Genomic DNA, 57,671 nt, shown 5'->3' on the forward strand with positions numbered 1-57,671 from the left:
GATCCGGAAAGCGGCTGGTTTCACAAAGGAGAACACAAAGAAGTATTCGCATATTCGATCGAGACCGCATGTGATGAAAATGGGTGGATCCTTGATTACAGTGTGCACCCCGGAAACGAGCATGACAGTAAGACATTCCCGGAACTTTACGAAAAGCTGAAAAAGTATGCGATCAAAACAATGGTAATGGATGCAGGATACAAGAACCCTGCGATCGCAAAGCTTTTGATAGACGAAGAGATCACACCGCTGTTCCCATACAAAAGGCCCATGACAAAGAAAGGATTCTTTCGGAAGCATGAGTATGTTTATGACGAATACTATGACTGTTACCTTTGCCCTGGGGATCAGATATTGAAATACGCTACGACAAACAGAGACGGGTACCGAGAATACAAGAGCGATGGCAATCTATGTGCGAACTGCCCTTACCTTTCTCAATGCACGGAGAGTAAGAATCATGTAAAGGTTCTGACACGCCATATATGGGAAGGGTATATGGAAATCTGCGAGGATATCCGGCATACGATAGGGATGAAAGAGCTCTACGGTAAGAGGAAAGAGACCATAGAGCGTAATTTCGGTACGGCAAAAGAGCATCATGCCATGAGATACACACAGCTTATCGGGAAGAAGAAAATGGGGATGAAAGTGGGATTGACATTCGCCTGTATGAACATGAAAAAGCTGGTGAACCTATTAAGCAAGCGGGATGGAGATACTTCTTTAAAAAGAAAATTTCGTTATTTATTTGCATCATTCAAAATCAACCTGCCTAAAATGGATAGCATCTATGCTTAGAAAAGGTCCAACTTCTCTTCTTGAAGTTGGACCTTTTGTCTACAGTCTGAATTCCCCTTTTTTACAAAAGGGGAATTATCGATGATGGATTATATCTAAAAAGAATCATCTAAACTTATGATTTTTTAAGAAACTTCCACTTTATCGCTATGCCACCTCTTTATACCTCGTATACACATACTCATATATGTTCTGACGGTATGTAGAAATGCTGATTTCGTCATAGCATTCAGGCAGTTCTGCCCATAATGTATCTCGAATCAAATTATCAACAGCAGCCTTTGTTTCCTGCTTGTCTGTCCAATGATCCAACTCTGATATTTTAGCTTTAATTTTATGCAACAATCCTGCTGCAACTTCTTTAAGCCTTTTAATATCATTCTTACTTAAATCATCACGGAACAACATGTCATACAGCGAAAGTTCTTCATCACTTGCAAAGCCTTCTCTAACATATCGCTGTTCTTCCTGATTCATCGAATTCGCCAGATTCATTAGATCAGTAAATGTTTTCTCTATTGTCGCTCTGTCTTTCTCATTATTATAATCATCAATAATCTGTTGGTAATGGTCATAATAATTGATACGATTTGGATTAGAGAATAACATCGCGGCTAATTTCTGTTGAATAATTTCCTGTAAATCACGCATTACAAGATTCTTTTTCTTAACTTTTGCAAACTCTCTGCGCAACAAGTCGAAGTCAATTGCACTAATATCGAACCTAACCGGCTCTTCACGTACCATCAAAGGCTGGTCCTGTATTTCTACGTAAGAACTTATAATGTGATTGATTTCAACCATAAGATCTGTTGTATTCACATGTTTGCGTTTCTTCTGGAGTTCTGCATAGATTGCAGCAATAGCTTCATATTCTTTGCGTACATTTCCTATAATGTCGTCTCTGTCTATATACTTCATAAGACGATTTAATTCTGAAGCATATGTTGTAAAAGTCTTTTTATCTTCAATTGTTCCACAAACAGCATTTGCAGCTTCCTGCAGATAGTTCATTTTTGTAAATCCGGAAGCGTTTATCAACATCTGTAGATCAAAATCATTATCTGCAAGAAAAGCTTTTGCTTTGCCAATTGTTTCAACAATTCTGGCTATCAGAACATCTTTATCCACTGTAGGATCAGAACTACCAGTTCCACCTACATTCGCCGTATAATCTGCAAGGGCCTTTCTTAAAGCTTTAACAATTCCGATATAATCAATAATCAGGCCATTACTTTTGCCTTCATTAACACGGTTAGCACGTGCTATCGTTTGCATTAAGGTATGTGCTTTAAGAGGTTTATCCAAATACAGACAAGATAAGCACTTCACATCAAATCCAGTCAGCCACATAGCACATACGAATACTACGCGCAGTGGATTCTTTGAATCTTTAAACTCTTTATCAAGATCTCGTTTTTCCATTTTGGTACGATGATACTTAATATCAAGATCCCACTTCTTAAAGGTCTGGATTTCATTCTGTTCCTGACTGATTACAACAGACATTTCTGTTTCCTGCATCCACTTCAGCTTGCGCTCCAATTCCTGCGCTTCCTGTTGAGTGGCTGTTTTTATTTTTGCTTTCAGCTTTTTGATTTCTTCTTTCCAATATTCCTGCACGTAATTGTACATACGAACACAGGTCACTTTATTCAGACAAACAAACATAGCTTTTCCGCTTGTCCACAAGTCTGAATAATGATTCACAAAATCACGAGCAATAGATTTTAATCTCGGCTCTGCTGTAAGCAAATGTATTTCCTTTGCAAATTCTGCCTCCAGCTTATCCTGCTGGTCCACATCTAAATCTGCATTTTCAATTGCATCTAAAATCTGATTTGTTATTTCTGGGTTTCTTAAATCAAGAATTTTTTCACCGCGGTTTTCATAATAAAGAGGAACTGTTGCTCCATCCTCAACAGCACGTTTGAAGTCATAAACCGATACATATCCCCCAAACGTTCTTGCAGTAATATTATCACTGGAAAGCAGTGGTGTTCCAGTGAACCCGATACGGGCTGCTGTAGGCAACAGCTTCATCATATTATCTGCGAAGATTCCGTACTGGCTACGGTGTGCTTCATCAGACATAATAATAATATCATGATCTGGATATACCGGTTCGGCGTCCGGTTTGTTGAACTTCTGAATTAATGTAAATATAAAGCTTGGATTACCACGAAGCTTTTGAAGTAAGTCACCACCACTTGTAGCAATAAACTGTGAAGCTTTTGTTTTTCCCAACAAACCGCAGTTTTCGAAAGTGTCACTGATCTGAGAGTTTAATTCATCACGGTCTGTCAGTACAACAAATGTAGGTGATCCTTCAAATTTCCTACGTATTTTCTGCGCAAGAAATACCATTGAATAACTTTTACCGGATCCCTGTGTATGCCAGAAAACACCCAATTTACCGTCATTAAGTTTTCTATCTTCGTAAGCCTTTACAGCCTCATTTACACCAAGATACTGATGGTTACGGGCAAGTATCTTCGCAGTATGTCCACCGGAATGATCATATAATATAAAGTTTTCGAATAAGTCTAAGAAATTTTCTTTCTTACAGATACCTCTAAGCATTGTTTCTAATGCTACACTGCCCTGTTCTTCTTCTGCAAGACGTTTCCATTCATGGAAAAATTCATACTTGCTTCCAAGTGTACCAACCTTAGCTTCTATGCCGTTTGAAAGCATAAGGAATGCATTATAATAGAACAAATGAGGAATCGTATCCTGATAATCTGTGTAGTTATCATCATATGCATTTTGTACATCCACAGTGGTCTTCTTGAGTTCTATAAACAGCAAAGGTATACCATTTACAAAGCCCACTATATCTGTCCTTCTGCGATATAAATCACCATGAATTTTCAATTCTTTTATTGCAAGAAAGTAATTGTTATCTGGATTTTGGAAGTCTATTACAGAAGCTTTTTTAGTTTCAGTTTGACCGTTTGGTTTCTTTACTGTAACAGGAATACCATCACGAATCAGATAGTATTTTTCTTCATTTATCTGCAGTAAAGATGATGTTGAAAGTCTCTGTTCCAAAGTCTTCTGTGCTTCTAAAAGCTGACTATCCGTAATCCATGGATTCAGCTTTGTAATAGCCTCACGAAAATATCTGATCAAAAGAATTTCTTTGTAACTTTCTCTTCCAAAAGTACCATCCTTACCTAAAACTTCTGTATTGTACGCAAACCGGACATCCCAGTCCAGCTCATCATGGAGCAGATTACCGGCACTTTCCTGAACCAATATGTTTTCAGAATAATCGTAGCTCATGATTTTACCTCCTGTGTACCAGCTAAAGTTTTATCTGAGGCACTTTTTTATTTCGCCTTTGTGCATTAGCATGTGCAAGCACATTTCCTATAGGGGTTATCGTTATACTATGCGGTAATGCTTCCCACCACAAACGAACAGTTCGTAACGTATCATAAGTATTCCATTTCTGCATAAATGCTTGTTTTACACTCTCTTTTAGCTTAGAATCATTCGAATACAAATCCCATACTTTATATAAAGCCTCTACCTCTGAATCAATCACCTTATGTAAACCTATAGCATTCGCCTGTGTTAAAACAGGGAAAGTAATATTATTTATTTCATTTTTATTCCTTACATTCAAACGAACATATCCATCATTCAACTCATGATCAACCAATAAGTTGATAGGAATGTTTGCCCCTTTTAAAATTTCAACAGCACTTTGATAAAGTTCTGATTCTTTTTCTATCCCCACACAGGTATATCCCGAAAAAGCGTTAGGATAAAATTCACTAAATTTCTTGAATGTTCCTACAGAAGAGACTCTTGCTGCATTCAGTATATCAAGATGATACGCCCAATCCAATCCCTTAGGAAGAGAATGATAACAAATTGATGAAAACAAATCTTCCATAACCATTAACCCCTGAGTAATGTCACCTGTAACTGCTGTCCACCTATTTATAGCATATATTATTGTTAATGCACATAAAGCTTCATCATCAATCTGGTCAACAATTTCTATTGCTTTAGAAATACTCGCTTTAATTTTTCTTTCTTCGCCCTTTTCAATTCTATGCACTAACAATTCAGATAATAATTCATAATCAGCCTCTCTATCTGTACATGCAGCTACTTTCTGGGCATTACGAAGTTCAAATTGAAAAGAGGGTTCAGAAAATGATTTATAATCAGACTCTATTTTTTCCACACGAGGAATAAGATCAGTTGTAAATTTTTCTATTCGGGCAATAGCTACAGCACTTGCTTCTTGAGTACACTGCTTAATTGTTTCAATTGCCATTTCAGAACAAACTTCTCGAACTCTTTTTTCATCTATTCCCATCACTATTGTAGGATTAATCATTTGTAACTGTTGAGAACCTTCTCCAGCTTTCTGTATTTGTTTACTATTTTCCATCGTTAATTCTCCCTATTTGCACTTGTTCAGAATTTTTGCTAGCTTTTTGAGTCTGCCTAATGCTACTCTTTATATCTTTTTTCCATTCTAATACTTGGCTATCATTGATGGTCAGTTCTTGTTTCTGTTTGGCTCCGCTTTTAGCCTTTTGTATTTGCTTACCATTTCTCTTAACCCCAATATTGTATCCAGACAATCCACCAACGGCTGCACCAATAACTAAACCAATAAGTTCCGTTCCAATGCCATCAAAAATCCATTGTAAGTTCTCCATAGTAACTACACCTCTATTTCCCCATTCATCATTTTTGGTAACAAACGGTCACGAGCTTGTTTTAATAGCTCAGTTTGCGAATCGAGAACATTTATCTTATCATCAACGTTTTTCGCAATTTCATTAAACTTTCTTATAAGTTCTTCATTTGGATTTATGAATGTCTGATTCAATAATTCATTCTTTGTGATGGATGCAAAGATTGCACCGTTTCCTACCAAATTGTCTTTAAAAAACCTTTCCTTTAGCATGTGAAACAGATAGCTTTGGTAACCCAACTTATGTTTCATTGCAGCCAAACCACGACCGATTACAATTTTATTCTTTGTAATATTAAGTCGGCCAACTGGTGCTCTAATACTAAAGAGAATACTATTCTTTTCTGCAATTCGTGTATAAGATGTTGAGTAAACATCATCATTTACAAATCGTCTTCCATAACTTCTGACGCCTTGATGGAATGGTAAACCTTCCCTGTGCGTATTATAAAACTCTGATTTAGGACTTTGTCCCATAATTACATCCGCAATATCAATCAGTGTCTCTTTCTTCCACCCCTCTGGCACACCATCAACAATAGCTACATCTTCATACCCTGGGAAACGCAAATCCACAAACCACTCTTTGTACAAACGCTGTGCTGCTTCTTCAAGCAGTTTGATTTGTTTTTGGTTGTTTTCAATCAGGTCCTCATAAGATGAAATAGTATTAGCAATTTTGATTTGCTTGTCCATTTCCGGCAATTGAATCGAAAGGTTTTTTATAACCGGGATATTTACATGAGCAACTGTTGCACCATTTGCCGTACCTAACAATTCGTATTGCTGCTGTGGTGCCAAAATATAATATACCAAATATTGAGGATATACTTTATTCTTATCTGGTCTTATTAAAACTGTACGCTGACCTAAACAAACCTTTTGCCCATCACAAATAATGGCAGCATTACCTGCTGGTGCTTCTCTTGCAAAAATAATATCATCCACCTGTGGAACAGCTCTTTTATTTCTTTTATCATATACATCCTTTGATACCCTATGAACATTATCAAGTTTTAATCGTCCTCTGCCTATATTAGGTGTTCTTATAAGCGGATATCCCTCGCCTTCATCAGGTGCAGTTGAATGAGGACAGTCTACTATGAATTCGCACACATCCAACAGCTTCATAACTAAACGTCCTCCTTTAATTTTAAATATTGCTTTTTCCATGCCTTAGACGACTGTTTGCATATACAATCTTCTCTTTCAAATGCACACACATTAGGTATACTATTATTTTTACATATATCTGGATTATTAGCTCTACAACCATATGTCTGTTCTACAGTATCTAACTCATTCAAAGGTGTTTTAAAAGCAATTTTTATTTCTTTTTTCATAACCCCATCCCCTTCATATTTTTAGAGATAGTATCCATCAAATCATTTGATTCTGCCTGCAGAGATAACAGTTCACGATGAATTTCTGCCATGCGTTCTTCAAAGTCCACACCATCATCTTCTACCGGTGCAACACCTACATAAGCCCCCGGTGTCAGAGACCAGCCTTTTTCTTCTATTTCTGTAATATCGGCAACTTTGCACAGACCAAGCACATCTGCATAAACACCATCGCCGAATTTTTCATACAACCATACAGCTTCTTTTGCAATGGTGATTTCTTCATTCTTTTCAGAAATCATCTTGTCGTATTCAGCCTGAATACGCTTTTTATCAGTACGGCCTGCGTTATCTACTTCAAGCTTCGCACGTTTTTGCAGGGCTTTCAGCTCGTCTTTCAACTTATGCAGAATGTCTTCAAAGGAACCATTGCCCAACACAGCTCTGTATTCATTCAGTAATGCTGTGTATTTTTCTGTCTCACCACGATAGAGCCATACAATCGCATTCAGATTCTTCAGCTGCCATTCGGACCATTCATTCAATGTGCGGTCAACAACAGTGTAGTAGTTTCTTGCGTCAATAAACAAAACCTTATCTTTGATACCCTCATTTTTACCCTTGTCAAAAAACCATAGGGAACATGGCAGAGATTTTGTATAGAAGAAATTATTGCCTACACTGATCATAGCATCCACATGACAAGTTTCCACTAATTTCTGACGGATATCTTTGTCTTTACCCTGGCTATCTGTAGCAGAAGATGCCATAACAAAGCCAGCACGACCACGTTCGTTTAAATAGCTATAGAAATAAGAAATCCACAGATAGTTGCCATTACCAATTTCCTTATTCTTATTTACAGTTGGCATACCAAAAGGCAGTCGCTTTGCACTTTCACAAGACTCTGCTTTTACTTTATCTACATTAAATGGAGGATTTGCCATTATGTAATCACAACAACCATCTAGATTATGTGCATCATGATAGAAACTGTTTGCTTCATCACCAGATTTAATAACTCCAGTCAAACCATGAACTGCCATATTCATCAGACACAGCTGGGCATTATATTCTACTTTTTCCTGACCATAGAAAGTCATAGTAGAGTTAGCATTCATACCAGTTTGATTAACAAAATCGCCAGACTGTATGAACATACCTCCTGAACCACATGCTGGATCCAGCAAAATACCATTCGTAGGTTCGATAATATTTACAATCATTTTTACCAGTGATTTTGGTGTGAAGAACACACCATCATCAGAGGCAATATTCTTTGCAAATTTATTCAGGAAGTACTCGTAAATACGTCCAATGATATCGCCACCAACTTCATCTAATGCGCTGTTGTTAAATATACGCAGCAATTCAGATAACAGCTCATCTGAAAAATCAGTATAACTTTTAGGGAGTATGCCGACTAACTGTTCACTCTGTTCTTCAATCAATTGCATAGCATTATTGACCACCTCACCGAGACTGGTCATAACATGTCCATCTTTATTTTTTAAATCTGCACCTTTGATATCATCAGGTAAATTCAGCAGGTAATCATACTGAGCTTCTTTCGGAAGATATAAAGCGCTCTTCGCTGCAAAGTCACTGGCTTCTACTGGCATAACTCTGCCGCCACGAGACGGACGATCCTTTAATATCTCCGCTTCTACCATTTTAAATCTGCTATATGCATATCTCAGGAAAATCAAACCCAGTACCGGCATGCAATACTGATTTGATGTTAACTTAGATCCTGCACGCAGTAAGTCTGCAGATTCCCATAATTCTGATTCTAATTTCTTTATATTAACCATTAGTTCTTCCCCTCCGCTTTAAAGTTCAGCCATGCTTCTTCTATAGATGCATACTCTATGTTATGAGAAAGACAAAAGCCTTTTATCTTTTTCATTGCAGAGAGATTTGGTTTTGCTTTTCCACCTTCCCAACGATTTACTGTTGAGAATGCTACATTTAATTCTTTCGCAAAATCTTCCTGTGTTAGAAAGCTGCGTTGTCTAATTCGTTTTATTTCTTCAGGGAAACCCATGTTGCATCTCCTTTGCAATAAACTTTCACTAATATAGCGTAATTATAGCATATCTTCAAATTTTTTTCTACTCTCTGTATATTATCATAAGAGTCTTAGGTACTCCTAACAACCGCATTTTGCTCCGACAGGAGTATAAATGCAGTGCTCGCTATGACATGACAATTAAAAAGTGAGGTGCTCAGACCCCACTTCTAAAACTACCAATATATTAACTCCTGATTCACAAATTCTTCTGCCATATTTACAATAGAATTCATTTCCTGAACCCACTGCATCGAATTTTCTGCTTTCAATTCTTCTGTTATTCCCTGTGCCTTCTTTGTTTGATCCACAATCGTCTCAAACATCTCCTGTGCCTGTTGATCTACATCTGCAAGATATGATGACAGTTTACCACTGGTCAGAAGGCGAAAATATACCAGCCTTCTCGTCTTTTTCAAGTATCGTTTATGCCTTTGACCAAATCTACCGATAACCACCTTTTCCTGCTCCGGAAGTGTTAATTCCGGGTACTGATACCCTTCATATTCTGTGTATGTAATTTCTTTTTTCATAATAAAAACCTCCTCTGTAAATGATGACTTCATTTTACAAAGAAGGTTTTGATTCAACAAATGTACGAACTATATAATCTTAAAATATTTCAACGCATCCATTATCGCCTCCACCTTCTCCGGCGTCGGATGTCTTCGTGGATTTTTAAGCGTTTTGACGGTGTTTGGTGCATCATACATCGGTAACCCCAAACTTCGTTTTACATCGGCGATAAAGGCTGTATGGACCTTGAAACCATATTTGGATTCGATGTATGCCTGGATTCTTTTGTACGTCGGTTTAGGGAGTTACCTCGCCGTCTTCGATGTCCATCTTGACTTCTACTTTGTCAGAAGTTTTTATACGGGACAAGAGAGACACCACCTCCACCGCCCCAGTCCACGGAAACATATCCACAGGCGTGGCCTCCATAAACGTATACCCCAGATCCCCCAGCAGCCGCACATCTCTCGCCAGCGTCGCCGGATCACAGGAAACGTAAACAATCCGCTCAGGCGCGACTTCCCCCACCGCCTCCAAAAGCTCCGGCCTGCACCCGGCCCGGGGCGGATCCAGCAGCACCACGTCCGCGCTGCGCACAATCCGGGCAATGTCATCCTCCGGATCCGTCGAGGCCAGCAGCCGCGGCAATTCCTCCTCCGCTTTTCCACAGACATACCTCGCGTTTACAATTCCGTTGATCACCGCGTTGCGGTTGGCGTCCAGAACCGCCTGGCGGACGGATTCTATCCCCACTACCTGCCGGGCCTTTGCCGCGCAGGAAAGACCGATGGTGCCGATTCCGCAGTAGAGGTCCAGCACATTTTCCTCCCCGGTCAGAGCCGCGTATTCCCTGACTTTAGCATACAGCTTTTCCGTCTGCGCGGGGTTTACCTGGAAAAAGGACATGGCGGAAATTTCAAAAGAAAGTCCCCCAATCACCTCGGTAATGGTCTGCTTTCCGGCAATGGGAACACAAGTCTCTCCCAAAATCTCCGGGGTTTTCTTTTTATGAATGTTCAGAACCACGCTTTCCAGGGAAAAACCCGCTTCATAAATGGCGGAATCCAGCATTTCAATAAGCTTGGCGGCGTTGGGAATTCCTTTTCCGTTGATAACTAGGACGACCATTACCTCACCGGTTCCAAAGGCTGTCTTTACAATCAGATGCCGCATCAGTCCCCGCTCCCAGCGTTCGTCCCAGGCAGTAATATGATCTTCTTTCATAAACTGCCGCAGCGCTTCCGCCGCTGCCATAGCCGCCGGAGACTGCAGCATGCATCGTTCGCAGTCTACTACCTCATGGCTCTTTGCGCGAAAAAAGCCCACCGCTGGATCGCCTGCCGCTTCCACAATTCCGCCCTTCCTGGTAATCACGCCGCCCGTGCTTACAGGAAACTGGGCTTTGTTGCGGTAATGAAAGGGATCGTCCATACCTAAGATTTGATTTACGATTGGCGCAGCCAAGTCTCCCAGGCGGCAGAGCTTGTCCCTCACCTGTTTTTCCTTCAGCGCCAGTTGCCCCGGATAATCCAACCGGGCCAGAGCGCAGCCTCCGCATCCTTTCTGAAATCCTCCCTCGCACAAAGGTTCCATCCGGTGGGGAGAAGGCTCCTCTATTTCCAGCAGCTTTGCGAACGCGTAGCTTTTTTTCACCTTTGTAAGCTGAACCCGCGCTAAGTCGCCAACCACCGTATCCGGCACGAAAACGGCCATGCCGTCCGCCCGTCCGATCCCCTGGCCCTGATCGCTCATATCCATAATTTCTACTGTACAAATCTGTCCCTTTTCAAACATGCAAACGTTTCTCCTTTTTCTTTCCTGCCACCCTTGCCACCCGCGTCCGGACAGCGCCGTTTACTTTACAATTTCAAGCAGCTGAGCGGGAGATTCGATAATATAGTCCGCTCCTTTTTCCTCCAGCAGTTCCCGATCCCGGAATCCCCAGGTCACACCTACGGAAACAAGCCCCGCGTTCTTCGCGGTCTCCATATCCACTTCCGAGTCGCCTACATATACCGCATGTTCTTTTACAGAACCCAATTCTTCCAGAATGGAGTAAATCCCATCCGGAGCTGGTTTTCGCGGCACGCCGGCACGCTCGCCCCTGGCAGCGTCAAAAAACTCCGGAAAATAATCCTTGCAGAGCTGCACAACTGCCTCATCATATTTATTGGAAATAACAGCCGTCTTTTTTCCCGACGCCTTCAAATCCGCCAGAAGCTGCAAAATTCCGTCATAGGGCTTTGTTTTGTCCTGCCAGTGCTTTGCGTAATGCGCCTTGAAAGCTTCCAGACAAACCTCCATATCCGCCTCAGAAGTCCCCTCCGGCACGGCGTTTCTAAGAAGCACGCCCACCCCGTTTCCGACAAACTGCCGGATTTCCTCAAGGCTGCGCGCCGGATAGCCTTTTACAGAAAGGCCTTCATTTACCGCGTCCTTTAAATCTTCCAATGTATCCAAAAGGGTTCCATCCATATCAAAAATAACAGTGTCGATCAATGTATTTTCCTCCAATCCTTCTTATCTCCGCTTGTTATTTTATCATTCCGATGCCTTAGGGACAATAGCTATATAAAAGCCGGAAAAAGTTTTCATCATTATATCAAAATAGTATTGCTCGCTCAAAAAAAACTGCCTCGCGGCCTGATGCGAAGCAGTTTTCCATATTGAAAACTCGGAAAGAAACAGTTTTAGCTTCGCCCCTCTATCTCGGCACCTCCAGCGCCCTTGCCCTCAATGCCAGCTCCGCCTCGTCCTGAGTTTCATCCAGTGAAATTCCATGTGGTTTTGGTTTCTTCGTATCCGCATCCACACATACAAAGGTAACAAACCCTTCCACACTCTGGCCTCCGTGGATTTCACAGAGCGCTTTCACATGAATCATCAGACTGGTTGTCCCCGCTTTAACAATCCTGCTGTGAATCGTCAGGATATCGCCCTTCTGCACCGGCCGTTTGAAGGTAAAACCGTGAACATTAACGCACAGAATATCCTGCGGCCGTCCGTGAGTCGCCGCAGCCGCGATAAAGCCGGCTTCCACCAGCCATTCGGCAGTTCTTCCGGCAAACAGGGTGCCATGATGATTCAAATCTTCCGATTTCACTAGATGAGATATCTTATACTCCTTCATAATAGCCGCTCCTCCTAAATTCTTACTACTTCCTCATTATAAGGGATTTTGTACAAAAAGAAAGCATATATAATAGGTATACAATATTCTTAAATACAAGCTCACATGCTTTCAAATATTTCTGTTGTTGCTAATGTGAAACTTTTGACGCATGTTTTACTGAAATTTCATTATTTTCCTGTCAATTTCTCCCTAAACCCTTTACTATTTTGCTACTTTTCGCAAAAATGCGTCTTTCAATTGACACATTAATGTCAATTGTGATAAAATTTCTTAAATATCAGTATACATACTCTAATTTTTGTATACGGATAAATGTTTTGTGTACACAGTATTCTGCTGTGATTGTTTGTTTTATTGTGAATGTGAAAGGAGTACATTACCATGACCGAACATTGCGCCGGCTGCGCCGATGCAAAGGAAAAGGCCGCCCGTCTCAGGGAGATTATTGCCAAGTATAAAGATACGCAGGGTGCGCTGATTCCTGTGCTTCACGAAGCTCAGGAAGTTTACGGCTATCTCCCTCTGGAAGTGCAGCGCGAAATTTCGCTGGGGCTGAATATCCCCCTTGCGGAAGTTTATGGCGTTGTCAGCTTCTACACGCAGTTTTCCATTAATCCGAAAGGAAAATACCAGATTAACGTCTGCATGGGAACTGCCTGCTATGTAAAAGGTGCGAATGATATTTTAGACAAATTTAAAACCAGACTCTCCATTGATGTTGGAGAATGCACCGATGATCAAAAATTTTCTCTGGATGCATGCCGCTGTATCGGTTCTTGCGGACTTGCCCCTGTCGTAACCATTAACGATGAGGTTTATGGCAAGCTCACTGCCGATGAAGTGGACACGATTCTTGATAAATATGAAGATCAGTAGCAAAAGGAGAGAATTATGATTAAAAATATTGAGGAATTAAACGCTTTAAGGGACAATGCCGCAAAAAATATGAGCATCCGTCTCGACCGTACGCAGGCTCCTTCCGCGGAAGGCGCGAAAATACATATTCTGGTCTGCGGAGTTGCCGGATGCGCGTCTTCCGGTTCTCTGAAAGTTGCCGCGGCCATTGAAGATCAGATTAAGAAAAACGGTCTCGGCCAGGATGTAAAAGTAATCAAAACCGGATGCTTCGGTCTCTGCGCGGAAGGTCCGATTATGATGATCTGTCCGGAACATGTAATGTACACCAAGGTCACTCCGGAAGATGTGGAAGAAATTTTTGAAAGCCATGTAAAAGGCGGTAAAATTGTAAAACGGCTTCTTGCCGGCGAAAAGGAATATGAAGAAATCCGCGATCGCCTGCCTCAGATTCCGTTCTTCGCCATGCAGAAGAGAATCGCTCTGCACAACTGCGGAATCATTGATCCGGAAAATATTGACGAATATATCGCGCTCGACGGCTATCAGGCTCTGGCAAAGGTTCTGACGGAATTCGAGCCTGATGACGTTATCGACGAAATCAAAAAATCAGGTCTTCGCGGCAGAGGCGGCGGCGGATTCCCGACCGGCCGCAAATGGGAGTCTTCGGCGGTTGTAAAAGAACACACCAAATATGTAATCTGTAACGCTGACGAAGGCGATCCGGGAGCGTTCATGGATCGTTCCATTCTCGAAGGCGACCCTCATTCCGTAATCGAAGCGATGATTATCAACGGCTACGCGGTGGGCGCGAATCAGGGCTACATTTATGTGCGCGCGGAATATCCGGTAGCGGTACAGCGTCTGGGCGTTGCCATCCGCCAGGCGCAGGAATACGGACTTCTTGGAAACAACATCCTCGGCAAGGGCTTCAACTTCAATCTGGAAGTGCGTCTTGGCGCGGGAGCGTTTGTATGCGGAGAAGGAAGCGCGCTGATGACTTCCATTGAAGGAAAGCGCGGCGAACCTCGTCCGAAGCCTCCTAGATCCGCGGAAAAAGGACTCTGGAAAAAGCCGACTGTTCTCAACAATGTAGAAACTTACGCTAATATTCCGCAGATCATTTTAAACGGCGCGGACTGGTTCTCCAATATCGGAACGGAAAAATCCAAGGGAACGAAGGTATTCGCGCTCGGCGGAAAAATTAACAATATCGGACTTGTAGAAGTTCCTATGGGCACGACGCTGCGCCAGATTATCTACGATATCGGCGGCGGAATTCCGGACGGCGGAACCTTCAAAGCCGCTCAGACAGGCGGCCCTTCCGGCGGATGTCTGCCCGCGGAGCATCTGGACACGCCGATCGATTACGACTCTCTGACAAAACTGGGTTCCATGATGGGATCCGGCGGTCTGATCGTAATGGATGAACATACCTGCATGGTTGACCTGGCAAGATTCTTCCTGGACTTCACAGTGGATGAATCCTGCGGAAAATGTCCGCCTTGCCGGATCGGAACCAAGAGAATGCATGAAATTCTCGTCCGCATCACCGAGGGAAAAGGTACCCTGGAAGATCTGGACAAACTGGAAGTACTGGCAAGAAACATCAAGGCTTCCGCCCTGTGCGGACTGGGACAGAGTGCTCCAAACCCGGTGCTCTCCACATTAAAATACTTCAGAGATGAATACGTTGCCCATGTCGTAGACAAAAAATGTCCGGCAGGCGTCTGCGTTTCCATGGTTAAATTCATCATTGACGATGATACGTGTAAACGCTGTGGTATCTGTAAGAGAGGATGCCCGACCCAGTGTATCTCTGGAGACAAGGATACTCCGTTCGCTATTGATCAGGATAAGTGCGTTAAGTGCGGCCTCTGTATGGAAAAATGTCCGTTCAAGGCAATACTTAAGAACGCGTAAAGGAGGAGCACGAAACTATGAACAAAGTCCATATTACAATAGATGGAATTCAATTATATGTACCCGAAAATTACACGATCCTGCAGGCGGCAAAAGAGGTAAACATTACAATTCCGACCCTTTGTTTCCTGAAGGACGTCAACGAAATCGGATGCTGCCGTATGTGCGTAGTGGAAGTCAAGGGCTCGAGAGCGCTGCAGGCTGCCTGCGTATATCCGGTAAGAGAAGGTATGGAAGTTTACACCCATACGCCGAAAGTAATCGAAGCCAGAAAGGTAAATCTGGAGCTGATTCTGTCCAACCACGACGCTATGTGCCAGACCTGTACCAGAAGCTGGATGGACTGCGAACTCCAGGCTCTGGCCAACAAGCTCTCTGTTTCCAATGTGCGCTTTGAAGGCGACAAAAAACGGCTTCCGCTGGATGTCGGCGTATCCATTGTCCGTGACCCGAACAAATGCATCCTCTGCAGACGTTGTGTCAGCGCCTGCAAAAACATTCAGACGGTAGCGGTTATTGATACCATGAACCGCGGATTTGATACGGTAATCGGCTCTCCTTTCGGCCTCAAGCTGGAAGACACGCCGTGTACCAACTGCGGACAGTGCATCAACGTGTGCCCGGTAGCCGCTCTCCATGAGAAGAGCGACGCGGATCGGGTATGGGAAGCGATTTACGATCCGAACAAGCATGTGGTAGTTCAGACCGCTCCTGCTGTCCGGGTTGCTATCGGTGAAGAGTTTAATATGAATATCGGTGAAGCGGTAACCGGAAAGATGGTAACCGCACTGAAAATGCTGGGATTTGACCGGGTATTCGATACCGATACCGGCGCGGACCTGACAATTATGGAAGAAGGAGCCGAACTCATCGACCGTATCCGCGGCGGCGGCAAACTTCCGCTGATTACATCCTGTTCCCCCGGATGGATCAAATTCTGCGAACATAATTTTCCGGATATGCTGGATAACCTCTCAAGCTGTAAATCACCACATCAGATGTTCGGAGCGATTCTGAAGTCCTACTACGCGGAAAAGGAAGGAATCGACCCGAAGGATATTTTCGTTGTTTCCGTAATGCCTTGTACCGCGAAGAAATTTGAAGCCGCAAGACCGGAAATGCAGGTTGACGGACTTCCTGACGTAGACGCGGTTATTACCACCAGAGAACTGGGTAAGATGATCTACGACGTGGGAATCGACTTCCCGGATCTGGGTGACAGTGACTTCGACAACCCGTTTGGTGAAGCATCCGGCGCCGGAGCCATCTTCGGCACAACCGGCGGCGTTATGGAAGCGGCGCTGAGAACTGTAGCGGATATCTTAAACGATTCTTCCGCGGATAATTTCGAATACGAAGAAGTTCGCGGACTGGAAGGGATTAAAATCGCGACCATTCAGATCGCGGATCTGAAGGTACGCGCCGCGGTTGCGCATGGACTGGGCAACGCGAGAAAATTGATGGAAGCCATCCGCGCTGGAGAACAGTTCCACTTTGTGGAAATCATGGCGTGTCCTGGCGGCTGCATCAACGGCGGAGGTCAGCCTCTGCAGCTCTCCGATGTCCGCAACTGGATCGACATCAAGGCAGAACGTGCGAAGTCTCTGTACCAGGAGGACCGCAAAATGTTTACGCGGAAATCCCATAACAACCCGGCTGTCAAGAAACTCTACAAAGAGTTCCTGGGAATGGCAAATGGAAAACAGGCTCACAAACTGCTCCATACCCATTACACGCCGAGAACAAATTACGAAGAGTAAATAATAAGCTGAAGCCGCGCAAACGCGCGGCTTCTTTTATTTTTCTCCATTGTCTCATATTGTATCCACCTGGCCTCTATACAGCTAAGTGGCTACAAAACTTTCCCCTTTGATGGATCAGAGTTTCGGAAATTTGACAAATTCGCGCGATTTTCAAAAAAAAGAATTCCCAAACCCACAACTTTTGTATCCACTTCACCATTTTCATAGACTCTGGCTACAATATGGCAAAATATCACCCGGCTGCTATAATTTTTTTACTTTTTTTGTAAATTCTCCCTTGATTTTATGCATTATTTGTATATAATGTAATTAATTTCCATTTAATTTAAGGAGGTTTCACATGTTTCAACAATTAACATTACTACATTTACTGCATAAAGAATATAACCGCCAGCGTTCTCATCTTCATCGGCTTCACGCGCTGAAAGAAACGCTGCCTGACGGGTATCTCTCACATCGCGGAGAGTATGACTACCGAGTAGTCCGGGTCAACGGAAAGCGCGATCAAATTCCGATTTCCCTGAGACTGCCAAATCGGGAACAGCTTATTTACGATTTAAAAACCAAAAGGTATCTTTCCGAAGCGCTCCCTGTTTTGGAAAGCAACTGCGGGCAATTGGAATCTGCCATTTCCCGTTTTCAGATCTATGATCCCTTCGCAATCGGCAGTTCCCTGCTTCCCCATTACCAAGAGGACTATGACTGCAGCGCCCTCCTTCTTCCCGGCGACTGTTCACCCCAGCGATGGGCACAGATGGATTACGAAACCAATACCGCGTTCCTGGAAGCTCGAAAGCATTATTCAGAAGGAGGCCTCCTTACCCGCTCCAAAGCAGAGGCCGACATTGCGACCATGCTGGAAAGAGCAGATTTGTCTTTTCATTATGAGCCGCTCATTCGGGTCGGCAACCGCACCTGCGCTCCTGACTTCTGTATTGTCCATCCGATGCATCGTCTGCTTATTTTCTGGGAACACTTCGGGATGATGGATAATCCCGGATATGCCTATGAAGCGATGAACAAACTGGCAGTTTACGCGGACAGCGGTTATCTTCTGGGGATGAACCTGATCATGACCTTTGAAACAAAAGAACATCCGCTCCATTTCGGCCATATCCGGCGCTGCATTGACACCTATCTCAGTCCTCATTCTTCCCGTTTCCCGATCTGAGCCTTTTAACCGCTTCCCAGTTTTGTATCCACTCAGCCTCTATACTACCAAGTGGATACAAAACTTTCCTTTTCACAGGATCGGAGTCTTGGAAATTCGGTAAATTCGCGTGATTTTCGAAAACTCGAATCCCCAAACCCACAACTTTTGTATCCACTTCACCATTTTTATGGATTCTGGCTACAAATACGTTTTTATTACATATCCGGGCTCATCTTTTCTCTTGTAGAAAAGTGGAAACAATGGTATCATGGATTACAAAGAAGCTGGTTATTGCATATCACACGTTAGGAGGAACTCATTATGGAAACAAGAACCGCGTTAATTGGAATCGTCGTTGAGGACATGAATTCTGTAGACAAACTGAATTCAATTTTACATGAATATAAAGACTCGATCATCGGACGTATGGGTATCCCGCATCCGTCTAAGGAGCTTTCCATTATCAGCATCGCTATGGAAGCCCCGGCAGATACCATCAGCGCGCTTTCCGGCAAATTAGGCGCCCTGCCTGGAATTACAACAAAGACAATTTACGCGAAAGCGTAACATTCTGTTTCGCGCCTTTTCTCAAACGTTGCGCAGAATGCGCACAATAAAAAAAGTGGAAATGACGGAATCAAAGATTCCTATTTCCACATGCTGACCGCAAGGGTCAGCGCATTTAAGGTACTTTCTTTGAAATTCCGGAAATATCGTTTTAGCGATATTTCCTACATTATAAAAAAAGATCTTCTCCACAGATGGGAGAACGATCTTTTTTTGTTTTCCAAATGTGGTCAGCGCTTTCTCCTGGCGCCGCCTTCCGCAACATTCATCCGCGTGATTGCCTTCGCGATGGCAATTCTCGCGCGCTCAATTTCGTTTGGATCGTGTTTTGTTTCGTGAGTCAGCCAGTCCTCAGCCTTCGCCTTTTCACTGAGAACCCGATCCATATCAATATCTTCGGACCATTCCGCCGCGTCCGTATAAATGATAATGCTGTCTTTTACGTCAATAAACCCGCCCGCGATCGCCGCGACGCGGAAATCATCATCATTATAACTCCCTTTATCCTCTTCCAGAATCCAAAGCTCTCCGATATCCAAAAGCTTACACGCCCAGGAATGTCCCGCCATAAAGCCCTCATCGCCTTCCAGTGTCCGCGCGATCAGAAGCCGCACCTTTCCCCTGTAAAAAACCTTCGACGGGGTAATGACCTCAAGCTTTACCAGTTTACTCATGGCTGTTCTCAAACCTTTCTACAACTTCATCAATTCCTCCGGCAAACAGGAACATGGATTCCGGAATTTCATCATGTTTGCCTTCCAGAATTTCCTTGAACCCTCTTACGGTTTCCTTCAGAGGCAGGTATTTGCCCGGAGTTCCCGTAAACTGTTCGGCTACGCTGAACGGCTGGGACAGGAATCTCTGAATCTTTCTGGCTCTGTTTACAACCAGCTTGTCGGAATCCGACAGCTCATCCATACCCAAGATGGCAATGATATCCTGCAGATCCTTATATCTCTGCAGCACTTCCTGCACGCCTCTTGCGGTATTGTAGTGTTCTTCCCCTAAAATCAGCGGATCCATAATTCTGGAGGTTGATTCCAGAGGATCAACCGCCGGATAAATTCCCAGCTCGGTAATCGCGCGGGAAAGTACCGTCGTCGCGTCCAGATGCGCGAAGGTCGTTGCCGGAGCCGGGTCTGTCAGGTCATCGGCGGGAACATAAATAGCCTGTACCGATGTAATGGACCCCTTCTTCGTAGAAGTGATTCTTTCCTGCAAAGCTCCCATTTCCGTAGCCAGCGTCGGCTGATATCCTACCGCCGACGGCACGCGTCCAAGCAGCGCGGATACTTCAGATCCGGCCTGGGTAAATCGGAAAATATTATCAATAAACAGCAGTACATCCTGTCCTTCCGTATCCCGGAAATACTCCGCCATTGTCAATCCTGTCAAAGCGACACGCATTCTGGCTCCCGGCGGCTCATTCATCTGTCCGAACACCATAGCGGTATTGTTGATTACACCGGACTCGATCATTTCATAATACAGGTCGTTTCCCTCTCTGGTACGCTCCCCTACACCGGCGAAAACGGAAATTCCGCCATGTTCTCTCGCGATATTGCTGATCAGCTCCTGAATCAGTACGGTCTTTCCTACTCCCGCCCCGCCGAACAGTCCTACTTTTCCGCCTCTCGTATAAGGGGCAATCAAGTCGATAACTTTAATACCGGTTTCAAAAATCTGCGCGGTCGTATCCTGTTCTTCAAATTCAGGCGCCGCCCTGTGAATGGACGCCCGCAGTTCTGTTTCTACCGCGCCTTTTTCATCAATGGTCTCGCCGATTACATTAAACATCCGGCCCAGGACTTCCTTGCCCACCGGAACTTTAATCGGAGCGCCTGTATCTACGGCTTCCATGCCCCGTGTCAGTCCATCAGTCGAAGAAAGCGCGATACAGCGTACTACATCATCTCCGATGTGCTGCGCAACTTCCGCCACAATCGTTCTTCCCTGAAAGTCGATATTGATCGCGTGGAGCAACTCCGGAATCTCCTCCGGAGCGAATTTAATATCAATAACGGGCCCTATAATCTGATGTATGATTCCTTTGCCCATATCTACCTCCTATTTTATTTCTGTGCTTCTGAACCTGCCACGATTTCAATAATCTCATCGGTAATTGCCGATTGACGCGCTCTGTTATAATAAAGCGACAGATTGCTCAGCATTTCCCTGGCATTGTCCGTAGCGTTTTCCATGGCCATACGCCTTGCCGCGTGTTCGCAGGTGGCGGACTCTACTACAGCCGCGTAGATCATCATCTCAACATATTTTGGCACCAGATAGTTGAACACTTCTTCCACGGAAGGTTCATATTCCACCATTTTATCCAGTTTCATAATTTCCGGGTCACGTTCAATGTCAAAGGGGAGCAGCGTTACATTTTTCACTTCCTGCTCCAGACTGCTGATAAACGATGTGTAGATCAGCACCACTTCATCGATCTCTCCCGAATTATACATTTCAATGATCGGTCGGCTCATTTTCTGGGTTTCCAGGAAAGAGATGCTTTCCGGCGGAGCCAGATATTCGCTGTAAATATCATATCCCCGTTTTTCAAAGTATTCTTTCCCCTTGGTCCCAATCGCGACAATCACCGGTTTTTCCCAATCCGCCAGAATTTCTCGTTCCGCCTCCTTAATCACATTGGAATTAAACCCGCCGCAAAGTCCCTTACAGCTGGTCACAATAATATAACAAGTCGTCTTTATCTCACGGTTTCCCAAAAGATAATGCTGGGGCACATCGCTGCTGTTATTGAAAATTTCGGCAATGGAATGGGTAATATAATGAAAGTTTTCATTTGTCTTTTCAAAGGTGGCTTTGGCCCTCCTCAGTTTACCGGCGGACACCAGTTTCATAGCGTTTGTAATATGCTCCGTGCTGGTAACACTCTTGATACGCCGCTTTATATCCTGCATGTTGCTAGCTGCCATTGCCTCACCTCCCTTTTCTCTGATACACGGCTGTACGGCTCCCGGCTTATACAGAAAGTCTTAAAAATGATTTCTTGCACAGTCCGATCCCCTCCTGCAGCTGTTTTTCCGATTCCTCATCCAGTTTCCCGGTGGATTTAATTGACTTGCCCACCTGCGGATACTGGGTATCCATAAACTCAAACAGCTGCTTTTCAAAGCTCTTGATCTGATCAATCTCCAGATCCGCCAAATAGTTATTAATAGCCGCGTAAATAATCATTACCTGATGCTGCACCGCAATCGGCTGGTACTGCGGCTGCTTCAGAATCTCCATCAGAACCAGCCCGTGATCCAGACGTTTTTTGGTCTCCGCGTCTACATCCGAGCCAAACTGGGAAAAATTCGCCAGTTCCCGGTACTGGGCCAGTTCCAGCTTGATTTTGCTGGAAACCTGCTTCATTGCTTTGATCTGCGCGTTTCCGCCCACGCGGGATACCGAAATACCCGCGTTTACAGCCGGTCTTTGCCCGGTAAAAAACAATTCTGTTTCCAGGAAGATCTGTCCGTCCGTAATAGAAATTACATTAGTCGGAATATAGGCGGATACATCCCCTGCCTGGGTCTCAATAATCGGCAGCGCTGTAATAGAGCCTCCGCCAAGCTCATCAGAAAGCTTGGCCGCCCGTTCCAGAAGTCTGCTGTGCAGATAAAATACATCTCCCGGATAAGCTTCCCTTCCTGGAGGTCTTCTCAAAAGCAGCGACATGGCCCGGTAAGCGACCGCGTGTTTTGACAGATCATCGTAAATAATAAGGACATCCTTTCCTTCATACATAAAATGCTCGCCAATCGCGCATCCCGCGTACGGCGCGATGTACTGCAGCGGGGCAACTTCCGAAGCGGTAGCGGATACTACAATCGTGTAATCCATCGCCCCTTTATTTTCCAGTGTCTGCACAAGCTGCGCGACGGTGGACTGTTTTTGTCCGATGGCGACATAGATGCAGATCACATCTTCTTCTTTCTGATTAATGATGGTATCAATGGCAATCGCTGTTTTCCCGGTCTGACGGTCACCGATAATCAGTTCCCGCTGCCCCTTCCCGATAGGAATCATCGAGTCGATTGCCTTGATTCCCGTCTGAAGCGGCTCATGTACCGATTTCCTCTGTAAAACACCCGGCGCCGGATATTCGATTGGCCGGTGTTCCGCGGCAGTAATCGGCCCCTTTCCATCAATCGGCTGTCCCAGCGCGTTTACGACACGCCCTATCATTTCCGGTCCGGTCGGCACCTCAACAACCTTTCCGGTCGGTTTGACGATGTCGCCTTCTTTAATCTCCTGGTCGGAGCCCAGTATTACTGCTCCCACATTGTCTTCTTCCAGATTCAGCGCCATTCCGTAGGTCTCTCCCGGAAACTCCAGAAGTTCCCCCGCCATGCACTTTTCCAGTCCATAGACTCTGGCAATACCGTCACCGACCTGTATGACTGTTCCGAAATCGGATATTTCCAGCCGATTTTCATAATTCTTAATTTGTTCCTTTATGACAGCGCTTATTTCTTCAGGCCGTAAGTTCATATGGCTATCTCCTCTCTGTTAGATTATTTTGCTTCCCAGATCCTCAAAACGCTTTCGTATGGAAGCATCGATAATACGACCGTCTATCAGGATCTTTACACCCCCGATCAGCTTTGGATCTAATTTATTTTCCAACTTCGTATTTTCTTTTAGAAGCGCCGAGGTTTCTTCCTCAAATTTGGCAAGCTGCTCCGGTTTGAGCGGCTGAACCGAATAAATCGTTCCCACCGCTACACCTTCTTTGCGGTTGACGAATTCTTTAAATGCTTTCACGATTTTAGGGAAGTGATAGGTTCTTCCTTTATCTATCAAAATATAGAGAAGGTTTAACAGTTCCCTGCTGATCCTTCCTTCAAAAACATTTTTTAAAACCTCTTTTTTTTCTTTGGCAGAGATCCCCGGATAGTTAAAAAAGTCATAGAAATCAGGTTCCTGTTTGAATATTTCAAGAACCTGTTCCGATTCCTCTAAAATCAGGTCTTCCTTTCCGGCTTCACTGGCAGCCTGAAATAAGGCGCTGCCATAAGTTGTAGCAATCGTTAATTCTGCCATTGTCTCTTACCTGCCTGTTCGATGATCTCGTCTACAATCTGATCCTGTCCTACCTGCGCGATGCTCCGCTCTACAATCTTTTCAGCGGCAAGCAGCGCCAGCGTGGCAACCTGCTGCTTCATTTCTTCCAAAGCTTTCTGTTTTTCCAGTTCAACCTGCCGCTCCGCGGCAACAATAATGGAATTCGCTTTCGAATGAGCTTCCTCTATGATTTCATCCGCCTGCTTCTCTGCCCGCTCTTTCGCTTCTTTGATAATCTCGCGCCCTTGCTCTTCCAGTTTCACAATCTGCCGATCATAATTTTCCATCTTTTCATCGGCCCTGCGGTTAATTAACTCCGCGTTATCAAGGGCATCCTGGATGGATTGTTTTCTTGTTTCCAGCATGTTCAAAAAAGGTCTGTACAGAAACTTCGTCAGCAGTCCTACCAAGATCAGAAAATTGATTACATAAAATACAAATTCTGTCAAACTAAGCCCTAAAGCTTCAACCATCGGCTCACCTCCCTTTGCATAACTGATTTTGTTTCCCGTCCGCGTTCAACCGAAGCTTTCAGGAAACAGCCGCTTCCTGTTACATCTGCGCGAACAGCAGGAACGCGACGAGAAGTCCGTATATACTCAGGGATTCCATAAACGCAAATGAAAGAATCATATTCGTACGAAGCATACCGGCCGCTTCCGGCTGCCGCGCCATTCCTTCCAGAGCTTTCGCTGCCGCCAGCCCCTGTCCGATTCCAGGACCGATTGCTGCTAATCCAATTGCCAAACCTGCTCCAATTGCTATTAAACCCATAATTCATTCTCCTTTCAGCTTTCAAAATTAGTAAATTATCTATCTTTTTTCAGCGAAACAGTGTTACTGTCCGCGTAGAAACATATAAAGTGCATCTCTTTATTCCTCCGGCGCTTTTTAGGCCGGAGCTTCCAGCCTCTCCTCATCTTCCGGAAGCGCTTCTTTAATATAAATCGCCGCAAGCAGCGAGAATACCAGCGCCTGTATCAGACCCATCAGAACGCTCAATGCCTGCATGACAACCGGAAGGCCAATCGGAATTAAATCGAAAAAGGAAGCCGTTACAGTTTCCTCGCCATATATATTTCCGTAAAGTCGCAGTGTCAGCGATACCGGCTTTATCAGATCTTCCAGAATCATTAACGGGAACAGGAACGCAAAAGGCTGAAACCAGTGTTTATAATAACGGACGCCATGATGGCTCCGGATTCCCGAAATCTGGATCATAACAAAAACAATAATTGCCATCGCTGCCGTACAGTTAATCGAACTGGTCGGCGCCGTCAAGCCGGGGACATGCCCGGAAGCCGGAAGCAGTCCGGAATAGTTACAAACCAAAATGTAAATAAACAGCGTCGCGATCAGAGGAAAATACCTTTTGCACGTGCGTTCCCCCATAATATCTCCGAAAAAGCGGTACAGGCTCTCAATCGCCCATTCCGCGAAATTCTGCAAACCGGACGGAACCGTCTGTAGGCGTCTTCCCGCTATGATAGAAAGCACGCACAGCACAATTGTAATCGCCGCGCTGGTAATCATTCCATTTGAAATTCCCAGCGAATTTAAAGTCTCAATCATATCATTGTTCACGCTCCTTTCCCTTACGTTCCTGTCGTTTCTGTTCAAAAGCCAGAACTTTGTTCATGGTTGCAAGTGCCACCGCTGTTCCTACCAGAAACGCGATTCCATTGAAAGGAAGGATGTCTCTTGAAAAAAAAGCGGCTGCCAGCACCAGGAGGTTCACAGCATAACTGATAAACGATCTGGTATACAGGCTGCCCAAGTTCTCTGGTCCTGCATGTTCCGAAGCGCTCTCCCGCAGATATCTCCGCCAGATAAACAGATTTTTAAGCTGTCCCATAATGCCTCCGAAGACGAGTCCTGCGATTACGCCCAACGCATAAGTCAATTCCTGCCACCTCTCCTCTGCCAAATACAACTTTTTATTTACAGCCCGCTCCTACCAGCCAGACTGCCCTCATCAAGTTGTAACTTTTTTGTTATTACCCTATATTATAAACGATTTCTTTTAAATGTAAAGAATCAAAAATAAAGACTCTAAGAAATCTTTCTCGCCTTGTCCCTTTTAAGGTATAAATCGAAATTCCATTGAAATTTAAACATTTTTCGACACATTTTACAGCTATGCCCCTGATATTCCCCTAAAGGGGAAACTCTCTAAATTTTCTATCAATTTGTCTTTTTTTCCTTGTCATCTACAACTAATTTGCTGTATTTTTTAAATATTTTTAGAATCCCAAAACTCCCTTAATATGCCTGACCTTGCTTGCAATGTTCAGCGCATCTTATTGTTCGTCCCCTTTTCCATACACATCTTCATCATGTTCAACGATCTGCAGGACTTGTATCATTTTATTATACTCAGCCCGCTCCAAACCCCAGAAAAAAATCGCGTCATCGTTATCTTTTAAACATTCCGTCATGGTCTTTCGGTATTCTTCCCGGTTGTATCCAAGGGCCACGGGGAAAAATCCTTTTTCCTCCAAATAATAGTTCATCGCCAGCCTTGCCATGGCTCCGCTATATTCTTCAAATGGATAGAGCCGCAAGATGCCGCAGTGAATCGCGGCCGCGCGGCGCATCTCGTTTGCTCCGATCCGGTAAGCTTCCCGAAACAGTTTTTCAATTCCGCTTTCAATATCTTCATGATATGGCGGAACGTACTTCCATTCCTGGACAAATGGTTCCGACTTGCGAAATCCGGAATCCTTTCCCATAAGGGAACTGTAAAATTTAAGCAGGAGCGTTTTGTCCAGACTACATTTCAGCGTCAGACAGTCCCGCATCAGTTCTAATGTATTCATATAATTTTTAATAAACACACAATCTTTTAAAGACGCCTCCCGTGGGATATCCCCTGCCATAATTCCTTCCACTTCTTTTTTGGAAAGCTCCGTACCGTCCAGTTCCATGCTTCCGTATATGTAATCCATTTCATTCAGGCGCTTCAGCGTTCTGCTGGTTTCTCTTCTGAACGGTTTGCGCAGCCCCAGATCGATCTTCAGTTTTACTAATTCCTTATACATGAAAATCCTCCTATGCTCTATTTCTACAGTTTAACACAGAATCTGAAATTTCGCCAGAAAACCCCGTTTTTTCTCACTTCTTCCTGATAAAACCCGGAAAGCTCCTATTTTCCGCTCTTGCCCCAAACCGGTATTGCGCATATAATAAAAGCAAAAAGGAGCTAAATGATGATTTCCTTACCGGATATCTTTTATGATGTAAATTTATTCTCAACCGCTCTGCGTCTTGTTCTTGCCGTCATATTCGGCGGTATTATCGGGCTGGAGCGGGGTGCCAACCGCCACCCCGCCGGGTTCCGTACGCATATTCTCGTCTGCGTCGGTTCCGCTCTTGCCATGCTTACAAACGCGTATCTCTGCCAGACATACGGAACCGGGGATCCTGCCCGTCTCGGCGCGCAGGTTATAACCGGCGTCGGTTTTCTGGGTGTCGGCACGATCCTGGTTACCGGAAGGCACAAGATAAAAGGACTCACGACCGCCGCGGGGCTTTGGGCTTCGGCCTGCCTTGGCCTGGCTCTCGGAATCGGATTTTATTCCGGCGCGGTAGTCGCCGCCGTCGTAATTTTCGCCAGCCTCGCTTTGCTCCCAAAGGTGGAAAACCATTTTTACAAAAAGTCCCATGCCATCGACCTTTACATTGAAATTGATTCCGTCGAGCACTTCCGCGCTTTTATCCGGCATGTCCGCTCCATTGACGCCGCTTTTTATGAAACGCATCTGAGCCAGGCGAATCCGATCATGCAAGAAGGAATCGCTTTTCACCTCTCCATGATTCTCCCCAAAGGGATCTCCCATAATCAGGCAGTAGAGGAATTTGGAAATTTTGAAGGAGTCTATCTGATCGAAGAAATATAACAACATCTGTCTACGAAAAATCCGCCCCTGCTTGGGGCGGATCCATTAAAAAGTGTGCGTTTCCGCTATGTCTTTTTATTCACAATCCTTCAAAAATCCAATTTTTCCAATCGCTGCCGCGTATTTAAACATGTCCACATCGCCGAAATCCCCTTCTACCGGGCGAAGCCTCAGCTTTGCCTTGATTTCCTCATAGGGCATGGTTGGCAGAAATACAATCTCGTAATCATGCTGAAAGGTCAGCTGCACAAAATCCAGAATTTCATCATCGCTGAATCCTTTTTCTAAAGAAACCTGAAGCCGCACTTTCAGCCGCTGATCAACCGCTTTGTTGATCCCTTCCACCACCGGCTCCAGCTGCATGCCGTCATGGGATCTTTTATAGCGTGTGTACCGCATGGTATTGACATTGATCATCACGCCGGTCAGCCCGGCCTTTTTTAATTTTTCCGCCATCGCTGAAAGTTCCTGCCCGTCGGTCTCAATCAAAATTTCTTCATTCTGAAGCTTACGGACGATATCAATGATCCCGGTCCGCTTCAGAGGCTCTTTTCCTGCCAGAACGACACGTTTCTGTCCCTCTGCCTGTTTGAGGATTTCCTCTTTTGACGGTACTGTCGCGTCTTTGAATTCAATTCTCATTTTTTCTGTTTCCTCCCGCTTGTCCAAGTCGAAATTATTTTACCTTATCCTTCCGCTCTAGTCAACACGCCTGTCCTGTGTTACAATGCTTTTACCAAAGGAGGCCCATTGTTATGAAAATTTTTGTCATCAGTGATACCCATGGAAGAACCGAAAAAGCGGAAGAAGTATGGAACAGACTGACGGATGTGGACCTGGTTCTTCATCTTGGCGATTATGAGAAAGACGCTCAGCGGCTCGCTCAAATCTTCGGAGTGGAGGTCATCGGAGTAAAAGGAAATATGGACGGATCTTACAGCAGAGAAGATTACCGCATTGTGGATACGGAATATGGCAAACTCCTGCTGACCCACGGACACATGGATCAGGTCAAAATCAGCCCTCTTAATCTGCTTTACCGCGCGCAGGAACTCGGCTGCCGCGCCGTTTTATTCGGACACACCCATATTCCGTTTTATGAGGAAGAAAGCGGGATCTATCTTGTCAATCCGGGAAGTCTCTCCCAGCCCCGGGACGGAAGCGAAGGCTCTTACGCGATTCTACACACCTCTGAAAAAGAATTCCATTGCGCCATTGTTTACTATTCCAGTCTCCATGGCGGAAAAAAGCCGCCTCAAACGAGACGGCTCAGAAATATGCTCAATTACAGCGACCGGTTTTAATTCCGGTCTTTTTTCTGTTTTTACAACGTATGGTACTCCAGACGCGTATGTTTTTGCTTCAGGCTGATAGCGATTAAAAATGCCGCGGCAGTGTCCATGCAGGTGAGGACCGGAAGCCCCCGCTCAATGGCTTTTCTGCGGATCGGGAACGTATCGCTCTCCGGCCGATTGGCAACCTTCGGAGTGTTGATTACCATCTGGATCTCTTCCCCAATCATCTCCTTTGCCTTTTCATAAGGAATGACTTCCGCGGCAATGCCCTCCTTGTGCATAAAAGCCCCGGTGCCTTCGGAAGCATATAGCTTAAATCCTGCCTGTTCATACCGTTTCAAGGTCTTGGCGGTTCCCGCGTTTTTATCCGGATCCCGCAGCGTTACAAAGATATTGCCCTCTGTCGGAATTTTCGTCCCCGCCGCGAGGAATCCTTTGTAAATCGCTTTGCTCAAATCCTTGTCAATGCCCAGCACTTCACCGGTGGATTTCATTTCAGGCCCCAAAGCCATATCCATATTGGTCAACTTGGCGTTGGAGAACACCGGAACCTTTACCGCATAGTAATCGGCTCTCCTGTAAAGCCCGGTTCCGTATTGGGAATCCCGCAGTTTGTGTCCCAGCATAGCCGCCACTGCCAGCTTTACCATCGGGACTTTCGTTACCTTGCTCAAAATCGGTACGGTTCTGGAAGCCCGCGGGTTTACCTCAATCACGTAAATTTTCTTTCCGTCGTAAGCGTACTGGATGTTCACAAGTCCCGTAATGTGCAGCGCCTTTGTGATCCGTTTCGTATAATCGATCAGGGTATCCTCCACCTCTTTGGAAAGGGTGAAGTGCGGATATACGGAAATGCTGTCACCGGAATGGACGCCGGTTCGTTCGATATGCTCCATAATTCCCGGAATCAGCACGTCTTCCCCGTCCGCGATGGCGTCGACCTCAATTTCCTTTCCCTGGACATATTTATCGATAAGAACCGGATGCTCCGTGGAGATCGAAACCGCTTCCTTCAGATAGCGTTTCAGCTCCACATCGCTGTATACAACCTGCATCGCTCTTCCACCGATTACGTAGGAAGGACGCACCACCAGAGGATAGCCCAGCTTTTCCACCGCCGCGAAGGCTTCTTCCGCCGTGGTTACCGCAAGTCCCTCAGGCACGGAAATTCCGATTTCCTCCAGAAGCTCACAGAATTTTTCCCGGTCTTCCGCCAGATCAATATACTTGTACGGCGTTCCCAGGATAGGAATGCTGCGGCTGTTGAGCTTTTCCGCCAGATTCAGGGACGTCTGTCCGCCAAACTGCAGAATCACGCCGTAAGGCCGCTCCTTCTTTATCACGTTCATTACATTATCAATATGAAGCGACTCAAAATACAGCTTATCCGAAGTGTCAAAGTCCGTGCTCACGGTTTCCGGATTATTGTTCATAATGATGGCTTCATATCCCAGATCTTTAATGGCCCAGACGCCCTGCACACAGCAGTAGTCAAATTCGATTCCCTGGCCGATCCGGATCGGTCCCGAGCCGACCACAAGAATTTTTTCTTCCGGAGAAACCTCCACCTCGTCCTCTTCATCATAGCAGGAATAATAGTAAGGGGTGGCCGCGTCAAACTCTCCTCCACAGGTGTCGACCATTTTATATACCGGGAAGATATCGTTGTAGATACGGATATCCTGCAGAACCTCCCTGGACACGCCGGAAAGCCGCAGAATTTCGCTATCTGTAAATCCTCTGGACTCAACTTCGTACAGCAGTTCCTTGGTAAGCGGCTGGGTCTGCAGCGCTTCCTCCAGATCGATAATTCCCTTGATTTTTTTCAGGAACCAGCGGTCAATTTTCAAAAGGTCATAAAGCCCCTCCACGTCAATCAGCTTTCTTCTCAAAGCTTCCGCGATGCAGAAAATACGTTCGTCGTCGCACGCCGCCAGCTTTTCCATCAGCTTTTCGTTGTCCAGATTGGAAACGAACGGAATCCGCAGACCGTCACACTTGATTTCCACAGAAGTGAGAGCCTTCAGCAGGGCGCTCTCGAAGGTCCTGCAGATGGACATGACCTCACCCGTAGCTTTCATCTGAGTCCCCAGCTTTCTGGAAGCGGTGCGGAATTTGTCAAAGGGCCATTTGGGGAACTTGACCACACAGTAGTCCAGAACCGGTTCAAAGCAGGCGCTGGTCTCCTGGGTCACGTAATTTTTCAATTCATCCAGATTATATCCAAGGGCGATTTTGGCCGCGATTTTGGCGATCGGATACCCCGCCGCCTTGGAAGCCAGCGCCGACGAACGGCTTACTCTCGGATTTACTTCGATTACAATATACTCTCCGTTGTCCGGATTCAGAGCAAACTGAACATTGCAGCCGCCCTCGATTTCCAGGCTGCGGATAATCTTCACCGCGGAATCCCGCAGCATCTGATACTCCTCATCCCGCAAAGTCTGGGTCGGTGCCACAACAATGCTGTCTCCCGTATGTACGCCCACCGGATCCAGATTTTCCATACTGCAGACAATGATACAGTTATCACGGCTGTCCCGCATAACTTCATACTCGATTTCTTTCCACCCCGCGACGGATTTTTCCAGCAGAATCTGCCCGATGGCGCTGTTTTCCATTCCTCTCCGGCACAGCAGCTGCAGCTCGTCATCGTTTGTAGCGACGCCGCCTCCGGTTCCTCCCAGCGTATAAGCGGGACGGATGATAACCGGATATCCGATTTTTTTAACGAAAGCCTCACATTCTTCCATACTGGTAGCGATTACACTTGGGGGAATCGGTTCTCCGATTTCCTGCATCAGCTTTTTGAATTCTTCCCGGTCTTCCGCCTTTTCGATGCTTTCCCGGTTCACCCCCAGCAGCTTCACTCCGTATTTTTCCAGAATGCCATGCTCTTCCAGGGACATCGCCAGGTTCAAACCGGTCTGACCGCCAAACCCTGCCAGAATTCCATCCGGCCGCTCTTTTTCCAAAATCTGTTCCATGGCCTCCTCTGTCAGAGGTTCCATATACACTTTGTCCGCGATCCCTTCATCGGTCATGATGGTCGCCGGGTTGCTGTTGACCAGAATGGTTTCGATTCCTTCTTCCCGAATCGCTTTGCAGGCCTGTGTCCCCGCATAATCGAATTCTGCCGCCTGGCCGATAATAATCGGGCCGGAACCGATAATAAGCAATTTATTTAAAGACGCTTTCCTAGGCATTCTCCTTACCACCTTTCATCATAGTTACAAATTTGTCAAACAGATATACGCTGTCATTGGGTCCCGGAGACGCCTCAGGATGAAACTGCACGGAAAACACCGGAAGTTCTCTGTGCTCCATTCCCTCTACGGTTCCATCGTTCAGGTTCAGATGGGTCACTTCCATACCGTTGAGCATGATGCTTTCCATTTTTACCGCGTAACCGTGGTTCTGAGAAGTAATATAAGAACGCTTTGTATCTTTGTCATATACGCCATGGTTGCCGCCCCGGTGTCCATACTTCAATTTATAAGTCTGACCGCCCGCCGCCAGGGCCAGAATCTGATGCCCCATACAGATTCCGAAAATCGGCACATCCGCGTCCCGCAGAAGAACCGCGGTTTCCCGGATCGCTTCGGTAGCTTCCTCCGGATCTCCCGGCCCGTTTGTCAGGAAAATGCCGTCCGGATGATAGTCCAGAATTTCCTTCGCCGAGGTTCCGTAAGGAAACATCTCCAGCTCGCATCCCCGTTCCATCAGGGCTTTCAGGATACTCATCTTAACGCCGAAGTCCAGTACCGCCACCTTATAGGTTCCTCCCGCGCCCAGGGTCACCCGATCCACAGTGGAAACTTCTTTCATCCAGTCGCCCCGCAGCGTGGAAGCTTCACAAATCTCTCTGGCCTGTTCAATCGAAATGCCCTCGTTGCTGATTACGCATTTTACCGTTCCTTCCGTACGGATTTTCTTCGTAATCTTTCTCGTATCCACTCCCCAGATTCCCGGGGTTTTCTGTTCCCGCAGCCAGGTGTCCAGCGTCATCACACTGTTGCTGTTGGATGGCTGGCTGCATAAATCTTTTATCACCAGACCAAGGGCGTGAATGCCTCCGGATTCATTATCAATACTGCTGATCCCGTAATTGCCTATAAGGGGATAGGTCATTGTAATAATCTGCCCTTTATAGGAAGGATCGGTCAATATCTTCTGATAGCCGGTCATAGAAGTATTGAATACCAGTTCACCTGTTCTTGTTCCCCGAAAGCCGAATCCATGTCCTTTATACACAGATCCATCTTCCAGGTAGATCAGCCCTTCCATCTTTTCCTTATTGTTTTCCATTGTCCTCTTCCTCTTTTTCTTCCTGCGTCTTGTTTTTCATTCAGATAATTATACATCTTTATTCATGTTTATTCAAGTCCTTGCTTGGGAAATTTTCGCAAAAAAGGAGCAGTCTTTTTCCGACTCGCTCCTGCGGGAATCCCTTCACCGTTTTTCCTTCGTTGTATCCACATTCATATAGACAGAAGCCGCGGTTGCCGCCAGTTTGCCTGTATTTTTGCTCCTTGCTTCGCAGACAATCTGCGTAATCCTCTTCCCAGCGGCTGTTGCTTTGGCGGTTACAATCAGCTGATCGCCAATCTGTACGGGACGGATATATTTAACATCTAAACTGATTGTCGGGGCATAGTTTTCACCGGCACAAAATCTCGCGATTGCTGCCGCTGTAATATCGAAGGCCGTGCAGATCATTCCGCCGTGCATCATTCCGCCCCGGTTTGCCTGCCATTCCTGCACCGGAAATCCCAGTGTAATGGAAGTATCTTCATAGGAACAGCCGATCCTTACGGATCTCATTCTGCCATTTACCGTTTCTTTTTGCTGTTCGTTGTTTTCATACATGGTTTTATCCAGATAGCGCTCCATCGTCTGCTGTCCGTCCATTTAAATCTCCCTTTCTTTCTCCCGCGTTTCCCGCAGGATTCTTCCCTTTTCCACATAGGCGTTCATCTCTTCTCCCGGCACCATGCTGCCGCCGGTTGCCCACACAATATGGGACGCTTCACATTCATCATTATACATCATATGCAGCGGTCCTTCAAATCCCGCGCAGGCGGAAGGCTCAATACGAATCTGTTCCTGTCTCGCGAGAAGCTCCAGATAAGAAAACAATTTCTCATCCTGCACCGTGTAACACCCCTGCACCATCGTTTCCATCACGCCTGCCGCCAGGGAGGAACAGCGGCCTACCGCCAGACCGTCCGCCTCGGTTTTCCCGTCCAGTCCGATATCCTGTACGCGAATGCGGTCTTTCAGTCCGGTCATCAGCCCCAGAGTCATACATGGAGCATGAACCGGTTCCGCGAAAATACAGTGGACATGAGGCCCGAGATAGGTTTTAAGGCCGAATGTCACGCCCCCGGGAGCGCCGCCCACTCCGCAGGGCAGGTAGACAAACAGAGGATGAGTCTCATCGACTTTGATTTCCTGAGCGTCCAGCTGTTTTTTCAGACGTTTGCCGGAAGCCGCGTATCCAAGGAACAAATCTGCCGAATTTTCATCATCCACAAAATGACAGAGGGGATCGTTTTCCGCTTCTGCTCTGCCGGCTGCCACTGCCTGCTGGTAGTCCTGACTGTATTCTTTTACCGTGGCGCCTTTTTCCCTTAAAAGGTCTTTTTTCCACTGTCTGGCATCCCGTGACATGTGTACGGTTACCTGAAATCCCAGTTTGGCGCTGATAATACCGATAGCAAGTCCCAGATTGCCCGTTGACCCCACCGCGACCCGATAGCCGGAAAACAGCTTTTGAAACGGCTCCCGCGTCAGCTGTCCATAGTCATCGCTTGTTTTCAACATACCATGTTCCATCGCGATGGTTTCCGCCAGCTTCAGAATTTCGTAAATTCCGCCTCTGGCTTTGACTGATCCGGAAATCGGCAAATGGCTGTCGCATTTCAGAAAAAGTCTCCCTTCTATTCCCAAGGCCTTTTGCATTTGAGGGATCTCTCGCAAAGGGGATTCGATGATTCCTCCCATCTTTTCCGTCTCCGGAAAGGCCTTTTGTATATAAGGGGCAAAACGGTCGAGCCGCTCCGCCGCGTCCTCAATATCCTCTCTGTGGAAAGGACACTCCGCTTCCTGCCCGTACCTGGGATTTCCCCAGAAAACTTCCCTCTGTTCGCTCATTTCGCCGATCAGCGGCCATTGCGCGATCTGTTTTTCTAAATCCATCTCTCGTCTGTCCTCTTGTTATCCGATTACTTTGTTTATCTGCCGTCCCTGCATCCAAGCGTCAAGGTTGGCGAATACAATTTCCGCCCTTTTTTCCATGGATTCTTCTGTCGCGAACGCCACATGAGGGGTTACGATGGTATTCGGCGTGTGCAAAAGGGGATGGGCCGGATCAAGGGGAGGTTCCGTTTCAAACACATCAATGCCGGCACCCGCGACTTTTCCGCTGTTTAAGGCGTCCGCCAGCGCCTGCGAATCCACAACCGGTCCTCTGGCCGCGTTAATCAGAATCGCGCCTTCCTTGATGTGCGCCAAAGATTCCTTGTTAATCAGACCTTTGGATTTTTCCGTCACCGGGCAGTGCAGCGTGACAATGTCAGACTGGGCCATCATTTCGTTCAGCGGCAGATAGGCGACGTCTTTCGTACTCTCTTTGTTTGAGAATCCGTTGTAGGCAATCGTCCTGCACCCGAAGGCTCTGCAAAGCTCACCCACACGGCTTCCGATGGCTCCGGTTCCAATAATGCCCACAGTTTTTCCTTTGAGTTCGTTTCCGACAAGTCCGTCTTTTGTCTTCCCTTCCCGGCAGCGGGCATCCACCTGCGGTACATTGCGCAGAAGGGAAAGCATCATGCAGATGGTCAATTCCGCGACCGAATCATTGGAATAGCCGGAAGCGTTGCTGACCGCGATTCCCATTTTCTCCGCCGCCGCCAGATCCACATGATCCACCCCGGTAAAGGCGACATTGATAAATTTCAGATTCGGACAGCTTTCAATTACACTCCCTTTCAGCGGCATATTGGCGATTATCAGGATATCCGCGTCTTTACATCGCTCGATCTGTGTATCCGGATCGTCATCCCTCTCATATGCCTCAAAAGTATGCCCCGATTTTTCCAGCGGTTTTGTATAGTTCGCCAGCAAATCTCCGCTGATAGCCAGAGATTCCAGCATTACAATTTTCATAACTCTATCCTCCTGTTTGTTGGATTTTACAATTCTTTTCGAGATTTATATGAAAATTATAATATGGAATGAAGAAATTGGCAACCGCCCTGCGGATATAAGCGTGGTTCCGTCGGCGCCTCTCATAAAGAGAGAAAAAAAAGCCTTGAAACCGTAGTGATTTCAAGGCTTTGGCGCGCCATTAGGGATTCGAACCCCAGACCTTCGCATTCGTAGTGCGCTACTCTATCCAGCTGAGCTAATGGCGCCCGTCAACTGACAAATGCTATTATACAATAAAATCCCCTACGGTGTAAAGTAAAATTTTTGCGCTTTCTTAAATTTGTCGAAGAAGTCGAAGACGTTGAATGAAAAATTAAAAAAAACTCTTGAATTCTTCCCATGATCGATTGTATAATAGGAAAGTACCTGCTACTGTGGCTCAGGGGTAGAGCAGCTCACTCGTAATGAGCAGGTCGTCGGTTCAAATCCGACCAGTAGCTCCAGATAAAAATCCCGTTAAACCAAGTAATTTTAACTGGTTTAGCGGGATTTTCTTTTGTTTTTTCAATTCCATATTTTAGGTAAAAATCCCGTTTTATCCCCTTTTTCTATCCGTCAGCATAGGAGTTAGTGAGGAGTAACTCGTTTAAATTTCAACCCTTTTCATGCTCTACCTGTGGGATTAATAAATTTATTCATAGTATTAGTCTGCTTATTTTTCAATCTCACCCGCGATCAGAAAGCTATTTTTTCCCTTTTCTTTTGCTTCATAAAGCGCCTGGTCCGCATAGCGATACAGTTCCTCAAACATCTGCTCATCCTTTCGAAACGCGATTCCCGCGGAAACAGTAATTCCATAGATCTTCAAGAACGGATCCTGACGAAGCGCGCGGAGAGCCTTTTCCATACGTTGAGAGAATCTCCCGATGTCTTTCACTTCTTTATCAAAAAATACGGTAAATTCATCTCCCCCATAATGCGCGATGATCCCGTCTGAGAATTCGCGTTCCATCCATTTTCCGATTACCGAAAGAACTTTATCCCCTAAGAGATGCCCGTATTTATCATTACAAAGTTTAAAATCATCTACATCCAGCATCAGAAAAACACCCTGGTTTCGAGGACAGCTGCGAAGTATGCTTGTGACCACCGCCTCAAAGTGAGCGCGATTGTAAAGTCCCGTCAGATAATCATGTTCTACAGCGTACTGCAATTTTTCGTTCATCTCTCGAAGCGCGTGGGTCTGTTTTTCAACCAGTTCCTTAAGCTGTTGGTTCATACTGCCAATCATACCATTAGGAAAAAACTCTCCCGGCGCCTGATTGGGATCCGGAGAAGATTGATGAACATGCAGTACTTTCCATTCATTTTTGTATTCTAAAATCATAGAAACCCGAAATTCCATTTCGCAGACAATCCGCCCATCAGGTGAATCTTCCCGTACCACAATACGCATAATAGCCAGATAAAGCGCTTCCCCTATTTTCTGCGGCCAGATTTCTTCTTTCTGTACGGTAAATCGGACAAGTCCGGCTCTTACTTTTTCCTCGTTTTTAATCGCTTGAGAGAATTCTTTTAAGGATGGAAAAAATTCTGTGCCGCCCGTACCAATCACCGATGCGGTTGGGGCCATGTGTTTTTCAAAAATATCATAATTACAGTTTTCCAGATATTCATGAACCAGATATCTGCAAAACTCACTAACACCGTTCATTCTCTTTCTCCTTCATTTAAGCCGATCCAGGCTCAAATTAGAATCGGGCAATACCTGAATCGTTTTTTTGCTTCAAGGTTATATACAGAAAATGGATTACAGAAATACGTCAAATTCATTTTTGCACAGCAGAATCAAATTTCACTACATAATTTTGATTCTGTTGTAACATAAATCACAAAATAAAACTATACATATTATATTATACTATAGAAAACAGGACCGCCGCAAGCCCTTCACAGAATGCCGCAGGAATTGCGCATGAAAAAGGAAATGTTCATTATAAAGGATACTCCATAAAAACAGGTATACAACCTTCGATTGTTTTCTGCTGCCAAAAGATGATGTCCAGGAGAGCTTCGGTTTTCCGAATACAACAGAATCAAAATTATGTGATAATCATCCCCATCCGCTCCAGCTGCGCGCGGTGGATGGCTCCGCTTTCCGCAGTATAGATCCGGGTGGTCGCAACGCTGGTATGTCCAAGAATATCGGCCAGCCGGGAAAGATCTTTTTCCAGAGAATAGTAAGTTCGGGCAAACAAGTGCCGCAGATTATGTGGGAATACCTTTTCCGCTGAAACACCCGCTTCTTCACACAGAGATTTCATCTCTCTCCAGATGTTGGATCGATCCAGTTTTTTCCACTCTTTGTTACGAATACTAATCCACTTCTCCGGTTCTGCTCGCGCATATACGCGTCAAGACACCGGCATAATTTCTTCGGAAGGAAGACCTCTCTGCTCTTTCCCTTGCATCTGACCACCGCTCTCCCGCAGCGCACAGCCTCCATGGTAATGAACTGCAGTTCTGAGACACGAATCCCTGTAGAAGTAATCGTCTGCAATACAAGCGCCAGCCGTTCCTTTCCCATTTTTTCCGCAGTCTTTACAAGGCGGGCATACTCACTCCTTGTCAACTCCTTTTCCTCTCTGCGAAAGATTGCTCTCTGTATCTTCAGAGGCTGGATGCGGCAGTCCGTCCACTCCATAAAGTTCAAAAATGAATTGACAGCCGCGATCATCGCGTTCACCGACGCGGGGGCATATTCTTTACCGTATTCCCTGCCTTTTCCTGCTCTCTCAAAAAAACTCATAGTCCGAAAGTCTCTCCCTTGTAAGGACTCTCGCTTTTCTTCTTTTCCACATGTTTCATCTCCTCCTTCGATTTCATATCCTTTATTGTATCGAATTTTGGCTGAAACATGCAGTCTCAGTGCGCCGTTCCTTAAATACCCTAAAAAATCCGTTCCAGAATAGATTCTCTTTCTGCTTCACTCACCGTAACGCGGACGGAAGAGTCCGGAGTATAGACGCCGTCCAGTACCGCCCCTTCTCCGATATAAATCTGCTTTCCGTCGGAAAGAGTGCCCGAGCAGCCTCCTGACTCCATCGGAGTCAGGGAAAGCTCCAGAATCGTCTCCAGATCCTCCATGCTCATTTCCGTCTCCATGTTATAAAAAAGCGTGTTCAGCGTACCGCTCATTTCCAGACAGGCGCTGTCTGAATTGGAATAATCCTCTTCCCGATCCAGAAGTCCCGCGGGGAAACATACCTGCAGAGACAAACTTTCAACCTCCGCATACGCGTATCCCCAGTCACCCTGGCTCAGATCGCCGTACACCGGCGCGCCGAGACTCCCATATGCCTCCGCGATCTCTTTCCCGGTCATCCCCACCAGGTCAACATATTTTTCCCAGGTATCTTTCTTATGTTCCAGAGCAATCGTCTTCTCGAATTCATATGTTTGCCCATTCTTCTCCCACTCCAGACGCACCAGATGTTTCCCATCATAAAGAGATGACGCGTCAATCCTGTTTTCCTGTTTTTCATACAAAACCGTATCAATATAAACATCATACGCTGTCAGTTCATGAAGCGTTCCGTCCTCATAAGTAACATACAGCGGATCCAGGCTCAGCTTATTGTCCTCAATTTCATAGGAATCCTTTAAATCCACATTGCTTACGGCTTTTACCGCGCCTGCCGGCTGGCTGTTTTCCTTCCCTTTCTGAAAGAAATCCGGAAGCATCACCGCCGCGGCGGTTGCCGCTCCGCATACCAGCAGCGCCGCGATAAAAATCAGCAGAATTTTATTTTTATGCAAATAGAAAAATCGTACCATCCGCTGCTTCCGCTCAGAGGTTTCTTCCGTAGAATCGACCGGCGCTCCGCATTTTTTACAGAAATTCGCCGTATCTTTTATCTTATGTCCGCATTGGTTACAATACATCCGCCGTCTCCCTTCCCGGTATCGTAACCTTATTTTATCGTAGATGTCCTGCCGGTTCAATCCGTTTTTGAGATTGTTCCTGTGAAGACCGGATAAAAAGCATCGGGTTCCTCTTTGCGAGAACCCGATGCCAAAAAGAAATGTCTTATTTTTTAAATTTTGCTAATCCTGGATTCCCGGAATCGACGGAATCGCGTCCATGGAAGGTTTTAACTCTTCATCCGTCGGAATGTGATCGCTCATCCTGCCTTCGTTATACGCGGCATACGCGGTCATATCAAAATAGCCGGTTCCGGTCAGCCCAAACAGAATCGTCTTTGCTTCGCCGGATTCTTTACATTTGAGCGCTTCATCAATGGCGCCTTTGATGGCATGAGCCGATTCCGGAGCCGGAAGAATCGTTTCCAGCTTCGCGAACTGTACGGCCGCTTCAAATACTTTTGTCTGTTCCACCGCGGAGGCTTCCATATAGCCGTCCGCATAGAGCTTGGACAGAATCGGCGACATTCCATGGTACCGCAGGCCGCCGGCGTGGTTCGCGGAAGGTTTAAAGGTGCACCCCAGCGTGTACATTTTCGCCATAGGCGTGATCTTTCCGGTATCGCAGAAATCATATTTGTAGACGCCTCTCGTAAAGGACGGGCAGGAAGCCGGTTCGATGGCTACAATCCGCGGATCGCGCTTTCCGGTAAGCTTATCCTGCATAAACGGCGCGATCAGTCCGCCCAGATTCGAGCCGCCTCCCGCGCAGCCTACTACAATATCCGGATATTCATCCAGCAGCTCCATTGCCTGTTTTGCTTCCAGCCCGATAATCGACTGGTGGAGCAACACCTGATTGAGAACCGAACCCAGCACGTAACGATATCCGTCGCTGGTGACAGCCCGCTCTACGGCCTCGGAAATGGCGCATCCCAGGCTGCCGCTGTTCTCCGGATCTTCGGCCAGGATTTTTCTCCCCGCTTCCGTCCGATCCGACGGCGAGGCGAATACATTGGCGCCGAAGGTTTCCATAATGTTCTTTCGGAACGGTTTCTGGTTATAAGAAACTTTTACCATATACACTTCCAGATCCAGACCAAAGTAGGAGCACGCTTCGGCCAGGGCAGTTCCCCACTGTCCCGCTCCGGTTTCCGTGGTAACCCCTTTCAGCCCCTGCTGTTTCGCGTAATAAGCCTGGGCCACAGCGGAGTTCAGCTTGTGGCTGCCGGAAGTATTGTTTCCTTCAAATTTATAATAGATCTTCGCCGGCGTATCCAGCGCTTTTTCCAGATTATAAGCCCTGCATAACGGAGAAGGGCGGTAAATTTTGTAGATATCCAACACTTCCTCCGGAATATCGAAGTAGCGGGTTGTTCCATCCATTTCCTGCTTTGCCAGTTCTTCGCAGAAAACCGGATATAAATCCTCCACCGCCGCGGGCTTCCCGGTTGCCGGGTTGATAATCGGCGCCGGCTGCTCTTTCATGTCCGCTCTCAGATTATACCATTGCTTTGGCATCTGTTCCTCGGTTAAGTAAAGTCTGTGGGGTACGTTCTTTTTCATTGGTTTACTCCTTTCCATTTCCCTGATTGAGAAGCGTCCTGCAACAAGAAAAGCGCCTTCATCCCGCTGCGGGACAAAAGCGCTGCTTTTGCTATGCCACCCTGAGAACAGACTGAATCTCTTCTCTGCTTCCGCGTACAGCTGTTGATACGCGCTCCCTTTATAACGGGCGGAGATCCCGTCAGGTATTACTCAACGTCTCCGTCTTTCTTCCTGCCCTCATAAGTCCATTCAGTCCAGTCGCTGCCTGCCGCGTTTTCACCGCCCGCGGCTCTCTGTAAAGCGCGGTTCCGGACCTACTACTCTCAATCATCGGTTTCACTGTTTTAATTATGCTGTTATTATAAAATTATCCTTGTGGTTTGTCAACTATTTCTTTCTTATTTTTTGTGAATTCTACTAAAAATCATAAAACTGACATTTGCACATTTTATGGCTTTTCCCTGTTTCATCCACCATGGTACAAGCTCCGCAAATCCCTTCCCCACAGCACATATGAAAGTTATTGCTGTAGACCGCTTTTTCTCCGGGAATGGAAATCGCGTCCTGATAGTAATCCGAAGCCAGCAGCAGGATCGCGTCATAGCCTGTCGGACACACAAAATCCGCAGTCAGTTTGGTATAACGGATACTGTTTGCCGGACAGTCCGCCAGATAGTCATTCACCAGCTCCTGATTGATTTTGTCCAGATCCACAATCAGATCGACCGTATCCTTTCCCAAAGCCCACCGATTATAGTGAGCCGCGGGCGCGAAACCCACTCCCTTGGTAATGCACAGAACCTTCTGCGGCTGTTTTTTCAACAGCTTCCGGACCCCCAGCAGACCGTTGCGGTAGACGCCCCGCACCTCGATTTCATCTCCGGCTTCCGTCAGAGCCTTTGTCTTTCCCGCCATCACATTCACTGCCAGGTGGATCTGCCCTTTGTCCGGATCCGAACGCATCACGGAGATCGGCACGCTGTAGCAGCTGCTGTATCCATGGGGTTTTAAAAAAACATAAGATCCGGGAAGCGATGCCTTAAGAGCAAACCCGCGGCTTACCTCCACGACAAAAACCAACAGATGCTCACCGTACCAGATCTTTTTTAAAATGCGGCACCGCTTGCTTTCCCTGCGATTGTTGATTTTCTTCCCGTTCTGGATGTACTCATTATAAATGCATACGCCCCTCCAGCCGCAGTCGCAGAAATCTTTTCCCTGAAGGCGGCTGCAGGTAAGGCAGTCGCCGGACTGAGCCAGCAGACAGGGACAGTTTTCCGTTCCCGCGTCAATGCATACTTCTTCTTTATAGGTCATGGTTATTCCTCCAATCTCTTAAAACCATACTCCATTAATGTATATGCGTCGTTAAACCAGTTTGGTGCGCCCATGACCACACAGATCAGCTCTTTTCCATCCCTCTGTGCCGAAGCCGCCAACGTCCGGCCGGAGGCTTTTGTATAACCGATTTTTATCCCGTTTCCACCCCGGAATTCATGAACCGTCTTATTTTTATTGTAAAAATGGGTAAAGTCGTTCCCCTCCCTCTGAGCGTCCCAGGACGGAGCTGCCACAATCGTGCGGAACATCGGATGCCGCATGGCTTCCCTCGCGATCTGTGCCAGATCCCAGGCCGTTGTATAATGGTTTTCATCGAACAGTCCGTTGGGATTGACAAAATGCGTATTGCCGCAGCCCAGTTCTTCTGCCTTCGCGTTCATTTCCGCCACAAAATTTTCTGTACTGCCTGCCGTCAGAATGGCCAGAGCAACAGCCGAATCGTTTCCGGACTGAAGCATGAGTCCGTACAGCAAATCTTCCAGACGGATTTTTTCTCCGGCTTTCAGATACAGAGACGACCCTTCCACCCCTTCCGCTTCCCGGGGTACGGTAACCACCTGATCGATAGGGCTGTCATAACGCTCCAGCGTTTCCAGAACCAGAAGAGCAGTCATAATTTTGGTAGTACTGGCAGGATACGCCCGCTCCCGCGCGTTTCTCTCATAGAGGACTTCCCCTGTTTCCGCTTCCACCAGGATCGCCTGTGACGCGGAAATCTGCGGTACAGCGGGCATCGCCGCGGTCTGCCGGACCTCATCCGCTTTGAAAGCGATCAAGACAACCGCGGTAAACAACACAGCAGCGAACCCGACTCCGATTCCAAAGTTTTTCTTTTTCATAATCAAAAATCTCCTACAGAACAATTTACGGTTCCGCGGGAGATTTTATGCTTACAAATGTTCCAGATACTGCCGCTCGGATTTGCTGATCCATCTTCCGCTCCGGTACCGGATGACAAAGCAGCACGCGCGGAAGAACCAGTCAATGGTCATCGCGATCCAGACCCCGAATAGCCCCAGATGCAGATAAAGTCCCAGCAGGTAGCTGAAGGCCACGCGGAACACCCACATGGATACGATGGAAATCAACATGGTAAGCGCCACATCGTTGGACGCTCTGAGTGTATACGGCAGCGTGAAGGACAACGGCCAGATCAGCGCCGCGCAGACGGAATGATAAATCAGAATCTGCCTCGCGTACTGGCTCGCCAGATCCGAAAGACCATATACATAAAGAATCAGCGGCAGCGCCAGTACGACAACTCCGTTAAACAGGAGCATCGTCAGATAACAGATTTTCAGCAGCTTTTTCGTGTAATAGCGCACCTGTTGGTAATCTCGTGCCCCTACGCACTGAGAAACGACCGTAATTGTCGTGTAGCCCATGGCAATCCCCGGAAGAATCGCAAAGGAAGCGACATAGTTTCCGATGGCGTTAGCCGCGATGGCGGCTGTACCGAATCCGGAAACAAGGCTGAGTACCAGAATTTTCCCCAGCTGAAACATGCTGTTTTCCAGCCCATTGGGAATTCCGATAGACAGAATCCGCTTCAGCAGGAACCAGTCCGGGCGAAACGTCAGCGGACGGGGAATATGCAGCAGCCGATCCTGCCGGAACAGCAGCTTTATAATGATCACCGCCGCAAGAATACGCGCGGCCAGCGTCGGAATCGCGGCCCCTTCCACCCCCATATGAAAACCGTAGAGCAAAATCGCAATTCCCGCCAGATTCACACCGTTCATCAAAAGAGACATCTGCATGGCAATCCTGGAGTTTCCCATGACCCGAAATACAGCGGCTCCCGCGTTGTACAGCGCGATAAACGGAATCGACGCGCTGACAATCAGAAGGAACACACGGCTGTTTTCCATGACGTCCGCCTCAATCTCTCCGAACACCTGGTGTAAAATAAAATCCCGGAATACATAGCAGGCGGCCATAACGACAATCGCGAAGGCAAAAATAAAGAGAACCATCTGCCATGCCGCTCTGCACCCGGTCTGGGGATCCCGCCTTCCGATATACTGACCCGCGACGACTGCCCCTCCGGTCGCCAGCGCCGAAAAGACATTAATAAAAAGAATAAAAATCGAGTCTACCAGGGAAACGCCCGACACAGCCGCTTCTCCCAGACTGGCCACCATAATCGAATCCACCAGTCCCACGGAAATCTGCAGAAACTGCTCGATAATCAGCGGTATGATCAGCTTTTTCAGATCCTGATTGCTAAAACGGTACTCCAAACTCTCACCTTCTTAACACTTTATTTTTCCGGAAGCTTCAGGGAAATCTGCTGCAAATCCAGACTGTCGGCAGGCCCTTCCGCTCCCATAATCTCTTCGATTTCTTCAATATCCGGCAATTCTTTAAGGTTGGTAAACCCAAAATTTTTCAGAAACACATCGGTAGTACCATACAAAATCGGCCGTCCAATCCCCGAAGAACGTCCTACCTCTGTGATCAGTTCTTTTTTTTCAAGTCCGTCGATTACCCGATCGCAGCGGATTCCCCGAATGGACTCGATCTCTCCTTTGGTGACCGGCTGCTTGTAAGCGATGATCGCCAAAACCTCCAGGGCGGACTGGGACAGCTTTTTATGCTTGATCGGCGTACACAGCCGCTCGATATATTCGATATTTTCCTCGCAGGTTACGAACTGAAAACTCTTATTCACTTCCCTTATGCGAATACCTCTCTGCTGCCGCTCGTACTCCTCCTGCAGCTCCAAAAAACAGTTATACGCTTCTTTCCAGTTGATATTAAAGATCTCGGCTGCCAGTTTTACATCCAGCGGCTGTCCCCACACGAACAGCATGGATTCAAAGGCAGACTTTATCGCGCGCTTACTCGTCATCTGTACTTCCTCCCCCAGGCTCTTCCCCCGCCTCCAGCAGACGTTCGGTGGCCCTCACTGTGATGTCTCCATAGATGTACTTCTGATCCGCGTCCAGACGATTTTCTTTCATCATTTCCAGAACAGACGAAAACGTCAGTGCGATATCATATCTATCCTCTTTTTTCTGCACCAGTTCTTTAAAATCCGCTTCCTCTCCCACGTGCTCCAGAAAATATTCCCGGATATCCGCCATTCTCGCTTCGGCGGTCGCTTTTTGTTTTTCCGTCCGGATATGGTGCCTGCGGATCTCTTCTTCTTTTTTCTTCTTTCTCAGGAACAGATCAAAAGCGGCGACAAACTGCCGCAGATCCAGTTTCAGGTATTCATCCGGCTCCCCTGTGTAAACGGACAGATCCTCCTGCGGTTTTTCCATTGTCCGCAAACCGGATTCCTCCTGTTTGCGGAGCATCTCGGCCAGTAGTTTGAACCGCTTGTACTCCAGTAGCTTTTCCACCAGTTCTGATCTTGGATCCTCAAATTCCGCTTCTTCTCCTCCCGGCGCTGTCCTCGGCAGGAGCATTTTGGATTTAATCTCGATAAGAGCTGCCGCCAGAACCAGAAACTCCGAGGCCAAAGGTACATCCAGACGCTTCATCTCTTCCATATAAGAAAGATACTGGCTGGTGATCTCGGATATCTCAATATCGTAAATACTCATCTGCGCGTGTTCAATCAGATAGACCAGCAGATCAAACGGGCCTTCAAAAACATTGAGCTTTACTTTATATCCCATGAATCAGTTCCCTCAGGCTATCTTGATACGGAGGGCGCACAATGCCCTTTTCCGTAACAACCGCCGTAATATACTCGTGATCGGTCACATCGAAAGCCGGGTTGTATGTTTTAATCCCTTCCGGCGCCATGGGCCGTTTATACCACAGGCTGCGGATTTCGTCCCCGTCCCGCTCTTCGATGACAATTTCTTCTCCGGAGGCCGTATCCAGATCAATTGTGGAAGTCGGCGCAAACATATAAAAAGGGATTCCGTACTCTTTGGCAAGAATCGCAACGCCCGAAGTCCCGATTTTATTGGCGCCGTCACCGTTGGCCGCCATACGGTCGCAGCCGACTACCACCGCGTCAATAAGCCCCTGTTTCATTACAGTGGAGGCCATATTATCGCAGATCAGTGTCACATCCACGCCCTCCCGGGAAAGCTCCCAGGCTGTCAGCCTGGCTCCCTGCAGCAGCGGGCGCGTTTCGTCCGCGTACACCCGGAACTGATATCCTCTCTCCTGGCCCAGATAAATGGGCGCCAGACAGGTTCCATACTTGGCGGTTGCCAGAGTTCCCGCATTACAGTGAGTCAGGATCCCCATTCCTTTTTTCAGGAGGGAGAGTCCGTGTTCTCCCATGGCAAGACAGCTCTGCTCATCTTCCCGGCGAATGGCGTCCGCCTCCTGGAAAAGTCCTTCTTTTATAAACGCCCTCTGTTCTTCCCATGGCGTTTCCGCATCTGCCTGCTCGCGCAGCTGGTACAGCCGCTCTTCCATCCGTTCCAGCGCCCAGAACAGATTCACCGCGGTCGGACGCGCGGTGGCGATATATTCCTTCGCCCAGTGAAAATCTCTGGCAAAATCCTGGAAGTTGGCAGACTCCAAATCCCTGACCGCCCGGTAAAGTCCGTACGCGGCAGCCACTCCGATTGCCGGCGCGCCCCGTACCTGCAGCTTTTTAATTGCCGCCCAGATTTCTTCCTTTGTTCGAAGTTCTATGTAATGCTCCTGTCCCGGAAGCAAACTCTGATCCAAAATCCACAGTCTGCTGTCTTCCATTTTTACAGGTGTGATCATATCATTTCCCCCTTCACGTTCAACGGTCTTATTTTAACACATTTTTCCCTTCAGTTACAGCACAAAGTCCCTGCGCGGCACGCTGGTTCTCTTTGACAAATTGTGAAACTTGTATTATAACTAAATAGAAAGAAAGGATTCAGACTCTATGGAAAAACTCTCACGAAAGCAGACTACTATGCGGGTTTCCTTCGTCAGCATCGGTGGAAATCTGTTTTTATGTTGTTTAAAGCTATGCGCAGGCATTCTGGGCCGTTCCGGCGCTCTGGTCTCCGACGCCATTCATTCCGCGGCGGACGCCATTGACACGATTATTGTGATTATAGGCGTAAAAATGGCCTCAAAAGCACCGGACGAACGGCACCCTTACGGCCACGAACGAATGGAATGTGTGGCCGCGCTGATTTTATCCATTGTGCTGGGATGCATCGGCGCCGGAATCGGATATGCCGGCCTTGAAAAAATTATGTCCGGAAATTATGAAACACTGGGCGTTCCCAGTCGCCTCGCTCTCTTTGCGGCGCTGATCTCCATCGCCATAAAGGAAGGGCTTTACTGGTACATGCGGGGCTCCGCAAAACGAATCCGCTCCGACGCGCTCATGGCCATTGCCTGGCACAACCGGGCGGACGCCCTTTCTTCCATCGGCAGTTTTATCGGCATCATCGGTTCCAGAGCGGGCTTTCCTATCCTCGATCCGATTGTCAGCGTTATCATCTGTCTGTTCGTTATTAAAGCGGCGCTGACCATTTTTATCGAGGCGGTCAATAAGATGATCGACCGAGCCTGCGATCCGAAGACTGCCGCCGCGATTCAAAACGCTGCCGCCGATTATCTGCGGAAGCAGGCTGCCGGAGAGCTGGGGCAGCTGCGCACCCGTCTATTCGGAGATAAAGTCTATGTGGAAATCGAAATTTACCTTCCGGGGGACCGCTCCCTGGCGGAATCTTGTCAGTTCAGCTCACAGCTGCGCCATTTCATTGAAGAAAGCTTTGACATGGTCAAAGTCTGCAAAGTTCTGCCCCTTCCCCTCGAAAAAAGCAGCAGCCATGATAAATAATACTACCGCGCTTCAAACCAGCGCTGCCGTTCCAGTACTTCTGAGAACGGTATTTTTTTATTCAGGATCCGCGGAAAGTATTCCAACTAAGCAAAAAAAGGGACCCACAACTCGCATTGCAGGTCCCAAAGGTAATTATGATGAAATTATCATTTACAGTTTGAAGTCAGCTTTAACAGCAGCCAGAGCTTCGTCCAGTGCAGCCAGAACTTTGTCGATTGTTTCATAGCTCTGAGTTGCAGGCGGCTCGATTCTTACTGTCTTAGCATTTACTAATGTACCAGCTACCATTACCTTTCTTTCGAACAGGTGCTTAGTTACATCGTATCCAACTTCTGCTTCCGGGAATTCCATACAGATCAGCATACCAGCTCCTCTGTAAGCAGTCAGGACAGTCGGATATTTTTCATGTAATTTCTGCAGGCCTTTCAGGTAGTATTCACCCTTTTCTTTTGCCTGTCCCGGGATATCGTTTTTCAGCATATATTTGATTGTGGAAATGAATGCTGCGCAAGCCAGCGGGTTACCACCGAATGTCGGGGATCCCAGAATCCACGGATTGTCAAACATTTTGCCTTCCTGACCAGTACCAACACCGGATTTTTCATAAGTCCAAGGTCTAGCGATAATACCAGTGATCGGAACAACACCGCCGGAAGAAGCTTTACCGAATGTCATGATATCCGGAGTAACATCTTCTACTTCGCATCTCCACATTGTACCAGTACGTCCCAGACCAGTCTGGATTTCGTCAAAGATCAGAGCTACGCCATATTTGTCAGCGATTTCTCTTAATCTCTTCAGGTATCCTGTCGGAGGAATGTTAACGCCAGCTTCACCCTGAACCGGTTCAACGATGATAGCCGCAACCTTTTCACCTACAGCCTGCAGGTTCTTAATCGCAGTTTCTGTAGCGTCAGCGTTACCATATTCAACGTGCTGTACCTGCTGAATCATCGGGATGTAGTCTTCTCTGTAAGCGCCCTTACCTCCCATGGAGATAGCACCCATGGATTTTCCGTGGAACGCGCCAACTGTGGAGATGTACCATCTTCCGCCAGTAGCCAGTCTAGCCAGTTTCAGAGCCATTTCTACCGCTTCAGCACCACCGTTAGTGAAGAAGGAGTACTGCAGATCTCCAGGAGTGATCATTGCCAGCAGTTTAGCCAGGTAACCTCTCAGCGGGTCTACCAGTTCCTGGGAGTGCAGAGAGAATCTATCTAACTGAGCACGTACAGTCTTTTTAATTTCCTGGTTGTTATGTCCGCAGATGAAGATACCGAATCCGCCCAGGCAGTCGATGAATTCTGTGCCGTTCAGATCTCTGAATACATCACCTTCGTCTTCCCATTCAATGAACGCGGAATCAGTAGATACAGACTTTCTGTATTCCAGCCATCCCGGATTGTAGTTTTCGTTAAAGTTCGCGATTGATTCGTCATGGATGGCCTTCTTGTCAGCGTCTGTCAGCGCATCCTTTTCAATGTAATCAACAACGCGAGTTGCCAGCTCTAAAGCTTCTTTGTTCTTTGCAGTCATTTTAGTGACCTCCCTTTTCTTTTTTGTGCTATCCTGACACCTGATAGCAACAGTATAACTTTTACGTCTCTATATATATACAAATCTCATGCCAAGTCTTCTCCGTAAGCTTTTTCACTGTAGAAATATTCTGAAAAAGCCTTGTTTTCCAAGGATTCTCAACGATATTTTTTTTTACAGTTTTTTCTTAGCTATCAGAAATCCGGAATTTTTTTGCCTTTTTTTCGTATCAATTCTAATAATTATTCTCATTTGTGAGATATATTAATTCTCTTCCTCGCCCTCTGCTGTTCAAAAAAGGAAACGGTTCCGCGGGCCGTTTCCTCCGAAAGGTTCATTTAATATATGTAGTTTTTTTATTTTGGTTTGTACATTCCTCTGCGCAGCTGCCCTCAGAATATCACTGTCATTCCGTTCTCCGCAAGCACCTTCCGCAGCGTCAGAACGCAAAACTGCGCAGAAAAAAGTCTCAAAAAATGAGAAGAAGGCAGTATGCCAGAAGACTGCCTTCTTTTCCAAAATCAGATCTTAATAAATGTAAATTTCCCCTTGCTACTTATTAAGATCCGGGAATGTTTCATCAAAGGATTTTTCATCGTGAGACAATGCGTTTACATTGCGCACATGGCCGGTCTTTCTCGCGATGACCCGTATAATCATCGGCACGATAACCGACGCGGTAGCGAGACAGAACGCAGGAAACTGTCCTTCACCAAACGCCATCATAATCAGGAAGATAATCTGCGCGATCATGGCGAAAGCCGGCAGCCAGGTCTGTCCTTTCTTTACACGCGCTTTCAGGCAGGTCTCCGGATCGTAGCCTCTCTTCTTGAGCCTTTTTCTGAATACCAGCTGCGAAGCGCAAATTCCTACCCAGGCAAGTGTTCCTGTGAATCCGGATAGAGACAGAAGGTTCGCGTACAGAGACGACATAGCGCCTGTCAGTTCAGATACAAGGCCGATGATAAGCACGATCCACATGAACAACAGCGTAAAGAGCGCCGCGTTCCGCGGATTGGATGTCTTAGTCAGTTTGCTCAGGAACTTCGGCGCAAGCCCTTCGATGGACAGACCGAACATGGCTCTTACAGTACCGTAGAACCCCGTATTCGCGCAGCTGAACGCCGCAATCAGCACAACAGCCGACATGATGATTCCAAAGAATCCCATGTTATATCGGTTCATAATATCCGCGAAGATCGGATTGTCCTCTGTTCCCAGATTCCAGGGGTAAATCAATACGATCAGCAGGATCGGCACCATATACAGTCCGGCAATACGGTAGGTAACACTTTTACATGCTCTCGGAACCGATTTTTCCGGATCCTGCGCCTCAGCCGCCGCCAGACCTACGATTTCCGTGCCCTGGAAGGTTACCAGCACAACCGTCATAGAAGTGAATACGATCGCCATTCCTTTCGGGAACATCTGCGGCACGAATCCTTCGTCTCCGCCGAAGTTAACGCTTCCGCCCAGGAAGTGATCGCTTCCCCACAGGCCTACCCAGATTCCGAACGCCAGGATAATAAATAAAATAATTACACATACTTTTGTAATGGCAAGTCCTGATTCAATCTTCGCGAAGATATCAACTGCGCAGAGATTGATAATCGTGAGCGCCAGCAGCGCGCCAACCGCGCAGGCTACGTAAAATACGCCGCTCGTCGAGCCTGTCAGATACTGGAGTACGGTAGCGACCGCAACCGCTTCCGATGGTACGTAGCAAACCCAGTTAAACCAGAACGACCATCCCATACCGGTCGAAAGCGTCTCACCCAGAAATTCATTGGTATAGGCGACAAACGATCCTTTTCTCGGAAGGTTTACCAGCAGTTCCGCATACGCGATCATCAGTCCGTAAACAATAACGCCTACAATCGCGAACGCGATCAGAACCGCGGGCCCCATCTCGCCAAGACAGGTTCCCACTCCCAGAAAATAGCAGGAACCGATAACGCCGCCAAGGCCGATGAACGATACCTGCCATCCCTTAATCCCTCGTTTCAGCTCTTGATTTTCACTTGAGGGTTCCACTTTTTTACTTCTGACATAAATATTGCCTCCTTTCAGCAATTCCCTCCCCTTTTTAGTCCCGTTTCGGACTATTTTTATATTAATCGCTATCTTCTGATTTGTCAATACAATTCTTATAATTATGAAAATAACTCTTTTTTTTATTTTTTATGGTATGATAGAATGAAAATATAATCGTTATGTCAGAAAAGGAAAGGATAGAGAATGACGATCAAACAAGATATCGAACGTTATTATAATTTCTGGTTCACCACCGATAAAATCTATGATACCTGGGCAAAGAAACAGGGAATCTCTATTAACGAACTCTTTGTGCTCTTTGTTATCGCGGAAAATCCGAACACCTGCACCCAGCAGAGGATCTGCCAGAAGCTCCTGCTGCCGAAACAGACGGTTAACAGCATTCTCCTTAAATTCGAAAAAGAAGGGTACGTAAAGAAACAGCCCTCCAAGCAGGATAGACGCAGTAAAATTCTCACTTTCACCGAAGAGGGTCAGCGTTACGCGGACGGAATTCTGCTGCGGCTGTATGATATCGAAGGCACCGCGCTCTACAATATGAATCCGGAGGTCCGTACCGCTCTGCTGGACGGATTTGACGCGTTTTTAGAAGTCCTGCGGCAGGCATTTGAAGACGCGGAGTCATAAAAAAAAGAGCCTCTGTCCCGTGAAGCTCTTTCCCGTTCTCAAAGCTATCGGATGTCCTATTTTTTCGGTCTCCGAAAGGTCATCTACTCCGTCTAAAAAACAGTCCGATTTCGGTTCATTGTCCCAAAACGAAAATTATATATACCTGCCAATCCATTCATTCATCGTTCTTGTCCATTCGTCGGGATCGGAAATCTGTTCCGCGGCTCTCTGCAGCTGCCGTCTCTGCCGCAGCGGCATTCGGGCAAGTTCTTTGGGGCTGATCAGCGCTCTTGTCCTCCGCGCAAGCTGGAACAGTTTTTTCTCAGGCTCCGGCATATTCCGGTATTCATCAAGGATCGCCAGCATCTTCTCCCTGTCCTTTTTCAGGCTGCCTTTTACCGCCTGAAGCAGATTGACGATATGGTCGCTGACAATCCGTGTATTCACATCCCCTGTCTTTACAATCAAGATCCGGATTTCCTCCACTTTTTCATCCTCGCTGCACAGGACGAAATCTCCTCGTTCATAATCCTCATAAAGCTCCGTCCCCGGCTTTATCGCGGCGGTTCGTATACGGACAAAGTCCGGATTTACCTCGCTGACTACACGCGCCATGCCCTCCGCGTTTTTCCGCGAAAGCGCTCTTCCTCCAAGTCCCGGCATGAAATAAACCGAAAGTTCCAGCCCGCCGGCTTTGATATTTTTTCCCGCCCGGATCTGCTGCTCCGATGTCACGCCCTTGTTTACAAGAGCCAGAACTTCATCGGAACCGGATTCAAAACCGGAATGAATTCGGGTAAGTCCCGCTTCCCGAAGTTCGGCGAATTCTTCGGCGCTGACCTTTGACAAATTCTCTGCCCGGCCGTAGGATGTAATCCTTTCAATTTGCGGAAACGTCTCTTTCAGGTACCGCAGCACTTCGGTCAGGCGTCCTCCGCTGAGGGCCAGAGTATTGCCATCCTGAAGAAATACGTTTTTACCGCCGTTCAGCAGCCAGGTGGCGACAACATAATAACTGTTCTGTTCCTCCGGCGGCATTTCACGAAGCTCCGCGTTGAGTCTTTCCACATCCCAGCTGCCGTCCGTACGCCGGCTCCGCTCTGCTTTCCGGGCGAAAGCAGCCATACGGTCAATATCTTCCTTTACGCTGTCCACCGTGTAAGCGCGGAATTTCGTATGCCGGTAAAGATTACAGAATTTACATTTGTTCCAGGTACACCCTTGCGTTACCTGCATCAGCAGGCTGTCTGCCTCGCTGGGCGGCCGGATCGGCCCGATTCGAAATGGCTCCATGATATTTTTTCCTTTCTCTTTTTTTCTCAAAAACGCGGAAAATGCGGATTTTATTCCATCCGCAAATCCACTCCGCTTCCCGCTCTGGTCAGCTGCCGGACAAACTCGCTGGCGGGGCTGCGGTAAATGTTCCGCGGCGTATCGCTTTGCAGCGCCCTGCCCTGATCCATCACCAGCACGCGATCGCCCAGTTTCATGGCTTCCCGGATATCATGGGTGATAAAAACAATGGTGATGCCAAGCTCTTTGTGAAGCCTGAGAATTTCATCCTGCATCGCCTGTTTTGTAATTTCGTCCAGAGCGCCGAAAGGCTCGTCCATCAGAAGAATCCTGGCGTCAGCCGCAAGAGCCCGGGCGATCCCTACACGCTGCTGCTGCCCGCCCGAAAGCTCGTTTGGATACCGTTTCAGCATTTCTTCTTCCAGACCGACGGTTTTCAGCAGGCGAGCCGCGTTTTTCCGGTTTTCTTCTTTATTTTTTTTGCCGCTGATAACCGGCACATAGGTAATATTTTTCTCTACGGTCATATGGGGAAACAGTCCCTTGTTCTGAATCACATAGCCGATACGTCTCCGCAGGGCAATGGGGTCCGTCTGACTGATATCCGTCCCTTCCACCAGCACCCTTCCACGATCGGGCGTGTGCAGACCGTTTATCATTTTAAGCATGGTTGTCTTTCCGCAGCCGGACCTGCCGATTACGGTCAGAAATTCCCCCTCTTTTACCGACAGGCTGAAATCGTCCAGCGCTTTTCGTTCTCCGAAATACTTGTCTATATGTTCCAGTCGGATAATCTCCATAATCCTGTCCCCCGCTTTATTTTTCGATCAGACCCTTTGAAATCAGGAATTCTCTTGCCACATCCACATCTTCTTTTCCCTCGACTTCCACCTGGTAGTTGAGCTCCGCCATTTCCTGGTCTGTCAGAATTCCATCCATCAGCATCAAGGTATCTTCCAGTTCCGGATAATTTTCCAGGGCATCCTGCCGCACCACCGTCGAGCAGTAGTAGTTTACCTGCAGGTGTTTGTCATCTTCCAGAGGCTTCACATCGTCCCGGCTCAGCTGCGCGTCTGTGGTAAATCCATTGGTTACATCAATATCTCCATTCTGCATGGCTTTATATTTCAGCCCGATATCAATGTCCTTTACGTCTTTAAAATTGTAGCCGTAGGTTTCGCACAGTACGCCGAATCCGTCTTCCCGCTCAATATAGTCCGGGTTCCCGCCGAATACCAGCTTGTCCGATACGCGGGCCAGATCCGAACAGGTTTTCAGATTGTACTGATCTGCCACTTTGCTGCTGACCGCCACGGTAAAGGTATTGTTGAAGCCGTACTGGCCGACCCAGGTCATATCAAAGTTCTTCTGATATTCGCTTTTCAGCTTTTCAAACATTTCCTCATCGTCGACGCCTTCCGCCTTATGATCCAGTACCATGACCCAGCCGCTGGAGGTGTATTCCGGATACAGGTCGAATTCGCCCTTTTCCATGGCCGGCTGGATGTTATTGGTTCCGCCGCCGATTCCTTTGGTCAGCTCTACCTCATATCCCGCTTTTTCCTCGATCAGAATTTTGAGCATTTCGCCCAGAATATACTGCTCGGTCATCGGTTTTGTGGCAATTTTCACCGGCTCCTCCGACGCGCCGCCGCTGCATCCTGCCGCGGCCAGTACAAGAACCAGTGCCAGTATGATTGCTGTCATTCTTTTTTTCATTTTAATTCATCCGCCTTTTCTTCAGTTTCTTTTCCAGATGCCCCAGCAGAAGGTCGCTGATCAGCGCAATCAGCGCGATCAGGACGCTTCCCGCGAAGGTCAACGCTGTGTCGTATACGGTAATTCCCCTGTAAATAGCGACTCCCAGTCCGCCTGCCCCGATAAAGGAAGCGATTGCCGCTACAGAAATGGTCATGACCACCATATTCCGCACGCCGGCAATAATGACGCCCAGAGCCAGCGGCAGTTTGATGCGGGTCAGAATCTGAAATTCCGTGCTGCCCATGCCTCGTGCCGCTGTAATAATCTCTTCATCCACCCCTTTGATGCCCGCGTAAGTATTTCGTACCATGGGCATAATTCCGTAAATGGTCAGGGCAACCACCGCGGTTTTGTCGCCAATCCCCATAAATGGAATCAGCATGCCCAACAGGGAAATGGACGGGATTGTGTAAAACACATTGGCAATCCCCAGAACCGGCGGCGCTGCCTTTTCGCAGCGCGCGATCAGAATTCCCAGCAGCAGGCCGATGACGCCCGCCAGAAGGATCGCGATCAGGGACAGCAGAATATGTTCACAGATGAGCTGCCCGAACCATTCGCTCCGCTCCTGATAAAGCTGCGCCACTTCTTTCAAAAACTCCACGTTTCTACCCCTTTCCTGATTTTCTGCTATTATACTACCAGATCCCGCTTACGGGTGCAATCTCTTTATCGCTTCTGCCGGGCAGACCTCAAAGCAGGCGCCGCACTGCAGACAGTGAACCGGATCGATTTTATACGGCTCCCCTTCCGTAATACATTTCTGCGGGCAAACCGGGATACAGCTTCCGCAGCCGATGCAGTTTTTCTGAATCTCGAACCCCGCTTTTTCCTCACTGGCATTGTAAGAAAAAGTCTCCCGGTTAATCGGATAGTTGAGCAGGTCAAACCACTCTCCGCTGCCTTCGTAAATCAGGAACGCGTCCAGTATGTACCTGGTATCGCCCGGATAGACTTCATTCATACCCGGATTTTCCTCAAATACACGGTCCACCCATTTTTTATCGACCATTTTCACTTTCCCGGTGAATTTCAGGGACTGGCAGTCCGGACACATAGCGCTGAGAGCGACGCGTCCTGTGTCCACCAGCTGCTTGTAAAATGGTTTTCCCTTGGAAGTCACGATATACATTCCTTCGTCCGACGCGATCATGACATTGATAATCCTGCTCTGAGGTCTCCCCTGTTCATCCACGGTCGCCGCTGAGGCGATCTTTACCTTTCGAAACAAATCCACATAGTTTCTCGCTTTTTCGTTCATTGTGTTTTACCTCCCTTTCTGAGTCTATTATGCACCCCGCGAAAAAGTTTGTGAAGACCGCACTTTAAAGTGGGATAGGTACCCGGCGGTAACTTTTGGGCTAATGGACGATGATTCTTATGCGCTGACCATGCGGGAAATCCACGATACAATCAGGAAATATTTTTTGCTTATCTGAAAGCTATGGGGGCTCTCTGTAAAATTCGTACTCCAATTTCCCCATAGATCGCCGAAAACGCCCCCACAAAAACAGAAAACAGCCGGGATTTCTCCGGCTATTTCATCGCGTTTACCAGTTTTTCATATAGGTCCGGGAAC

Annotated in this window: 54 protein-coding genes, 2 tRNA genes and 1 pseudogene (1 of these 57 running past the window's edge); 11 read left to right on the forward strand and 46 right to left on the reverse strand. The window is 46.9% G+C overall.

Going from position 1 to position 57,671, the window contains the following annotated elements; translation table 11 throughout:
- Positions 1-801 (forward strand): transposase (locus tag H9L42_RS10895; protein WP_243235755.1); only part of this gene is annotated, 801 nt, incomplete at its 5' end.
- Between the two features lie 147 nt (positions 802-948).
- Here H9L42_RS10895 and H9L42_RS10900 read toward each other — a convergent pair.
- The 11 genes from H9L42_RS10900 to H9L42_RS10950 all read right to left on the reverse strand — a co-directional run bounded on the left by H9L42_RS10900 (position 949) and on the right by H9L42_RS10950 (position 12,587).
- On the reverse strand, positions 949-4,089 hold the full coding sequence (locus tag H9L42_RS10900) for a type I restriction endonuclease subunit R (protein ID WP_187303427.1): 3,141 nt from the start codon (positions 4,087-4,089) through the stop codon (positions 949-951).
- Positions 4,090-4,111: 22 nt separating this feature from the next.
- A complete protein-coding gene (locus tag H9L42_RS10905; protein WP_187303428.1) occupies positions 4,112-5,215 on the reverse strand; it encodes an LPO_1073/Vpar_1526 family protein in 1,104 nt (367 codons plus the stop codon).
- Positions 5,205-5,489 (reverse strand): hypothetical protein, encoded by a 285-nt coding sequence (locus tag H9L42_RS10910; protein ID WP_187303429.1) that lies wholly within the window; start codon positions 5,487-5,489, stop codon positions 5,205-5,207. The genes H9L42_RS10905 and H9L42_RS10910 overlap by 11 nt, the downstream gene beginning before the upstream one ends.
- A gap of 5 nt (positions 5,490-5,494) precedes the next feature.
- Complete coding sequence (locus H9L42_RS10915) at positions 5,495-6,658, reverse strand: restriction endonuclease subunit S (RefSeq protein WP_187303430.1); 1,164 nt, start codon at positions 6,656-6,658, stop codon at positions 5,495-5,497.
- Between the two features lie 2 nt (positions 6,659-6,660).
- Complete coding sequence (locus tag H9L42_RS10920; RefSeq protein WP_187303431.1) at positions 6,661-6,870, reverse strand: hypothetical protein; 210 nt, start codon at positions 6,868-6,870, stop codon at positions 6,661-6,663.
- The gene (locus H9L42_RS10925) at positions 6,867-8,684 is read right to left on the reverse strand and encodes a type I restriction-modification system subunit M (protein ID WP_187303432.1); all 1,818 of its coding nucleotides are present in this window, start codon (positions 8,682-8,684) and stop codon (positions 6,867-6,869) included. Before H9L42_RS10925 ends, H9L42_RS10920 begins: the two co-directional genes overlap by 4 nt.
- A complete protein-coding gene (locus H9L42_RS10930) occupies positions 8,684-8,917 on the reverse strand; it encodes a helix-turn-helix domain-containing protein (protein WP_187303433.1) in 234 nt (77 codons plus the stop codon). Before H9L42_RS10930 ends, H9L42_RS10925 begins: the two co-directional genes overlap by 1 nt.
- A 200-nt stretch (positions 8,918-9,117) precedes the next feature.
- Entirely contained in the window at positions 9,118-9,474 is a 357-nt protein-coding gene (locus tag H9L42_RS10935; RefSeq protein ID WP_187303434.1) for a TnpV protein, read from the reverse strand.
- A gap of 280 nt (positions 9,475-9,754) precedes the next feature.
- Positions 9,755-11,251 carry a 23S rRNA (uracil(1939)-C(5))-methyltransferase RlmD gene (gene rlmD / locus H9L42_RS10940; protein ID WP_187303435.1) on the reverse strand — a complete coding sequence of 499 codons (1,497 nt, stop codon included), beginning with the start codon at positions 11,249-11,251 and terminating at the stop codon, positions 9,755-9,757.
- A gap of 60 nt (positions 11,252-11,311) precedes the next feature.
- The gene (locus tag H9L42_RS10945; protein WP_243235756.1) at positions 11,312-11,971 is read right to left on the reverse strand and encodes an HAD family hydrolase; all 660 of its coding nucleotides are present in this window, start codon (positions 11,969-11,971) and stop codon (positions 11,312-11,314) included.
- A 190-nt stretch (positions 11,972-12,161) separates the two neighbouring features.
- Entirely contained in the window at positions 12,162-12,587 is a 426-nt protein-coding gene (locus tag H9L42_RS10950; protein ID WP_187303436.1) for an acyl-CoA thioesterase, read from the reverse strand.
- Between the two features lie 384 nt (positions 12,588-12,971).
- Between H9L42_RS10950 and H9L42_RS10955 the strand changes: the two genes are divergently transcribed.
- The 5 genes from H9L42_RS10955 (at position 12,972) to H9L42_RS10975 (ending at position 18,851) form a co-directional block, all read left to right on the forward strand.
- Complete coding sequence (locus tag H9L42_RS10955; protein ID WP_187303437.1) at positions 12,972-13,466, forward strand: NADH-quinone oxidoreductase subunit NuoE family protein; 495 nt, start codon at positions 12,972-12,974, stop codon at positions 13,464-13,466.
- Positions 13,467-13,481: 15 nt separating this feature from the next.
- Positions 13,482-15,368: an NADH-ubiquinone oxidoreductase-F iron-sulfur binding region domain-containing protein gene (locus H9L42_RS10960; RefSeq protein ID WP_465270659.1), complete on the forward strand. Its 1,887-nt coding sequence runs from the start codon at positions 13,482-13,484 to the stop codon at positions 15,366-15,368.
- Positions 15,369-15,385: 17 nt separating this feature from the next.
- Complete coding sequence (locus tag H9L42_RS10965; RefSeq protein WP_187303438.1) at positions 15,386-17,128, forward strand: NADH-dependent [FeFe] hydrogenase, group A6; 1,743 nt, start codon at positions 15,386-15,388, stop codon at positions 17,126-17,128.
- Positions 17,129-17,471: 343 nt separating this feature from the next.
- Entirely contained in the window at positions 17,472-18,302 is an 831-nt protein-coding gene (locus H9L42_RS10970) for a hypothetical protein (protein WP_187303439.1), read from the forward strand.
- A gap of 303 nt (positions 18,303-18,605) precedes the next feature.
- Entirely contained in the window at positions 18,606-18,851 is a 246-nt protein-coding gene (locus tag H9L42_RS10975) for a TM1266 family iron-only hydrogenase system putative regulator (RefSeq protein ID WP_187303440.1), read from the forward strand.
- 230 nt (positions 18,852-19,081) lie between these two features.
- Here the strand turns inward: H9L42_RS10975 and H9L42_RS10980 are convergent, their stop codons facing one another.
- The 10 genes from H9L42_RS10980 to H9L42_RS11025 form a co-directional block, all read right to left on the reverse strand.
- Positions 19,082-19,525, reverse strand: a complete 444-nt coding sequence (locus H9L42_RS10980) for a F0F1 ATP synthase subunit delta/epsilon (RefSeq protein WP_187303441.1) — start codon at positions 19,523-19,525, stop codon at positions 19,082-19,084.
- Positions 19,518-20,909 carry a F0F1 ATP synthase subunit beta gene (atpD, locus tag H9L42_RS10985; RefSeq protein WP_187303442.1) on the reverse strand — a complete coding sequence of 464 codons (1,392 nt, stop codon included), beginning with the start codon at positions 20,907-20,909 and terminating at the stop codon, positions 19,518-19,520. Before atpD ends, H9L42_RS10980 begins: the two co-directional genes overlap by 8 nt.
- A 14-nt stretch (positions 20,910-20,923) precedes the next feature.
- Positions 20,924-21,790 carry an ATP synthase F1 subunit gamma gene (gene atpG / locus H9L42_RS10990; RefSeq protein WP_187303443.1) on the reverse strand — a complete coding sequence of 289 codons (867 nt, stop codon included), beginning with the start codon at positions 21,788-21,790 and terminating at the stop codon, positions 20,924-20,926.
- Positions 21,791-21,836: 46 nt separating this feature from the next.
- Positions 21,837-23,354: a F0F1 ATP synthase subunit alpha gene (gene atpA, locus H9L42_RS10995; protein ID WP_187303444.1), complete on the reverse strand. Its 1,518-nt coding sequence runs from the start codon at positions 23,352-23,354 to the stop codon at positions 21,837-21,839.
- A gap of 18 nt (positions 23,355-23,372) precedes the next feature.
- A complete protein-coding gene (atpH, locus tag H9L42_RS11000) occupies positions 23,373-23,906 on the reverse strand; it encodes an ATP synthase F1 subunit delta (protein WP_187303445.1) in 534 nt (177 codons plus the stop codon).
- Positions 23,894-24,400 carry a F0F1 ATP synthase subunit B gene (atpF, locus tag H9L42_RS11005; protein ID WP_187303446.1) on the reverse strand — a complete coding sequence of 169 codons (507 nt, stop codon included), beginning with the start codon at positions 24,398-24,400 and terminating at the stop codon, positions 23,894-23,896. The genes atpH and atpF overlap by 13 nt, the downstream gene beginning before the upstream one ends.
- Positions 24,401-24,479: 79 nt before the next feature.
- Positions 24,480-24,701 carry an ATP synthase F0 subunit C gene (atpE, locus tag H9L42_RS11010; RefSeq protein ID WP_187303447.1) on the reverse strand — a complete coding sequence of 74 codons (222 nt, stop codon included), beginning with the start codon at positions 24,699-24,701 and terminating at the stop codon, positions 24,480-24,482.
- A gap of 117 nt (positions 24,702-24,818) precedes the next feature.
- Positions 24,819-25,499 (reverse strand): F0F1 ATP synthase subunit A, encoded by a 681-nt coding sequence (gene atpB / locus H9L42_RS11015; RefSeq protein ID WP_187303448.1) that lies wholly within the window; start codon positions 25,497-25,499, stop codon positions 24,819-24,821.
- Between the two features lies 1 nt (position 25,500).
- A complete protein-coding gene (locus H9L42_RS11020) occupies positions 25,501-25,830 on the reverse strand; it encodes a hypothetical protein (RefSeq protein WP_187303449.1) in 330 nt (109 codons plus the stop codon).
- 397 nt (positions 25,831-26,227) lie between these two features.
- Positions 26,228-26,968, reverse strand: coding sequence for a Fic family protein (locus H9L42_RS11025; protein ID WP_187303450.1), 741 nt, complete (start codon positions 26,966-26,968; stop codon positions 26,228-26,230).
- Between the two features lie 165 nt (positions 26,969-27,133).
- Between H9L42_RS11025 and H9L42_RS11030 the strand changes: the two genes are divergently transcribed.
- Entirely contained in the window at positions 27,134-27,826 is a 693-nt protein-coding gene (locus tag H9L42_RS11030) for an MgtC/SapB family protein (RefSeq protein ID WP_187303451.1), read from the forward strand.
- Positions 27,827-27,901: 75 nt separating this feature from the next.
- On the opposite strand, the gene H9L42_RS11035 is transcribed toward H9L42_RS11030, so the two are convergent.
- Positions 27,902-28,468 carry a radical SAM protein gene (locus tag H9L42_RS11035; RefSeq protein WP_187303452.1) on the reverse strand — a complete coding sequence of 189 codons (567 nt, stop codon included), beginning with the start codon at positions 28,466-28,468 and terminating at the stop codon, positions 27,902-27,904.
- A gap of 113 nt (positions 28,469-28,581) precedes the next feature.
- On the opposite strand from H9L42_RS11035, the gene H9L42_RS11040 reads away from it, so the two are divergent.
- On the forward strand, positions 28,582-29,130 hold the full coding sequence (locus tag H9L42_RS11040) for a metallophosphoesterase family protein (protein ID WP_187303453.1): 549 nt from the start codon (positions 28,582-28,584) through the stop codon (positions 29,128-29,130).
- Positions 29,131-29,150: 20 nt separating this feature from the next.
- Here the strand turns inward: H9L42_RS11040 and carB are convergent, their stop codons facing one another.
- The 6 genes from carB to H9L42_RS11070 all read right to left on the reverse strand — a co-directional run bounded on the left by carB (position 29,151) and on the right by H9L42_RS11070 (position 36,539).
- Entirely contained in the window at positions 29,151-32,327 is a 3,177-nt protein-coding gene (carB, locus tag H9L42_RS11045; protein WP_187303454.1) for a carbamoyl-phosphate synthase (glutamine-hydrolyzing) large subunit, read from the reverse strand.
- Positions 32,320-33,429, reverse strand: coding sequence for a glutamine-hydrolyzing carbamoyl-phosphate synthase small subunit (gene carA, locus H9L42_RS11050; protein WP_465270660.1), 1,110 nt, complete (start codon positions 33,427-33,429; stop codon positions 32,320-32,322). The genes carB and carA overlap by 8 nt, the downstream gene beginning before the upstream one ends.
- A gap of 144 nt (positions 33,430-33,573) precedes the next feature.
- On the reverse strand, positions 33,574-34,032 hold the full coding sequence (locus H9L42_RS11055; protein ID WP_187303455.1) for a PaaI family thioesterase: 459 nt from the start codon (positions 34,030-34,032) through the stop codon (positions 33,574-33,576).
- A complete protein-coding gene (locus H9L42_RS11060) occupies positions 34,033-35,322 on the reverse strand; it encodes a D-serine ammonia-lyase (protein ID WP_187303456.1) in 1,290 nt (429 codons plus the stop codon).
- A gap of 18 nt (positions 35,323-35,340) precedes the next feature.
- The gene (locus H9L42_RS11065; RefSeq protein ID WP_187303457.1) at positions 35,341-36,291 is read right to left on the reverse strand and encodes a 2-hydroxyacid dehydrogenase; all 951 of its coding nucleotides are present in this window, start codon (positions 36,289-36,291) and stop codon (positions 35,341-35,343) included.
- A gap of 171 nt (positions 36,292-36,462) precedes the next feature.
- A tRNA-Arg gene (locus tag H9L42_RS11070) sits at positions 36,463-36,539 on the reverse strand.
- Positions 36,540-36,701: 162 nt separating this feature from the next.
- Here H9L42_RS11070 and H9L42_RS11075 point away from each other — a divergent pair.
- Positions 36,702-36,776 (forward strand) — tRNA-Thr (locus H9L42_RS11075).
- 209 nt (positions 36,777-36,985) lie between these two features.
- Here H9L42_RS11075 and H9L42_RS11080 read toward each other — a convergent pair.
- The 10 genes and pseudogenes from H9L42_RS11080 to mtnA all read right to left on the reverse strand — a co-directional run bounded on the left by H9L42_RS11080 (position 36,986) and on the right by mtnA (position 47,775).
- On the reverse strand, positions 36,986-37,987 hold the full coding sequence (locus H9L42_RS11080) for a diguanylate cyclase domain-containing protein (protein ID WP_187303458.1): 1,002 nt from the start codon (positions 37,985-37,987) through the stop codon (positions 36,986-36,988).
- Positions 37,988-38,375: 388 nt separating this feature from the next.
- A pseudogene (locus tag H9L42_RS17290) lies at positions 38,376-39,082 on the reverse strand (tyrosine-type recombinase/integrase).
- A 140-nt stretch (positions 39,083-39,222) separates the two neighbouring features.
- Positions 39,223-40,218 (reverse strand): zinc-ribbon domain-containing protein, encoded by a 996-nt coding sequence (locus H9L42_RS11090; protein ID WP_187303459.1) that lies wholly within the window; start codon positions 40,216-40,218, stop codon positions 39,223-39,225.
- A 162-nt stretch (positions 40,219-40,380) separates the two neighbouring features.
- Entirely contained in the window at positions 40,381-41,763 is a 1,383-nt protein-coding gene (locus H9L42_RS11095; RefSeq protein ID WP_187303460.1) for a TrpB-like pyridoxal phosphate-dependent enzyme, read from the reverse strand.
- Between the two features lie 399 nt (positions 41,764-42,162).
- Positions 42,163-43,062, reverse strand: a complete 900-nt coding sequence (locus tag H9L42_RS11100; RefSeq protein ID WP_187303461.1) for a hypothetical protein — start codon at positions 43,060-43,062, stop codon at positions 42,163-42,165.
- A gap of 2 nt (positions 43,063-43,064) precedes the next feature.
- Positions 43,065-43,925: a D-alanyl-D-alanine carboxypeptidase family protein gene (locus tag H9L42_RS11105; protein ID WP_187303462.1), complete on the reverse strand. Its 861-nt coding sequence runs from the start codon at positions 43,923-43,925 to the stop codon at positions 43,065-43,067.
- A gap of 51 nt (positions 43,926-43,976) precedes the next feature.
- Positions 43,977-45,329 carry an MATE family efflux transporter gene (locus H9L42_RS11110; protein WP_187303463.1) on the reverse strand — a complete coding sequence of 451 codons (1,353 nt, stop codon included), beginning with the start codon at positions 45,327-45,329 and terminating at the stop codon, positions 43,977-43,979.
- 20 nt (positions 45,330-45,349) lie between these two features.
- Positions 45,350-45,940, reverse strand: coding sequence for an SMC-Scp complex subunit ScpB (gene scpB / locus H9L42_RS11115; RefSeq protein WP_187303464.1), 591 nt, complete (start codon positions 45,938-45,940; stop codon positions 45,350-45,352).
- Positions 45,930-46,715: a segregation and condensation protein A gene (locus H9L42_RS11120; RefSeq protein WP_187303465.1), complete on the reverse strand. Its 786-nt coding sequence runs from the start codon at positions 46,713-46,715 to the stop codon at positions 45,930-45,932. The genes scpB and H9L42_RS11120 overlap by 11 nt, the downstream gene beginning before the upstream one ends.
- Positions 46,705-47,775 carry an S-methyl-5-thioribose-1-phosphate isomerase gene (gene mtnA, locus H9L42_RS11125; protein ID WP_187303466.1) on the reverse strand — a complete coding sequence of 357 codons (1,071 nt, stop codon included), beginning with the start codon at positions 47,773-47,775 and terminating at the stop codon, positions 46,705-46,707. Before mtnA ends, H9L42_RS11120 begins: the two co-directional genes overlap by 11 nt.
- Before the next feature lie 148 nt (positions 47,776-47,923).
- On the opposite strand from mtnA, the gene H9L42_RS11130 reads away from it, so the two are divergent.
- A complete protein-coding gene (locus tag H9L42_RS11130; protein ID WP_187303467.1) occupies positions 47,924-48,835 on the forward strand; it encodes a cation diffusion facilitator family transporter in 912 nt (303 codons plus the stop codon).
- A 153-nt stretch (positions 48,836-48,988) separates the two neighbouring features.
- On the opposite strand, the gene H9L42_RS11135 is transcribed toward H9L42_RS11130, so the two are convergent.
- Both H9L42_RS11135 and H9L42_RS11140 read right to left on the reverse strand, forming a co-directional pair.
- On the reverse strand, positions 48,989-50,374 hold the full coding sequence (locus H9L42_RS11135; RefSeq protein ID WP_187303468.1) for a putrescine aminotransferase: 1,386 nt from the start codon (positions 50,372-50,374) through the stop codon (positions 48,989-48,991).
- Positions 50,375-50,926: 552 nt separating this feature from the next.
- Positions 50,927-52,447: an amino acid permease gene (locus tag H9L42_RS11140; protein ID WP_187303469.1), complete on the reverse strand. Its 1,521-nt coding sequence runs from the start codon at positions 52,445-52,447 to the stop codon at positions 50,927-50,929.
- Between the two features lie 165 nt (positions 52,448-52,612).
- Between H9L42_RS11140 and H9L42_RS11145 the strand changes: the two genes are divergently transcribed.
- Complete coding sequence (locus H9L42_RS11145; protein WP_187303470.1) at positions 52,613-53,056, forward strand: MarR family winged helix-turn-helix transcriptional regulator; 444 nt, start codon at positions 52,613-52,615, stop codon at positions 53,054-53,056.
- Between the two features lie 135 nt (positions 53,057-53,191).
- Here H9L42_RS11145 and H9L42_RS11150 read toward each other — a convergent pair whose 3' ends face one another.
- The 6 genes from H9L42_RS11150 to H9L42_RS11175 all read right to left on the reverse strand — a co-directional run.
- Positions 53,192-54,331, reverse strand: coding sequence for a radical SAM protein (locus H9L42_RS11150; RefSeq protein WP_187303471.1), 1,140 nt, complete (start codon positions 54,329-54,331; stop codon positions 53,192-53,194).
- Between the two features lie 50 nt (positions 54,332-54,381).
- Positions 54,382-55,131: an ATP-binding cassette domain-containing protein gene (locus H9L42_RS11155; protein WP_187303472.1), complete on the reverse strand. Its 750-nt coding sequence runs from the start codon at positions 55,129-55,131 to the stop codon at positions 54,382-54,384.
- A gap of 16 nt (positions 55,132-55,147) precedes the next feature.
- The gene (locus tag H9L42_RS11160; protein WP_187303473.1) at positions 55,148-56,050 is read right to left on the reverse strand and encodes a glycine betaine ABC transporter substrate-binding protein; all 903 of its coding nucleotides are present in this window, start codon (positions 56,048-56,050) and stop codon (positions 55,148-55,150) included.
- Between the two features lies 1 nt (position 56,051).
- Entirely contained in the window at positions 56,052-56,696 is a 645-nt protein-coding gene (locus tag H9L42_RS11165; protein ID WP_187303474.1) for an ABC transporter permease subunit, read from the reverse strand.
- 48 nt (positions 56,697-56,744) lie between these two features.
- Positions 56,745-57,353, reverse strand: a complete 609-nt coding sequence (locus H9L42_RS11170) for a 4Fe-4S binding protein (protein WP_187303475.1) — start codon at positions 57,351-57,353, stop codon at positions 56,745-56,747.
- A gap of 275 nt (positions 57,354-57,628) precedes the next feature.
- Positions 57,629-57,671 carry the 3' portion of an acyl-CoA thioesterase gene (locus H9L42_RS11175; protein ID WP_187303476.1) on the reverse strand. Its footprint extends 374 nt past the window's final position, so only the last 43 of its 417 coding nucleotides appear in the window; its start codon lies off the right edge, out of view; its stop codon occupies positions 57,629-57,631.

It is taken from the genome of Zhenpiania hominis, assembly GCF_014333425.1.
GTDB lineage: Bacteria > Bacillota > Clostridia > Peptostreptococcales > Anaerovoracaceae > Hominibacterium > Hominibacterium hominis.

Coding starts and splice junctions, on each gene's coding strand:
- scpB (WP_187303464.1), bottom strand. CDS start 45,940: ATGACGAGTAAGCGCGCGATAAAGTCTGCCTTTGAATCCATGCTGTTC.
- H9L42_RS10980 (WP_187303441.1), bottom strand. CDS start 19,525: ATGAGTAAACTGGTAAAGCTTGAGGTCATTACCCCGTCGAAGGTTTTT.
- H9L42_RS10925 (WP_187303432.1), bottom strand. CDS start 8,684: ATGGTTAATATAAAGAAATTAGAATCAGAATTATGGGAATCTGCAGAC.
- H9L42_RS11100 (WP_187303461.1), bottom strand. CDS start 43,062: ATGACCTATAAAGAAGAAGTATGCATTGACGCGGGAACGGAAAACTGT.
- mtnA (WP_187303466.1), bottom strand. CDS start 47,775: ATGATCACACCTGTAAAAATGGAAGACAGCAGACTGTGGATTTTGGAT.
- H9L42_RS11060 (WP_187303456.1), bottom strand. CDS start 35,322: ATGGATTTAGAAAAACAGATCGCGCAATGGCCGCTGATCGGCGAAATG.
- H9L42_RS11035 (WP_187303452.1), bottom strand. CDS start 28,468: ATGAGAATTGAATTCAAAGACGCGACAGTACCGTCAAAAGAGGAAATC.
- H9L42_RS10970 (WP_187303439.1), top strand. CDS start 17,472: ATGTTTCAACAATTAACATTACTACATTTACTGCATAAAGAATATAAC.
- H9L42_RS11065 (WP_187303457.1), bottom strand. CDS start 36,291: ATGAAAATTGTAATGCTGGAATCTCTGGCTATCAGCGGAGATTTGCTG.
- H9L42_RS11170 (WP_187303475.1), bottom strand. CDS start 57,353: ATGAACGAAAAAGCGAGAAACTATGTGGATTTGTTTCGAAAGGTAAAG.
- H9L42_RS11120 (WP_187303465.1), bottom strand. CDS start 46,715: ATGGGATATAAAGTAAAGCTCAATGTTTTTGAAGGCCCGTTTGATCTG.
- H9L42_RS11080 (WP_187303458.1), bottom strand. CDS start 37,987: ATGAACGGTGTTAGTGAGTTTTGCAGATATCTGGTTCATGAATATCTG.
- rlmD (WP_187303435.1), bottom strand. CDS start 11,251: ATGTTTGAAAAGGGACAGATTTGTACAGTAGAAATTATGGATATGAGC.
- H9L42_RS11150 (WP_187303471.1), bottom strand. CDS start 54,331: ATGGAGCCATTTCGAATCGGGCCGATCCGGCCGCCCAGCGAGGCAGAC.
- H9L42_RS10910 (WP_187303429.1), bottom strand. CDS start 5,489: ATGGAGAACTTACAATGGATTTTTGATGGCATTGGAACGGAACTTATT.
- H9L42_RS11135 (WP_187303468.1), bottom strand. CDS start 50,374: ATGACTGCAAAGAACAAAGAAGCTTTAGAGCTGGCAACTCGCGTTGTT.
- H9L42_RS10955 (WP_187303437.1), top strand. CDS start 12,972: ATGACCGAACATTGCGCCGGCTGCGCCGATGCAAAGGAAAAGGCCGCC.
- H9L42_RS11160 (WP_187303473.1), bottom strand. CDS start 56,050: ATGAAAAAAAGAATGACAGCAATCATACTGGCACTGGTTCTTGTACTG.
- carA (WP_465270660.1), bottom strand. CDS start 33,429: ATGGAAAACAATAAGGAAAAGATGGAAGGGCTGATCTACCTGGAAGAT.
- H9L42_RS11130 (WP_187303467.1), top strand. CDS start 47,924: ATGGAAAAACTCTCACGAAAGCAGACTACTATGCGGGTTTCCTTCGTC.
- H9L42_RS10900 (WP_187303427.1), bottom strand. CDS start 4,089: ATGAGCTACGATTATTCTGAAAACATATTGGTTCAGGAAAGTGCCGGT.
- H9L42_RS11095 (WP_187303460.1), bottom strand. CDS start 41,763: ATGAAAAAGAACGTACCCCACAGACTTTACTTAACCGAGGAACAGATG.
- atpF (WP_187303446.1), bottom strand. CDS start 24,400: ATGGTTGAAGCTTTAGGGCTTAGTTTGACAGAATTTGTATTTTATGTA.
- H9L42_RS11105 (WP_187303462.1), bottom strand. CDS start 43,925: ATGAAAAAGAAAAACTTTGGAATCGGAGTCGGGTTCGCTGCTGTGTTG.
- H9L42_RS11145 (WP_187303470.1), top strand. CDS start 52,613: ATGACGATCAAACAAGATATCGAACGTTATTATAATTTCTGGTTCACC.
- atpG (WP_187303443.1), bottom strand. CDS start 21,790: ATGGCAGCTAGCAACATGCAGGATATAAAGCGGCGTATCAAGAGTGTT.
- H9L42_RS11040 (WP_187303453.1), top strand. CDS start 28,582: ATGAAAATTTTTGTCATCAGTGATACCCATGGAAGAACCGAAAAAGCG.
- H9L42_RS11030 (WP_187303451.1), top strand. CDS start 27,134: ATGATGATTTCCTTACCGGATATCTTTTATGATGTAAATTTATTCTCA.
- H9L42_RS10930 (WP_187303433.1), bottom strand. CDS start 8,917: ATGGGTTTCCCTGAAGAAATAAAACGAATTAGACAACGCAGCTTTCTA.
- H9L42_RS10975 (WP_187303440.1), top strand. CDS start 18,606: ATGGAAACAAGAACCGCGTTAATTGGAATCGTCGTTGAGGACATGAAT.
- atpD (WP_187303442.1), bottom strand. CDS start 20,909: ATGGGCAAAGGAATCATACATCAGATTATAGGGCCCGTTATTGATATT.
- atpB (WP_187303448.1), bottom strand. CDS start 25,499: ATGATTGAGACTTTAAATTCGCTGGGAATTTCAAATGGAATGATTACC.
- H9L42_RS11155 (WP_187303472.1), bottom strand. CDS start 55,131: ATGGAGATTATCCGACTGGAACATATAGACAAGTATTTCGGAGAACGA.
- carB (WP_187303454.1), bottom strand. CDS start 32,327: ATGCCTAGGAAAGCGTCTTTAAATAAATTGCTTATTATCGGTTCCGGC.
- H9L42_RS10920 (WP_187303431.1), bottom strand. CDS start 6,870: ATGAAAAAAGAAATAAAAATTGCTTTTAAAACACCTTTGAATGAGTTA.
- H9L42_RS10905 (WP_187303428.1), bottom strand. CDS start 5,215: ATGGAAAATAGTAAACAAATACAGAAAGCTGGAGAAGGTTCTCAACAG.
- atpE (WP_187303447.1), bottom strand. CDS start 24,701: ATGGGTTTAATAGCAATTGGAGCAGGTTTGGCAATTGGATTAGCAGCA.
- atpH (WP_187303445.1), bottom strand. CDS start 23,906: ATGGCAGAATTAACGATTGCTACAACTTATGGCAGCGCCTTATTTCAG.
- H9L42_RS10965 (WP_187303438.1), top strand. CDS start 15,386: ATGAACAAAGTCCATATTACAATAGATGGAATTCAATTATATGTACCC.
- H9L42_RS11025 (WP_187303450.1), bottom strand. CDS start 26,968: ATGTATAAGGAATTAGTAAAACTGAAGATCGATCTGGGGCTGCGCAAA.
- H9L42_RS11055 (WP_187303455.1), bottom strand. CDS start 34,032: ATGGACGGACAGCAGACGATGGAGCGCTATCTGGATAAAACCATGTAT.
- atpA (WP_187303444.1), bottom strand. CDS start 23,354: ATGAACTTACGGCCTGAAGAAATAAGCGCTGTCATAAAGGAACAAATT.
- H9L42_RS11090 (WP_187303459.1), bottom strand. CDS start 40,218: ATGTATTGTAACCAATGCGGACATAAGATAAAAGATACGGCGAATTTC.
- H9L42_RS10935 (WP_187303434.1), bottom strand. CDS start 9,474: ATGAAAAAAGAAATTACATACACAGAATATGAAGGGTATCAGTACCCG.
- H9L42_RS10960 (WP_465270659.1), top strand. CDS start 13,482: ATGATTAAAAATATTGAGGAATTAAACGCTTTAAGGGACAATGCCGCA.
- H9L42_RS10915 (WP_187303430.1), bottom strand. CDS start 6,658: ATGAAGCTGTTGGATGTGTGCGAATTCATAGTAGACTGTCCTCATTCA.
- H9L42_RS10950 (WP_187303436.1), bottom strand. CDS start 12,587: ATGAAGGAGTATAAGATATCTCATCTAGTGAAATCGGAAGATTTGAAT.